Consider the following 57,323-nt stretch of genomic DNA (forward strand, 5'->3'; position numbering starts at 1 on the left):
GCGCCATCGGCACCCCCGGCTACGAGGCCAGCGTCGACTATGTCGCAACCACCCTGCGCGACAAGGGCTTCACCGTCGACACCCCGGAATTCGAGGTCCGCCTCAGCCACTCCGAGCCCGGGACCGTGCACGCCGGGGACGCCGACTTCACCGCGCGGGCCCTCAAGTACAGCACCGGGGCCCCGGCCGGCGGGCTGACCGTCCCGCTGGTCGCCGCCCGCACCGGCGACGCGGCCCGGGTCTGCGCCGACTCCGACCTCGACGGCCTGCCGGTCACCGGCGCGGCGCTGCTGGTCGAACGCGGCCAGTGCCCGTTCGCCGAGAAGGCCGCCACCGCCGTCAAGCACGGCGCCGTCGCGGTCATCGTCGCCGACAACGTCGACGAGCCCGAGATGACCGGAACCCTCGGGGAGTCCACCACGATCACCGTTCCCGTCGTCTCGGTGAGCAAAGCCGACGGCGCCGCGCTGCGCGCGCACCCGGGCCAGGTCACCGTCAAGGTCGACGCCCGGGTGGACACCCTCAAGGTGCGCAATGTCATCGCGCAGACGTCCACCGGGTCCACCACCGACGTGGTGATGGCCGGCGCGCACCTGGACTCGGTGCCCGAGGGACCCGGCATCAACGACAACGGCTCCGGGGTGGCCGCGGTGCTGGAGACCGCGCTGCAACTCGGGCCCGCGCCGCAGGTCACCAACGCCGTGCGGTTCGCATTCTGGGGCGCCGAGGAGGTCGGCCTGGTCGGCAGCCAGCGTTACGTCCAGAGCCTCGACGAGAACCAACTGCGCGATATCGCGCTGTACCTGAACTTCGACATGCTGGCCTCACCCAACCCGGGCTACTTCACCTACGACGGCGACCAGTCCACCGCGGTGGCCCGCGGTGGGGCGGTGCCGCGGGTACCCGAGGGCTCAGCCGGCATCGAGCGGCTGCTGGTGGGTTACCTCGACGGCGCTGGAAAGCGCGCCGAGGACACCTCCTTCGACGGCCGCTCCGACTACGACGGCTTCACCCTCGCCGGCATCCCGGCCGGTGGCCTGTTCGCCGGCGCCGAGGAGAAGATGACGGCCGAACAAGCCAAGGCGTGGGGTGGACAGGCCGACCAGCCGTTCGACCCGAACTACCATCAGAAGACCGACACCCTGGAGCACATCGACCGCACCGCGCTGGGCATCCAGGGCCCGGGGGTGGGCTTCGCCATCGGCCGCTACGCGCAGTCCCTCGGCGGACGCGACGGCGTCCCGGTGCGCGACGACCGCACCCGCCACGTGGTGCAACCCGGCTGAGACGAGGCAAACGGTGGAGCAGTACCGCAACGGCGAATTGGTCTTCGACGTCATCGACCGCGGCCCGGCCGACGGGCCGGTGGTGATCCTTCTGCACGGCTTCCCGCAGACCAACGCGTCCTGGGCGCCGGTGATGGACCGGCTGGTCGCCGCCGGATACCGGTGCGTGGCACCGAATCTGCGCGGCTACTCCCCGGGCGCACGGCCCAAGGGCCGCCGCCACTACCGGGCCTCGCTGCTGGCCGGCGACGTGGTCGCGCTCATCGACGCCCTCGGTGTGGACACCGTGCACCTGGTCGGCCACGACTGGGGCGCATTGGTCGCCTGGGCGGTCGGCGCCGAAGCACCGCAGCGGCTGGCCAGCCTGACGGCCGTCTCGGTGCCGCACCCGGCGGCCTTCCTGTCGGCGGTGCTGACCAGCCGCCAGGCCCTGGCCTCGACCTACATGGGGGTGTTCCAGCTACCGGTGTTGCCCGAGCGCTACCTGCTCGGCAAGAACCGGGACGGGGCGCCGCTGGCCGCTGCCCTGGTGTCCGCCGGCCAGAGCCGCGCCGCCGCGGAACGCGACGCGGCCTCGATGACCGAACCCGGTCGGTTGACGGCCGCGCTGAACTACTACCGGGCGCTTCCGCTGACCGACCCGCGGGCGGCCCGCAGCCCGATCACCGCGCCGACCCTCTACATCTGGAGCGAGGACGACGTGGCGCTGAAGGAGAAAGGCGCCCGGCTCTGCGGCCGCTACGTCGACGGGCCGTACCGCTACGAGCGGATGCCCGGCTCCCACTGGCTTCCCGACGAATGCCCGGACACCATCGCCGATCTGCTGATCGACTGGTTCGGGTCGCATCCCGTGTCGCGTTGAGCGTCCACGGGGCCCCGCGTCGCATACCCTGATCCGGTGAAACCCCGTCGCGGCGCCGCCGCACTGTGCTGTGCGGTCCTGCTCGGCGGACTCGCCGGCTGCTCCGGCGACGCGCAACCCCCGGTCGCGGAGGCACCGGCGCCGCCGACCCCGGCCGGCCTGGCCGCCAAGGTCACCATCGACGGGATGAAGAGGCACCTGCAGGCGCTGGCCGACATCGCCACCGCCAACAAGGGCAACCGCGCCGACGGCACGCCCGGCTTCACCGCCAGCGTGGACTATGTGGTGAAAACCCTGCGGGACCGCGGATTCACCGTCGACACACCGGAAGTCAGCCGGTTGAACATCCTCGACCCCGGCCAGCCCGCGGTGACGGTGGCCGGCCGGGTCTTCCAGGTCGACCAGGCTTCGCAACTGCTGCCCACCCCCGCCGGGGACGTCAACGCCGCCGTCGTGCAACCGGTCAAACCCGCCGGCTGCGCGGCCGCCGACTACCGCCCCGGACCGAAGGGCCGCGTTGCGGTCACCGACGACACCGGTTGCGCGGTCGGCGTCAAGGCCCGGGCCGCCGCCGACAGCGGGGCCGCCGCGCTGCTGGTGGTCAGCGACGGCGGACGCAACGGCAGCCCCGCCGGACTGTTCAGCCGTGGCTACTACAACGATCTGCCGATCCCGGTGGGGGTGATCGGCAGCGACGGCGGCGCCGCGATGCGCCGCAGCACCGGTCCGGTCCGGGTCCGTCTGGACTCCAAGGCCGTCAAGATCACATCCCGAAACATCCTGGCGCAGACCACAACCGGCTCACCAGACAACATCGTCATGGCGGGCGCCCACCTGGACAGCGTGTCGGCGGGCCCGGGGATCAACGACAACGGATCCGGCGTGGCCGCGGTGCTGGAGACCGCGCTGGCGCTGGGCCCGGATCCGTCGGTGCACAACGCCGTCCGGTTTGCCTTCTGGGGTGGGGAGGAGCAGGGTCTCAACGGATCACTGGATTACCTGTTCGCCCTCGACCGCGATCAGCTCAACGCCATTGCGCTGTACCTGAATTTCGACATGCTGGCCTCGCCGAACGCCGGGTTCTTCACCCTCGACGGCGACCTGTCCGGACCCGCGGCCGCCAATCCCGATCCCGACGAGGTGCCGATCGGGTCGGCGGGGGTGGAACGCACCTTGGCCGGCTATCTCAACCTGGCCGGAAAGCGGCCCGCCGACCTGGGTTTGACGCAACGGTCGGACTTCCGCGGGTTCATGACGGCCGGGGTGCCGGTGGGCGGCATCACCACCGGCGCCGCCGACATCAAGACCAACACCCAGGCCCGGTTGTGGGGCGGTAAGGCCGGCGTCGCCTTCGACCCGAACTACCACACCGCCCGCGACACCCTGGCCGCGATCAATGCCGACGCGCTGGCCGTCGCCGGCCCGGGCGTCGCGTTCGCCGTCGCCACCTACGCCGACTCCATCGACGGCGTCAACGGGGTCCCGGGCCGCGACAAACGGCACCGCGCGGTATTCGGCGTGAGCTGAGCGGTCAGAGCAACGGGATCCCGCGCTTGGCCCGTCGGCGCACCTCGAACAGGTACAGGTAGCTCCCGGCCTGCCGGATGAACTGAGGGATAAAGCGATTGGCGAACGCCACGGTCAGGAACAGGTGCTCGAAACACCATTGACGTCCCGGTGACCAGCGCAGGCCCAGCTGCTCGCGGAACACCGGGGCCAGAAACCCGGTGGTCAAAAACCGCAGCAGGGTGGACCAACCGGGCCGCAGCAGCGGGGTGATCATCTTCAGCCCGATCATGTCCAGCAGGTAATCGCGCACCGGCGGGTCGATGCGGACCCGCGCGCAGGCGGCGTTCCAGTAGTCGTCGAACTCCGCCCGGGTGGCCGGCCACTGGTCCTGCCTGACCTGCAGGGTGGTGCCGAGCGGGAACGCCGAACGGTAGAAACCCTCGACCTGCTCCGGTGCCAGCTCGCCGCGCAGCAGCTGGTAGCAGTCCTCCAGGCCGACGAAAATGCAGGCCGCCACCCATAATTGGAGGTCACGGTCGAACGCGTTGTAGGAAACCGGACTGTCCGGCCCGGAGCGCACGTCGCGGTGGGCGACGTTGACCGCGGCCCGGTAGGCCGCGCGGTCCGCATCGGATCCCAGCAGTGCGACGGCGATATAGGTGGCGGTGGTGCGGGCCCGCTTCCATGGGTGGCGCATCAACTGGCCGGACTCGACCGGGCTCTCCAGTACCCCGTAGCCGACGCCGGGACGGGCCAACTGCATGACGACGTTCGCCGCCGCCGCGCCCGATGACCAGAAGTCCAGCCCGTCGCCGAGGACGGCCGGGTGGTTGGCCCACCGCGCGGTGCGCCGCCGGATGCTGATCCGCGTCTGCGTATCGGTGAGCGGGGTGTTCATACCGGACACGCGTTGCCCAGCAACAGCACCGGCCAGGCCAGCACGCTCGCGATGACCGACAGCATCAGCCGCCCACCGTGCAGGTCGGCCAGCCGGTCGGTGTGGGTGAGCACCCAGACCACCCCGATGAACAGGTACGGGGTCGCCAGCAGTGCAGCCAGCCCGATCAGTTCGGCGATGGTGAATTCATAGCGCAGCAGTTTGCGCACGATGTCCACGACCGCCTCCTCACCGCTTTGGCGTCATGCTAACGGCGCGGCGCTATCCACGGCGCCGAATGACGTTCCCGCCCAGGTAGGCCAGGTAGGCGACGACGCCGGCCAGGCCGACCTTGCGGGTGCGCGGGGCGATCAGCGCCAGTCCCAGCGCGGTCTCGATGCCGCCGTTGGTGTACACGTGCCGGCGGGTGTTCTCCGGGAACGCCGCGGTCGTCACCGGCTGGTAGATCCCGGGTTTGACGAAATGCGACACTCCCGCCGCGGCCATGGCGACACCGGCGTAGCCGAGCAGCGAGCGGGTTTTCTCTGACACAGTTTTCCTATCCGGTGTACTGGTAATCGGTCAGCGGGAACGTCTTCGCGTCGTGGAAAGCGTTGGCCGTCGATGTCGGGCGCAACAGGGTCGCCTCGCCCGCGTGGTTGAAATAGTAGGACCGCGAGGTGGAGCAATCGCCGGCGTTGAACACCGTGTCCTGTAATTTCCGGGTCATCGTATCGAGGAATTCGTCGTTGGCCCGTTCGGACACTTCGACCGTCGTCGCACCGCGGCGCTGGGCTTCGCCGAGCACCCGCTGCATGTGGATCATTTCGCACTCGATGGTGGTGAAGTAGGACAGGCCACTGTAGGAGTACGGGCCGGCCAGGTTGAACAGGTTCGGGAACATCGGCACCGAGATCCCCTGGTAGGCCTGGAACCGGTTGTCGCGCCACCACTTTCCGAGGTTGCGTCCCTCGCGCCCGATGATCTCGATGGCCGGGAAGTTGGCATCCCACAGATCGAATCCGGTGGCCAGCACCAGGGTGTCGATCTCGACGTGCGCACCGTCGACGGTGTCGATGCCGTCGGCGGTGATCTGTTCGATGCCGGCGGCCTGCAGCGACACATTCGGCTTGTTGAAGGTGCGGTAGTACTCGTTGGAGTAGGTCGGGCGCTTACAACCGAAGTCGTAGTCCGGCGCCAGCGCGGCGCGGGTGCGCCGATCGCGGACGCTGGTGCTGCGGAACAGGTTCGCCAGGGTGGCCACCCCGCGGTTGAGCGGGTTTAGCTGACGGAAGTGCAGCACCCCGGCGATCATGATGACCTCGTAGATGGCGTCGGTGACGCCGCGGACTGCCCGCTGGGCCAGCGGGATCCGGCCGAACAGCCGGCGCACCGGTGCGGGGATGGCGAAGTCGATCTTCGGTACCACCCAGATGGGGGTGCGCTGGAACACGGTCAGCTCGGCGACGGATTTCGCGAGTTCGGGGATGAGCTGCACCGCGGTGGCTCCGGTGCCGATGATCGCCACCTTGCGGCCGGTGAAATCGAGGTCGTCGTCCCACGCGGTGGTGTGCACGATGGTGCCGGCGAACTCGGTGATGCCGGGGATGTCGGGGGTGTGCGGCTGGGACAGGAAGCCGGTCGCGGCGATCAGGTAGCGCGGGGTGAGCGTCTGCCCGTCGGCGGTGCTGACCCGCCAGCGCTGCAGCTCCTCGTCCCACTGGGCGCTCTCCACGCTGACCCCGAACCGCATGTATCCGCGGATGTCGTAGGTGTCGGCGACGTGTTCGGCGTAGCGCTTGAGCTCGGCGCCCGGGGCGAACAGCCGCGACCAGTCCGGATTGGGTTCGAAGGAGTAGCTGTAGGTGGTGCTGGGGATGTCGACGGCCAGACCGGGGTAGTGGTTGACGTGCCAGGTGCCGCCCAGGTCGTCCTCGCGCTCCAGGATGACCAGGTCGTTGATGCCGATCCGCTTGAGCGCGATGGCGGCGCCGATGCCACCGAATCCCGCTCCGATGATGACGGCCTCGGGTGAGTTCTGCATACCCAAACGGTACCGCAGGTATTGGGTACTGGGGTGAGGCGGCGAGACTCGGTGGAGAGGGCGGCTGAGCCGGCGGAGCCGAGGTGAATCCGGTACCGCCGTGGCAACCCGACCATGCCGGTCAGGCCATCGGGCAGCGCTGCGGTTCCTCGGAATCATGTCCGCTGTAGTTGGTCATCGGCACCCTGTTCTCCTTCGCCAAGTGCCGGCCCAACTGCACCGCCGCCAGTGATGTGGTGTCGCCGAGCCTGCAGACGGCTCGCCTGCGCACCGACTTGCCGGGCAACCGGTCGGTCGCGGCCCGGGTCCGCACGTTGGCGCGCAGCGCGACCTCGAAGAGCGACTTCCATGGCTGTAGTCGGACGTCCGCATAGCTGGTGTTGCGGGTCAGCTCCCGCACCAGGACATCGCCGCTGAACGTGGCCACCGCGCCGAGCGTCGGCACGGTGACGGCGCGGACCAGCGTCCCGCGCTTTCCGCGGGCGCCGGCGATGTTGTCCGCCGCGGCCCGCGCCATCTGCTCGGTCCATGCTGTGGGGCCGCCCGCGTGTCCGGTTGAGTAGTCCGACATCGCCAGTGCTTCGGTCAGATCCAGCGTCAACAACTCCGGGGCCACCCCGAGCACGTAGTTGATGTAGGTCCAGTAGTGCAGGACATCGGTCATCTGCCGCTCCGTCTTGCGGCGGCCGTAGTGGTCGTCGAGGAGCATCGGCAGCAACCCGATGGTGATGCCCGCGGTCGCGGTCAGCGCGGTCGAGATGGGGTTGCCGTGCTCGGCGTAGCGGTCCCGGCTCCACGACCGGCTCAGCCGGGCACGGACCTGGGCGTGCATCAGCCGCACCCTGGTGGTGGTGGTGAAACCTTTGCCGAACCGCCGCATTCCGCCCGGCTTGGACACTTCCAGGAAGAACTCGAAGGTCTCCAGGTTCCGGCGGTACGGGTCGCGGACCAGGCGACCCGTTTCGCCCACCGCGGTGGAGACCTCGGCGCCCACGAACGTTCCCATCAGGTCCAGCACCGCCATCCCGGACCTGCTCAGGTAGCTGCAGTCGCACCACAGTTGGCGTCCCCGCTCGAAGGCCTTCGGGTCGAACCAGGCGGGCCGGGCGTCCAGTCCCTCGGCGAACAGCCGGGTCAGCGCCGCGGGCGGATTCTCGACGGTATCGATGCCGTGGTCGAGCGCCTGGGTGAACATCAACCGGGCCGGGCCGTTGCCGATGGTTCGGGCCTCGGCCACCCAGGCGTCCATGAGTTCGTCGCCCTGCCACTCGTGATCGGCGAGCAGCCGAACGATCGGCAGCTCGTGTGGATTCTCCAGATGTGCCAGCCGCGGACGGTAGAGCCGGTCCCGGTTGTAGTCCCAGATCGACGCCTCGACGAGACGCGGTGGCGGCGGCCGCAGCGGCGTGTCCGCGCGCCAGTAGTAGTTGTAGGGGTGTCCGGCGGCGGTATCGGGGAGCGCGCGTTTGGCCACGTCGATCAACTCCATCCTGAAATCAATTCTGGATGTACAGTCCACCAAAAACGGCAGATTGACAAGAGGGAGATTTCTGGCCGCCTCAAAGCGCGGACCAGACCGGCATTGATACGGATTCGGGGGCGCTCGGCGTTGGAGGTCTATCTGGATGTTGATGCATCCATCATGGAGGCGGGTGATAATCGTTCGGTGGCCAGGCGCGGGTACGACGGCGTGACGGCGGCGCAGCGAAGCGCCGACCGTCGCGCCCGGCTGCTGCAAGCCACTCTGGAGTTGGTCGGCGATCGCGGTTACCGCGCCCTGACGGTGGCCGCATTGCGCCGATCGACCGGGCTCAACGATCGCTACTTCTACGAGCACTTTCGGACCTGCGACGACATATTCGACGCGCTGATCGACGAACTCGCCGGCCAGACCATGGCGGCCATGACCGCCGCGGTGGCCGCCGCGGACGGCGAGGACCTGCGCTCTGTCGTCCGCGCGACACTGGCCGCCTGCATCGAGACGCTGACCGCCGACCAGCGAAAGGCCCGGGTGGTGTTCATCGAGGCGCCCGCGCACGACGAGGGGGGCCGCCGTCGTCATATCCGGGACATGTTCATCGCGTTGATGCGGGCACACGCCGAGAACATCGGAGCGCCCGAGCTGGGCGAGCGCATGCAGTTCCTCGGCGTCCACTTCTTCGGTGCGCTGATGGAGACCACCACCTCGTGGATCGCCGGCCAGCTGCGGATGACCCGAGACGAACTCGTCGAACTGAACACCGACCTGCTGCTCGCCGCCTTCGACCACGCGCGGACGACCTGGCCGGTCAGGGCCGACTGAGCAGCCCCAGAGCGGCGTCGACGGCCAGCACCGGCACGTCCGGCAGGGGGGCGTCGCGCGGGCCGGAACGGGGGCGCTTGGGCACCAGGTCGTGGCGCGCCCCGGCGATTTCGACGATCCGCGTCGGTGCATCCACCAGGGCGGCCGCGGCGCGCAGTTCCTCGATGCTGCCGAACGGGTCCGACGATCCCTGGGTGAACACCGTCGGCACCGCGATGGCGGGCAGGTGCTCGGTGCGCAGCCGCTGCGGCTTGCCCGGCGGGTGCAGGGGATAGGACGTCAGCGCCAGCACGTCGAGGTCGGCACCGTCGGCGGCGACCAGCGAGGTCATCCGGCCGCCGTAGGAGTGCCCACCGGCGATCACCGGACCGTCGGTCAGGGTGTGGGCGGCGGCGACGGCCTCGGCCACCCCGGCCGCATCGGCGGTCGCCGACCCCGACGGCGGGCCCTTCGGGCGGCGACGCCGATACGGCAGGTTGTAGCGGATGGCCAGCCAGCCGCGGGCCGCCCACTCGTCACACAGGGCGACCAGCAGCGCACCGTCCCGGTTGCCGCCGGCGCCGTGTGTCAGCATCACCAGACCTCTCGGCGTGGAGTCGGGGATGTGCGCGACGCCGTCGATCTGTTCGGCCACCCGGGCGACGGTCACGGTGCCTGCAGCCGGAACAAGGCGTTGACCGGGCCGTGGCCGTGGCCCAGCGGGTAGGCCGCGCGCAGGCATTCGGTCACCCAGCCCTTGGCGAACCCGATGGCGTCGGGAACCGAATAACCGTGCGCCAGAGCGCAGGTGGTGGCCGCGGCTAGGGTGTCCCCGGCGCCGTGGTCGTGACCGGTATCGATCCGGGGCGTGGAGTACTGGTGGAACTCCCGGCCGTTGTAGAGCAGGTCCGGGCTCTCGGTGGCCCCGCGCAGGTGCCCGCCCTTGACCAGCACCCACTTCGGTCCCAGGGCGTGCAGCGCCTGGGCGGCGCGGTGTTGCGAGTCCTCGTCGATGACGTCGATGTCCACCAGCAGGCGGACCTCGTCGAGGTTCGGGGTGATCAGGGTGGCCAGCGGAAACAGCGTGTTGCGCAGGGAATCCAGCGCGCTGTGGTGCAGCAGCGGATCGCCGTGCATGGAGGCGCACACCGGGTCGACCACCAGCGGCGTGTCTTCCAGGCCCTCGGCGCGCCAGGTCGCGGCCACCGTCTCGATGATCTCCGCCGAGGCCAGCATCCCGGTCTTGGCCGCCGCGATGCCGATGTCGGAGGTCACCGCCTCGATCTGGCCGGCGATGATGTCCAGCGGTATCTCGTGAAAAGCCTTGACCCCCACCGAGTTCTGCACCGTGACGGCGACGACGGCGACGCAGCCGTGCACCCCGAGCATGGCGAAGGTGCGCAAGTCGGCCTGAATGCCGGCGCCGCCACCGGAATCCGAGCCGGCGATGGTCATCACCCGCACCGGGGTCGATCCGGGCGGGGTCAGCGGCAACAGGTTCACGGTGCCCATCCTGGCAGAGCGGCTACGGGCTGACCGTCTCGATCGGCAGATAGACCTGGTTGCCGTGCTCGGCGAACTCGACGGATTTGGCGGCCATCCCGGCGGCGATCAGCTCGGTGTCGACCTGCTCGACGATGTGTTGCCCGTCGCCGTAAGCATCGCGGATATCTTGCGTGATGCGCATAGAGCAGAACTTTGGGCCGCACATCGAGCAGAAGTGCGCGGTCTTGGCCGGCTCGGCGGGCAGCGTCTCGTCGTGGAAGGACCGCGCGGTGTCCGGGTCCAGCGACAGCGCGAACTGGTCGTGCCAACGAAACTCGAAGCGGGCCCGGCTCAGTGCGTCGTCGCGGGCCTGGGCGTGCGGATGTCCCTTGGCCAGATCGCCGGCGTGCGCGGCGATCTTGTAGGCGATCACGCCGTCCTTGACGTCCTTGCGGTCCGGCAGGCCCAGGTGCTCCTTGGGGGTGACGTAGCAGAGCATGGCGGTGCCGGCCGAGGCGATGATCGCCGCGCCGATCGCCGAGGTGATGTGGTCATAGCCCGGTGCGATATCGGTGGTCAGCGGGCCGAGGGTGTAGAACGGCGCCTCCTCGCACAGTTCTTCCTCCAGCCGCACGTTCTCCACGATCTTGTGCATCGGGACGTGGCCGGGTCCCTCGATCATCACCTGCACGCCAGCCGATTTCGCGATCGCGGTGAGCTCGCCTAGGGTGCGCAGCTCGGCGAACTGGGCGGCGTCGTTGGCATCGGCGATGGAGCCCGGGCGCAGCCCGTCGCCCAGGGAGAAGGTGACGTCGTAGCGGGCCAGGATCTCGCAGAGTTCCTCGAAGTGGGTGTAGAGGAACGATTCGGTGTGGTGCGCCAGGCACCAGGCCGCCATGATCGACCCGCCGCGGCTGACGATGCCGGTGACCCGGGTGGCGGTCAGCGGGATGTAGCGCAGCAGCACCCCGGCGTGCACGGTCATGTAGTCCACGCCCTGCTCGCACTGCTCGATCACGGTGTCGCGGTAGAGCTCCCAGGTCAACGCGGTGGCGTCGCCGTTGGTCTTCTCCAGCGCCTGGTAGATCGGTACGGTGCCGACGGGGACCGGGGAGTTGCGCAGGATCCACTCGCGGGTCTGGTGAATGTCGCGGCCGGTGGACAGGTCCATGATGGTGTCCGAACCCCAGCGGGTGGCCCACACCATCTTGTCGACCTCCTCGGCGATCGAGGAGGTGACCGCCGAGTTGCCGATGTTGGCGTTGACCTTCACCGCGAACGCCTTGCCGATGATCATCGGTTCGGCCTCGGGATGATTGTGGTTGGCCGGGATGACCGCGCGCCCGCGGGCCACCTCGTCGCGTACCAGTTCGGGTGAAACACCTTCGCGCACAGCGATATAGGCCATCTCGGCGGTGATCTCGCCGGCCCGTGCCCGCTGCAGCTGGGTGCCGCGGTCGGCCACGATGCCCGGGCGGTGCGCCAGTCCGCGGTCCAGGTCGATGACGGCGTCGGTATCGGTGTACGGGCCGGAGGTGTCGTAGAGGTCCAGGTGCTCGCCGTTTGACAGGTGCACCCGGCGGAACGGGACCCGCATCCCGTCGACGTCGCGGTAGACCTTGGTGGAGCCGGCGATCGGCCCGGTGGTGATCGGCGTGGCGGGTTCGGCCAGCGGTGCAGTTCCGCGAGCGCGAGGCCCGACGCCATTGGATCCGGTGCCAATTGTGGGGTCGACAGAAATACTCATCTCACATCCTCTTCCTACGCCGGCATGACCCGGTCAGGTTCGTACGGTCGACGGCCGCAGCCGTCCTCTCAGCGCCTTCGGTTGGCGCTCCCGTGGGTACCTGGTCAATGTATCCGATACTCGACGGCCGGGTGCGGGGAGTGCGGTTCCGGTCAGCGGGACGGGCGCTGGCGCCGGCTCGTCGTTGCCCGCATTCTGGACGGGACGCACTGGCCGGCGCCGTGCCCGCCGTCGATCCGAGGGGAACTGATCATGGAGAAGCTGCCGAAGTTCGTCGCCGCGTCGGTGCTGGCGGCCGCGATCCCGGCCGGCGTGGTGGCGGCCGCGGGGCCGGCCTGGGCGGACGGGATGGGCGTGACCTGGTCCCAGACGTTCGGCTCGGTCACCGCCCATATCGCCGCGGCGCCGCCGGTGAGCGCGCCGCAGCGCTGGTGCACCTACACGGCCACGCCGAGCACTACGCGCATCCCGATCTCGGTGCCGTTCCTGTTCGACCCGCGAATGACCTACGACCTGGCCCTGCCCGGCATCCCGTCGCCGGGTGCGACTACCAGCTGGGACGTGGAGATCACCTGTGACAACTCCGTTGACGGGGGGAACTTCGGTTACGTGGGCGGTACGTACTACTGACCGACTCGGCTACACAGTGGGCGCATAGGTCCGCACAGCGGATGCATAGCGGTAGGGCATTGCTCAGGGGTTATTTGTATAGCTAACATATGTATTGTGTCGCGTGCTGACAGCGCGACGAATGCATAGACCTGAAGCGAACCGAATGCCGAGACCCAAGATGACCGATACCGCGACCGCCCCGGACCCCGCCCTGACGGCGACGGCCGAGCGGCGTCGCCGTATCGACCACGACCACCCGCACTACAAGTGGATCGTGCTGTCCAACACCACGCTGGGCACCCTGCTGGCCACCGTCAACGCGTCCATCGTGTTGATCTCCCTGCCGGCCATCTTCCGCGGCATCGGGCTCAACCCGCTGGAGGCCGGCAACGTCAGCTACCTGCTGTGGATGCTGATGGGCTACCTGGTGGTGACGGCCGTGCTGGTGGTGCCCTTCGGCCGCCTCGGCGACATGTTCGGCCGGGTGCGCATCTACAACCTCGGCTTCGTGGTGTTCACCCTGGCGGCCGTCGCGCTGTCCTTCGACCCGTTCCAACTCGGTGGCGGCGCGGTCTGGCTGATCGCCTGGCGGGTGATTCAGGGCTTCGGCGGCGCGATGCTGATGGCGTCGTCCTCGGCGATCCTGACCGACGCCTTCCCGGCCAACCAGCGCGGCATGGCGCTGGGCATCAACATGGTCGCCGCGGTGGCGGGGTCCTTCCTGGGCCTGCTCATCGGCGGTGCGCTGTCGGAATGGCACTGGAAGGCGATCTTCTGGGTGGGGGTGCCGATCGGCCTGATCGGCACCGTCTGGAGCTACCGCTCGCTGCGCGAACTCGGGTCGCGCACCCCCGGCCGGCTGGATTGGGCGGGCACCCTGACCTTCGGCATCGGCCTGACCGTCCTGCTCATCGGCATCACCTACGGCATCCAGCCCCACGGCGGCTCGCCGACCGGCTGGACCAACCCGGCGGTGCTCGGCGCCATCGGCACCGGCCTGGCGCTGCTGGTGGCGTTCTGCGCGGTGGAACTGCGCGTCGCACAGCCGATGGTCGACGTGCGGCTGTTCCGGTCGGCGGCCTTCGGGATGGGCAACCTGGCCGGCCTGATGTCCTCGATGGGACGCGGCGGCCTGCAGTTCATGCTGATCATCTGGCTGCAGGGCATCTGGTTGCCACTGCACGGCTACAGCTTCGAATCCACCCCGCTGTGGTCGGCGATCTACATGCTGCCGATCACCGCCGGGTTCCTGGTCGCCGGACCGCTGGCCGGGTCGCTGTCGGACCGCTTCGGGGCCCGGCCGTTCACCGTCGGCGGCATGGTGCTGATGGCCGGGTCGTTCCTGGCGCTGCTGGCCATCCCGGTCAACTTCGACTACCCGGTGTTCGCCGTGCTGATCTTCCTCAACGGTTTCGGCGGCGGCATCTTCACCGCGCCCAACACCGCGGCCATCATGTCCAGCGTCCCGGCCGACCAGCGGGGCGCGGCCTCCGGTGTGCGCGCGACGTTCTTCAACGCCGGATCGTCGCTGTCGATCGGCATCTTCTTCTCGCTGATGATCATCGGTCTGGCCGGCACGCTGCCGTCGGCGCTGTCCGACGGCCTGCAGGCCCAGGGGGTTTCCGCCGGCGTCGCCCAGGATGTGGCGAATCTGCCGCCGGTCGGCAGCCTGTTCGCGGCCTTCCTCGGCTACAACCCGATCGCCGAACTGCTGGCCCCCTTCGGGGCGCTGCAGCAGCCCGGGGTCAACGCCGAGGTTCTCACCGGCCACACGTTCTTCCCCGAGCTGATCACCGCGCCGTTCCACGCCGGTCTGGAGGTGGTGTTCGGCGCCGCCGCGGTGATGATGGTGATCGGGGCGATCGCGTCGATGTTCAGCCCCGGACGCTACGGCGAGGGCGCGAAGGCGGATAACCTGGCCTGATGCCGCCCCGGGTGCTGATCACCGTCGTCGCCTCCTGGCTGTCCATGGTGGCTTCGATCTGGCTGGCCTGCTTCGCCGGATTCGCGGTGCTGGTGTTCGGGTTCGCCGCCACCCTGCAGATCGGGTTCTCCGCGGATTTCCCGGACGAACAGATCACCGCGGTGGGCCCGCTGCTGGCGGCGGCCGCGACCGCGGTGTCGTCCCTGGTTGCGGCGGTGCTGTTCGGCATCGGGGCCTATTTGCTGTCGAAGCACTCCGGGCGGGCGACGGTGCTGACCGCCGCCGGACTGGCGATGGGCGCCAGCGCCGCGGCGCTGTACTGGTTCATCGCCGGGCTGGGTCCCGAACACGACTGGGTGACCCTGGCGTTCGGGATCGTCGTACCCGTGCTGTTTCCGCTCGCGACGCTGGTGGGCGCTCTGTTGCCGCAGACCCGCGCGTGGTGCGCGACGCGACCGGCGCCGCCGGTCGGTCCCGGCCTCCCCACGGCTTCGCCGTCGGGTCCGTATCGCTGAGCCCAAAACTGGTGCCGGCTCGCCCACTCGGCGGGGAGGACAATTGGGTGCGACGACCGCGTTGGCGGGGAGTACGACGGCGGAGACGGAGAGGAACCCGAGATGACCGCACCTGGGCCGTATCCGCCGCAGTCCTACGGCTATCCCCAGGGCTATTACCCGAACCCGGCCGGCCCGTATCCCTACGCCTATCCCGCCGCGCCCGCGAGTGTGCCCGCTCCGCAGCCCCGCAACCGGACCCGCGCGATCGGGATCGCGGCGGCGGTGGCCGTCGTCGTCGCCGTGGTGGGAGCCGTTGTGTGGTTCGTGCTGCCCAAGAGCGCGCCCCCGGAGTCGGCGACGGCGACGGAGCCGACGGTCACCAGCACGCCCGCCGATGCCGGCCAGACGGTGCTCCCGTTCGCCGGGCTGGACGGCGCCGGCGAGGTGTCGGTCACCAAGAGCGGCACCGTCTATGTCGTCGACTATCTCGGTGGCCGGGTGTTGTCGCTGGCGCCGGGCGCCGACATTCAGCAGGAACTGCCGTTCTCCGGCTTGTCGCGCCCCGGCCAGATCGTCGTCTCACCGGCCGGTGAGGTCGCCGTCGCCGACATGGGGAACAACCGGATCGTCGGGCTGACCCCGGGCTCCACCGAGCAGCGGGTGGGACCGTTCTCCGGGCTGAGCCGGCCCGCCGGACTGGCTCTGGATGCGGCGGGCACGCTGTATGTCGCCGACAGTGAACACAACCGCGTGGTGTCTCTGGCGCGCGGTGCCGCCACCCAGACCGAACTGCCGCTGACCGGACTGTCGCTGCCCTGGGCGCTGGCTGTCGACGGCTCGGGCGCCCTGTACGTGCTGGACAACGGCAACAACCGGGTGGTGACCCTGGCCGCCGGCTCTTCCAGCCAGCAGGTGCTGCCGTTCACCGGTCTCAACGACCCGGCCAGCATCGCCGTCGGACCGACCGGCACCGTGTACGTCGCCGACAACGGCAATAACCGGGTGGTCGCGCTGGACAAGGGTTCGAGCACCCAGCGCGTGCTGCCGCTGCACGGGCTGAACAAGCCCAGCGGCCTTGCCGTGGACACCAAGAACGCGGTCTACGTCGCCGACTACGGCAACAACCGCGTCCTCAAAATCGACGACGCTCACACCTGATGTCGACGGGGCGCCCGGCGGCAGGCAGGATCGACGCATGACCGCGCCCGATCAGCTGCTGCTGGGCCAGCGGGTGGCCGCCCTCACCGGCCGTATCCTGCGTCCCGACGAGCTGTACGCGCTGACGGTGCGCGCCCGGAACCTCAACGCACACCTCAGTGACGCCACGCTGATCGCGCTGGTCGCCGATACGCCTGCTTCCCAGCCGATTCCGCCGCCGGCGTATGTGCAACCGCCGCCGGTGTATCCGCCGCCCCAGCCGGTGTACCCGCCGCCGCCGACGACATCCGGGCCGGCCTACAGCTATCCGGCTCCGTCTATTCCGCCGGTTGCCGAACCCACCGGCTGGGTGCCACCGTCACCCCCGGTCAGCTACGGTATCCCGGTCAATATCGGCGCGCTGGAAGGTAATTCGACCGTCCCCGGCTACGGTGCGCCCGGTTACCCGCAGCAGGCCGGTCGCCGGACCATGTGGTGGACCATCGGCATCGTCGTGGTGGTGGTGATCGCGGTCCTCGGCGTCGTCGTCGGCACCCTGCTGCCCACGGACAGCGACACCATGCGGGCCGACGGCCGCGCCACCGGGGCCACATCGTCGGCGACCGTGCGCACCGGGTTGCCGAACCCCGACGAATTGACCCAGAGCACACTGAGTTTCACCGCCAACCCGTGGAGCGTGGCGGTCGGTCCCGACGGCAGCGTCTACGTGGCCGACGCCAGCGACGACCGGGTGCTGGGACTGGAAGCCGGCGCTACCAAACAGCGGGTGCTGCCGTTCACCGGGCTGGAGAGTCCCCGGGCCGTCGCCGTGGATACCGCCGGCACCGTCTACGTCACCGATTTCATGAAGGACCACGTCCTCGCGCTGGACAAGGGCGCGAGTTCGCCGCGGACGCTGCCGTTCACCGGGCTCAAGGGGCCCGAGGGTCTGGCGATCGACGCCGATGGCACCGTCTACGTTGGCGACTGGCACCTGGGGGAGGCGCAGGTGCTGGCGCTCGACCCCGGGTCCACCACGGCGCGCACGCTGCCGTTCACCGGGCTCAAGGATCCGGCGGCCATCGCGGTCGACTTCGCCGGAACCGTGTACGTCGCCGACGCCGACAACGACCGGATCGTCGCGCTGGACAGGGATTCCCAGTCGCAACGCACCATGCCGTTCACCGGGCTGAACCGGCCCAAGGGTGTCGCCGTGGACTCCGCGGGCAACCTCTACGTCGGCGACGAGGACAACCGCCGGGTGCTCGCCCTCGAGCGTGACGGGCACACCCCGCAGACCCTGCCGTTCACCGGCCTCGGCGGTCCGTGGGGTGTCGCCGTCGACGCCGAGGGCAGCATCTACGTCGCCGACGCCGGCCAGGTCCTCAAGCTCACCCGGCGATAGCGGCCTGCAGCCAGAAGAAGGCCTCCGACCCGTAGTAGACCACGGCGAGACCAGCCCCGAAGGCCCGCTCGATCTCCGCCTCGCGGTAGTGGCCAGGCCCTATTGCACAAGTGGCTGGTGTTGTTTGCGCGGCGTTGGTGTGCGGTCGGGGGTGCGTCGGGCCGGTTCTGGGGCGTCGCGAGTGCGGTGAGCGTGGTTTAGGGCGCCGGCAGTGCGCTCAGCCGTGGTTTCCGGATCGGCAGTGCGGTGAGCTCGCTCGGAAACCCCGATTCGGGCGAAAACGCCACGCCCAGTGCACTCCCGAGGCGAAGAACGTCGCCCAGTGCACTCCCGGCCCACTGGGCGCACGCGAACGGGTGAGTCGCACTCACTCCAGGTCGACGACGACGGGGGCGTGGTCGCTGGGGGCGGTGGTGCCCTTGCGCGGCCGGCGCTCGTCCTTGACGATTTCGGCCGCGGCGACCCGCGACGCCAGTGCCGGTGAGCCGAGGATGAAGTCGATCCGCATACCGCGGCGCTTCTGGAACGCCAGCTGGGTGTAGTCCCAGTAGGTGTAGACACCGGGCCCGGGGGTGAACGGCCGCACGACGTCGGCGAACCCGGCGTCGTTGAAGGCCTCGAACGCCGCGCGCTCGGGCGGTGACACATGGGTCTTGCCGACAAAGGCGGAGATGTCCCACACGTCGTCGTCGCGCGGCACGATGTTCCAGTCGCCGACCAGGGCAATCGGCTGCTCGGGGTCCTGGGCAAGCCAGCCCGAGGCGGTATCGCGCAGCGCGGCAAGCCATTCCAGCTTGTATTCCAAATGCGGATCATCGAGGGAGCGGCCGTTGGGCACGTACAGGCTCCACACCCTCACCCCGTTGCAGGTCGCACCCAGCGCCCGGGCCTCGGCCTCCGGTGCCGCGCCGTCCTTGCCGAAGCCGGGCTGCCCGTCGAACCCGATGCTTACCTCATCCAGCCCGACCCGGGAGGCGATGGCCACCCCGTTCCACTGGTTGTAGCCGACGTGCGCGATCTCGTAGCCCAGCGCCTCGAAGGCCAGCGCGGGGAACTGCGCGTCGGTGCACTTGGTCTCCTGCATGGCCAGCACGTCCACGTCGGCGCGCGCCAGCCAGTCGGTGACCCGCTCGACGCGGGTGCGGATCGAGTTGACGTTCCAGGTCGCCAGTCGCATGAGCTAAATCGTAGGCAGCAGCACCGACGGCGCCACGAACCGGTAGCCGTGGTGCAGCCGGAAACCCGCCGACCCGGCGAACGCGACGGCAACCGGATCGTCGGCCGGCACCGCCAGATAGGCCCGCGTCACCCCGTCCGCGGTCACCTCGGTCAGCTGCACGCCGTCGGGTAGTGCGCCCTCGCGCGACTCGCCTTCGAATACCAGCATGGCCTCGCCGCCGTCGACGCGGACCGGCAGCGTGCGGTCCGGCAGCAGCAGCCGCACCGGCTCGCCGAAGCGGTCGAACCACCGCAGAACCTCCGGCAAGCCCGCGACCGTCGCCGAAACATCCAGCGGCGCAGCGTAATTCCCGCGCACCGCATCGCCGTGGCGGACCAGCCAGCCGGCCGCCGTGTCCTGCTCGAGGGCCGGCGTGGCCGCCGCGATCGCCCGATGCAGCTCCCGGATCTCGGAGGTCCGGACGGCGCGATGCGGCACCTCGCGCAGTGCGACGACGTCGCCGCGTTCGATGGACAACAGCTCACCGCCGCGGGTGCGCAGCAGAATCCTCGGTGTGAGCGCCTCCAGCCACCCGATTGCCTCGCTGAAGGGCGGCTCGGCTCCGTCGGGCAGCCGGTAGCGCACGCTGACCCGGGCGCCGACGGCCGGCATCAGTGCCCGAACGGGTCGGGGACCTCGCCGGGCATCCACGACAACCCGGGAACCCCCCAGCCGTTGCGCTTGATGGTCTTCTTCGCCGCGCGGGCGTTGCGGCCGATCAGCATGTCGACGTACAGGAACCCGTCGAGGTGGCCGGTCTCGTGCTGCAGCATTCGGGCGAACAGTCCGGTGCCCTCCAGCGTGACCGGGTTGCCGTCGGCGTCCAGGCCGGTCACCCGCGCCCAGTCGGCGCGGCCGGTCGGGAACGATTCGCCGGGCACCGACAGGCAGCCCTCGTCGTCGTGATCCGGGTCCGGCATCGTCTCGGGGAGCTCCGAGGTCTCCAGCACCGGGTTGATCACCACGCCGCGGCGGCGGGTGGCCGCACCGCGGTCGTCGGCGCAGTCGTAGACGAACAGCCGCAACCCGACCCCGATCTGGTTGGCGGCCAGCCCGACGCCGTGCGCGGCGTCCATGGTCTCGTACATGTCGGCGATCAGGGCGGGTAGATCGTCGGGCAGGCTGCCGTCGGCGCCCACTGCGACCGGTTGGGTCGGCTGGTGCAGAACGGGCTCGCCGGTGATGACGATGGGTCTGATGGCCATGGCCGGAAGTTTAGGACAGCCGCCGAAGATGCCCGGACGCTGGATCGACGGCGACGCGCGGGCCTGGGTGGCCGTACCGGCGGTCGCGGCGTGGTTCAATATCTGGCGAACTACAGCCTTGGCATTCGGTGAGGGCGGAAGGGCTCGGGTGAGATGAGGGACGGCGCGATGTCGAGTGCTGAACTCCTGCAGGACGACGCCGAACCCGCCGACGGGCTGACCCGACGCGAACACGACATCCTGGCCTTCGAACGGCAGTGGTGGAAGTACGCCGGGGCCAAGGAAGACGCCATCAAGGACCTGTTCTCCATGTCGGCCACTCGCTACTACCAGGTGCTGAACGCCCTGGTGGACCGGCCCGAGGCACTCGCTGCCGACCCGATGCTGGTGAAGCGGCTGCGCCGGGTCCGGGCCAGCCGGCAGAAGGCCAAGGCGGCCCGCCGGCTGGGTTTCGAACCGAACTGAGCCCCGCCGTGGGATTCCCGGATTCGACGGCCGCACCGATACAGTGGGCCCGATGAACGAGCGCGTCCCGGATTCTTCCGGCCTCCCGTTGCGGGCCATGGTGATGGTGTTGTTGTTTCTCGGCGCGGTCTTCCTGCTGGTCGCCATCCAGTCGATGTCCTCCGGCGACGACTCCGACGGCAAGGCCGCCGGGAGCTCCACCAGCGCCGCCGCCTCGGCCACCAGCTCCACCACCACGAGCGCCGAGGCGCCCGCGCCCCAGGTCGCGGTGAAGGTCTACAACATCTCGCAGACCGAGGGGGCGGCCGCCCGCGTCGCCGAACAGCTACGGGCCGCGCACTGGGAGATCCCCGACGAGAACGTCGGCAACCTCACGCTGACCGACATTCCGGAGACCACGGTGTTCTACGGGCCGGAAGAGGGCCAGGAGGACGCGGCGAAGAAGATCGCCGAGACGCTGAACGCGCACGTCGCCGAACGGACCCCGGAAATCGCCGAACAGGTTCCGCAAGAACCACCCAGTGTGGTTGTGATCGTCACCGGATAGGCTCTGCACCATGGTCAAGCCCGCCCGCCCTCAGCTGCTGGGGAAATCAGCAGCCGCCATCCTGTTCGCCGTGCCCGTCGTGCTGCTGAGCGCCTGCTCGCCGCCCGGACAGGAGCCCACCGACCACACCCCGTCGCCGGGCGCCACCCCGCCGATCTGGACCGGCACTTCCGGGGCGCCGACCAGCCAGGCCCACACCGGCACCGGGCAGTCGCCGGCGGCCAACGAGCAGACCGTTACCCTCAAGAACGCCGAGGGCGCCGACGTGGCGACCGCGAAATTCGCGTTCAACAGCGGCTACGTCCAGATCACCGTCGAGGCCCAGCCCGGCAGTGGCCTGGCGCCCGGATTCCACGGCCTGCACATCCACTCCGTGGGCAAGTGCGAAGCCAACTCGAAGGCCCCCGACGGCACCGGTGAGCCGGGAGCGTTCCTGTCCGCCGGTGGACACTTCCAGGCCCCCGGACACACCGGATCCCACAGCAGCGGTGACTTGACCTCGCTCAACGTCCGGGCCGACGGCTCGGCGCTGCTGGTCACCACCACCGACGCCGTCACCCAGGACGAGATCTCCGGCGGCAAGACCGCGCTGATCATCCACGAGGGCGCGGACAACTTCGCCAACATCCCGACGCGCTACCAGGCCGAGGGCGTCCCCGGCCCCGACGCGAAGACCAAGGCCACCGGCGACGCCGGCAACCGGGTCGCCTGCGGTGTCATCGGCGCACCCTAGCGCCGAGCGGATCGAGTTCGCCGGGTCACCCCGGCCGACCGTCGGCGTCGAGTGGGAGTTCGCGCTGGTCGACGCCGTCACCCGTGATCTGTCCAACGAGGCGGCCGCGGTGATCGCCGAACTCGGCGAGAACCCGCGCGTGCACAAGGAGATGCTGCGCAACACCATCGAGATCGTGACCGGGATCTGCGAGAACTCGGGCGAGGCGATGGCGGATCTGGGCTCCACCCTGCACACCGTGCGCGACGCGGTGCACGCCCGCGGGATGGAACTGTTCTGCGCGGGCACGCACCCGTTCGCCCGCTGGTCGGCTCAGGAGCTGACCGAGGGGCACCGTTACGCGGAGCTGATCAACCGCACCCAGTGGTGGGGCCGGCAGATGCTGATCTGGGGTGTGCACGTGCACGTCGGGGTGTCCAGCGCGCACAAGGTGATGCCGATCATCTCGTCGCTGCTGAACTACTACCCGCACCTGCTGGCGCTGTCGGCGTCCTCGCCCTGGTGGGAGGGCACCGACACCGGCTACGCCAGCAACCGGGCGATGATGTTCCAGCAGTTGCCGACGGCCGGACTGCCATTCCAGTTCCAGACCTGGGCCGAGTGGGAGGGCTTCGTTGCCGACCAGAAGAAGACCGGCATCATCGACCACATCAACGAGATCCGGTGGGACATCCGGCCGTCGCCGCACCTGGGCACCGTCGAGGTCCGCATCTTCGACGGGGTGTCCAACATCCGCGAGCTGTCCGCGCTGGTGGCGCTGACACACTGCCTGATCGTCGACCTGGACCGTCGCCTGGACGCCGGTGAGGAACTGCCCACCATGCCGCCGTGGCACGTACAGGAGAACAAGTGGCGCGCGGCCCGCTACGGCCTGGACGCGGTGATCATCCTCGACGCCGACTCCAACGAACGCCTGGTCACCGAGGACCTCTACGACCTGCTGACCCGGATGGAGCCGGTCGCGGCGACGCTGGGGTGCAGTGACGAGCTGGCCGCCGTCGCCGACATCCCCCGCCTCGGTGCGTCCTACCAGCGCCAGCGCCGCGTCTCCGAGGAGCACGAGGGTGACCTGCGGGCCGTCGTGGACGCGCTGATCGGCGAATTGGACGTCTAGATGCCGGCCACGCCGATGTTCCCGCTGCAGACGGTGCTGCTGCCGGGGGAGTCGCTGCCGCTACGGGTGTTCGAGCCGCGGTATTCGGCGATGGTCGCCGACTGCCTGTCCGGTGACGATCCGGCCTTCGGGGTGGTGCTGATCGCCCGCGGCCGGGAGGTCGGCGGCGGCGACGTGCGCCACGACGTCGGCGCGCTGGCCCGCATCACCAGCCACGTCGCCCAGGGCAACGGTCGCTATCAGCTCAGATGCGTTGCCCAGCAACGATTCCGGGTGACTGAATGGCTGCCCGACGACCCCTACCCGCGGGCGGAGATCCAGCCCTGGCCCGACGAGCCCGGCGAGGTGGTGCCCACCGCCATGCTGGAGCTGGAGGATGAGATCTGGGCGCTGCTGCAACTGATCGCCGGCGCCCGCGGCATCCGGCTGCGCGACCGCAGCGAGGTGTTCGCCGGGCTGCCCGAGCACGACGGGCACCGGCTGTTCGGGCTGGCCGCCCGGGTGCCGATGGGGCCGGCGGACAAGTACGACGTGCTCACCGCACCCGGGCCGCAGCAGCGACTGGCCGTCCTGCGCGAGGCCGTCGAAACCGTCACCGCCATGGTCCGGTTTCAGCTGCCCGAGGGACAGTGACCCGGTGTCCGCAGTCCGCGACCTGAGCCGGTGGGCACTGGTCAGCATCGCCACCGCGCTCGTCGTCATCGCGCTGAAACTGATCGCCTGGCGAGTGACCGGTTCGGTCGGGTTGGCGTCGGACGCCGCTGAATCGGTGGTGAACCTGGTGGCCGCGACGGTCGCCTTCATCGCCCTGCGGATCGCCGCCCGTTCGCCCGATGCGGGGCACAACTTCGGCCACCTCAAGGTCGAATACATCTCGGCGATCGTCGAGGGCGTGATGATCGCCGCCGCGGCCACCGTCATCGTCGCCAGTGCGGTGGACCGCCTCCTGCACCCGCGGGAACTCGAACACATCGGGATCGGCCTGGGCATCTCGGTGTTGGCCAGCCTGATCAATGCGACGGTCGCCATGACACTGCTGCGGGTGGGCCGGCGGCACCGGTCGCTGGCGCTGGAGGCCGACGGCAAGCACCTGATGACCGACGTGTGGACCACCGCCGGGGTGGTCGTCGGGGTCGGGTTGGTGCAGCTGACCGGGTGGCTGCCACTGGACCCGCTGATCGCCATCGCCGTCGCGGTCAACATCCTGGTGGTCGGCGCGAAACTGGTGCGCCGCTCGACGGCGGGCTTGATGGATTCCGCTCTGCCCGAAAACGAGCTGGCCCGCATCGAGGCGGCGCTGGTGCCGTTCTGCACCGACGGTGTGCGGATCCACGACCTGCGGACCCGGGCCTCGGGCCGGCTGCGGTTCATCCAGCTGCACCTGCTGGTACCCGGTGACTGGTCGGTGCAGCGCGGCCACGACCTGACCGAGCAGGTGGAGGACGCCCTGCACGAAGCGGTCGAGGACGCGGTGCCCGTCGTGCACCTCGAACCCGTCGACGACCCCCGCTCCTATGAGACCTGGCGGATGGCGGGCCCCTGCTAGTCGTGTAGCTCGTCGACGATCAGCCGGTCGGCGAGGTTCTGCTCCCGATACGCCAGCTGGCCGACCCGCTGGGCGATCACCGGCGCGGTGATCAGGGTGAATAGCCCGGTCAGGATCAGCATGCCGACGTCGGCGTGCCCGCCCAGCCGGGTCACCGCGCCCGCCAGCACCAGCAGCAGCCCCAGGACCTGCGGTTTGGTCGCCGCGTGCATCCGCGACAGCGTGTCCGGGAACCGGACGATGCCGATGGCCGCGGTCAGCGCCAGCGCCGAACCGGACAGGATCAGCACCGCGGCGACGATGTCGGTGGCACTCACAGTTCGTCTCCCGCCGTCGGATTGCCGGATGGCTCGGGTTCGTGCGGGGCGTCGGTGTCGGGCACCCGGAACCGGGCGATGGACACCGACCCGACAAAGCTGATCAGGGCCAGGGCGGCCAGGCTGTAGGTGACGGTGGTGTCGCCGCTGAACGCCGCCCAGGTGCCGATCGAACACATGGCGACCGCGATCAGGGTGTCCAGCCCGACCAGCCGATCCAGCGTGCTCGGTCCGGCCAGCAACCGGAACATGGTCAGTGTGGCCGCGGCGGCGAGCATGGCGGCGGCGATCACGAACACGGTTGTCATGCGCGTTCACCCGCCTTCGGCGCATAGCGGGGAAATGCCCCCAGCACTCGTCGTTGCACCTGGTCGATCTGCCGGTAGAAGCGCTCGATCGCCCGCGGCGACCCGACGTCGAGCACGTGCACGTAGATCAGCCGTCGCACCTGGTCGATCTCCAACACGATGGTGCCCGGGGTCAGGTTGATGATGTTGACCGCCAGAGCCAGCAGTAGGTCCGACGGGATCGCCAGGTGCGCGCGCAGCACCGCGTTCATCGGCGGTGCCTGGGGCCGGATCGCCAGCCACGCCATCTGCAGACTCGACCACACCAGGGATACCGCGACATAACCGATCAGCCGCAGCAGGCCCAGCGGACGCAGGTAACCCTCGATCGGGATCTCGGGCAACGGCAGGGCCAGCGTCACCACCAGCGCCACCGCCAGGCCGCCGATCAGGTTCGGCACCGAGACGTGGCCCCACAGCAGTACCCACACCGCGATCAACCAGCCGATCAGGGCGAGCCGCGGGACGATCCGGCGCCACCGGTTCACGGCGCACCCCCCAGCACGGCGGCGATGTACTCGCCGCGGTCGATGATCTCTGACGCCGCCCGCTGTGCATAGCCGAAGATCGGCCCGGCGAACACGGTCAGCGCCAGACCCAGGGCGATCAATGCCATCGTGGGGGTGACCATGCCGACCGGCATCCGGCCCACGTCGTCCCGGTCGGCGAACGCCACGTCGCCGGCGTCCTCGAGCAGCGACGACGGCGTCGCCATCGCCAGCTCGCCGTCGGGCGCGTCGGCGCGTGCCCGCCAGAACGCCTTGGTCCACACCCGGGTGACCGCCCACAGCGTCAGCAGGCTGGTCAGCACCGATCCCGCGACCAGCAGCCAGGCCAGCGGGGTCCCGGCGGCCGCGCCGCCCTGCAGCAGCGCGACCTTGCCGATGAACCCGGAGAACGGCGGGATACCGCCGAGGTTGAGCGCCGGGGCGGCGAACACGAACGCCAGCAACGGGCTCGCGGCGGCCAGCCCGCCGAGACGGTGCAGCGTGGACGCGCCGGCTTGGCGTTCGATGAGCCCCACCACCAGGAACAGCGTGGTCTGCACGATGATGTGGTGCGCGACGTAGTAGATGGCGCCGGCCATCCCCAGCTGGCTGGACAGCGCCACCCCGAACACCATGTAGCCGATGTGGCTGACCAGGGTGAACGACAGCAGCCGTTTGATGTCGCTCTGCGCGATCGCGCCGAGGATCCCGACGATCATGGTCAACAGCCCGGCCACCATCAGCACGTTGTCCAGCGCGCCGCCGGGGAACAGCAGGGAGTGCGCCCGGATGATGGCGTACACGCCGACCTTGGTCAGCAGCCCGGCGAACACCGCGGTGATCGGCGCGGGCGCGGTCGGGTAGGAGTCCGGCAGCCATGTCGAGAGCGGGAACACCGCCGCCTTGATGCCGAACGCCACCAGCAGCACCGCGAACAGTGCGGTGCGGGTGCCGGGGGCGACGTGGTCGAGGCGCACCGCGAGCTCGGCCATGTTCAGGGTGCCGGTCGCCGCGTACACCAGCGCGATGCCGAGCAGGAAGATCAGCGACGAGACCATCGACACCATGACGTAGGAGATGCCCGCGCGCACCCGGTCCTTGCTGGCCCCGATGGTCAGCAGCACGAAGCTGGCGGCCAGCAGCACCTCGAACCCGACGAACAGGTTGAACAGGTCACCGGCCAGGAACGCGCCGCAGACACCGGCCGACAGCACCAGATAGGTGGGCAGGAAGATCGATACCGGCTGGCGGTCGTCGCCGTCGCGGATGCCCTGGCCGATGGCGTAGACGACCACCGCCAGCAGTACCAGCGACGACACCACCAGCATGAGCGCCGAGAGCCGGTCCACCACCAGGGTGATGCCGAGCGGCCCGTCGCCGGAGTCGGTGGGTCCCCACCCGCCGACCTGCAGCACCAGGGTGCCGTGCGCGTCGGTCAGGAACAGCAGCACCGCGCACACAGCGGCCACCGCCGACAGGGCGACCAGGGTGACCAGCCGCTGGCCGCGCGGCCGGCGGCTGCCGATCAGGGTCAGCGCGGCACCGAGCAGCGGGATGAGCACCGGTAGCGGGGTCAGCAGCTGCCCCAGTTCCACCCACGTCATCAGGAGCCCTCCGGCACGGCGTCCAGCTCGTCGGGGGCGTCGTCGAGGGCGGCCGGGCGCGGCTCCTCGGCGCCGGGCGTAGGGGTGTCGTCGACGGGCAGGTCCGCCGGGCCGCTGACCTGCTCGGCGGTCTGCAGCACCCGGGTGTCCTCGTCGTCGTCGGCGACGTCGTCGTCGGTGGTCAGTCGGTAGGAGCGGTAGGCCAGTGCCAGCACGAACGCTGCCACCCCCATGGTGATGACGATCGCGGTCAGGATCATCGCCTGGGCCAGCGGATCGGCGGTGTCGGTCTGCCCGGCGCTGGTCCGGCCGTCGATCGGCGGGTTGCCCGCCGGTCCGCCGACCGTCAGGATCAGCAGGTTCACCGCGTTGCCGACCAACAGCAGGCCCAGCAGCAGCCGGGTCAGGTTGCGTTCGGTCAGCAGGTACACCCCCGCGGTGGCGAGGCCGCCGATCAGGATCAGCGGCAGCAGGTAGACGGTCACCGGGTCACCGCCGAATGGATGGTGGACTCGCCGACCTCGACGTCGAGGCGCGCACCGAGCGAGCGCAGCACGTCGAGCACCAGTCCGACGACGATCAGATACACGCCCAGGTCGAAGATCAGTCCGGTGACGAACTTGATGTGCCCGAGCACCGGTACGTCGAGCTCCACCAGGGCCGACGACAGCACCGGTGCACCGAGCAGCACCGAGCCGACGGCGGTGCCCGCGGCCAGGGACAGCCCGACGCCGAGGATCTTGCCGGCGTCCAGCGGCAGCGTCTCGCCAAGTTCGTAGCGACCGCCGGCCAGGTACCGCAGCACCAGCGCCAGCCCGGCGGTCAGGCCGCCGGCGAACCCGCCGCCGGGGGTGTTGTGGCCACCGAAGAAGAAGTACACCGACAGCACCATGATCAGCGGGAAGATCAACCGGGTGGCGACCTCCAGCACCAGGGAGCGAAAGCGCGGGTCGCGGTACTCGCTGCCGCGCAGCCAGGTGATGTCGCCGACGGCCGGGCTGTACGGTCCGGCCGACCGGGCGATCGGACCGGTGTCGGTGTCGGTGATGCGCGGCGCGGTGCCGAACCGGTGGTGCCGGAACACCAGGGATGCCACCCCGGTGGCCGCCACCAGCAGCACTGAGATCTCGCCCAGGGTGTCCCAGGCCCGGATGTCGACCAGGATGACGTTGACCGTGTTGGCGCCGTGCCCACGTGTGTAGGCCGCGTTCGGCAGCAGTTCGGCGACGGTGTGACCGGTGCGGGCGGCCATCGCGAACGCGGCGATGCCGGTCATCATCGCGCCGACGGCCAAGGACAGCACCGCGCGCGGGAACCGGTGCCGGCGACTGCGGATGTCGGTCTCGGCGGGCAGCGCGCGCAGCACCAGCACGAAGAACACCAGCGTCAGGGTTTCCACCAGGAACTGGGTCAGCGCGAGATCGGGTGCACCGTGGAAGGCGAAGATGGTGCCGCAGCCGTAGCCGGTCACCCCGACCAGCAGCACCGACGCCAGCCGGTTGCGCATCACCACCGCGCCGAGTGCCCCGGCCAGCATCAACGCGCCGACCACCGACTGCAGCGGCATATCCCACAGCTCGATATGCGGCCGGTTGCGGGCGCCGAGTGCCAGTACCGTGCTCGGCAGCACCACCAGCGTCGTCAGGATCACGGTCTGGGTGGCCGGCAGCGAACCGCGCTGGGTCGCGGCGGTCAGCTTGAACGAGATGAACTCGATACCGCGCAGGACGGCGTCGTAGATCCGGTCGGCGTTGCCCAGCGGGAGGTACACCGGCGTATCGATGCGGTCGCGCGCCGCGAACATCGCGGCACCGATGGCCAGGATGGCCACGGTCAGCAGCAGCGGCAGGTTGAGCCCGTGCCACAGGGCCAGGTGGTAGTCGGCCCCGGCCGGGGCGATGAGCCGTTCCAGCAGGCCCGGGACGAGCCCGAGAACCAGGCCGGCCGCGGCCAGGATGGCGGGGGCGGCCAGGAATCCGGCACTCGGGCGATGCATCTCGGCGACCCGGACGCTCGGTTCCCCGCGGCGTTTGCCGCCGAACGCGCCGAGGAAGAACCGCAGGCTGTAGACGGTGGTGAGGACCGAACCCAGCGTCACCCCGGCCAGCACCCACGGGGCCCAGTGCCCGAGTTCGGCGCTGTGCAGCAACGTGTCCAGGGCGGCTTCCTTGCCGATGAAACCGAGGAACGGCGGCAGGGCGGCCATGCTCGCCGTCGCCGCGGCCGCGACGGTCGCCAGCACGGGTGCCCGGCCGCCCAACCCGGCCAGTTTGCGGATGTCGCGGGTGCCGGTGGTGTGGTCGATGATGCCGACCACCATGAACAGCGTCGCCTTGAACATCGCGTGCGCGCACAGCATGGTCAGCCCGGCCAGCATCGCGTCGGCGCCGCCGGTGCCGACCAGCAGGGTGATCAGGCCGAGCTGGCTGACGGTGCCGAACGCCAGGATGAGCTTGAGGTCGTATTCGCGGACGGCGCGCCAGCCGGCCAGCAGCATGGTGAGCAGGCCGAGGCCGATGATCGTCGGCCGCCACCCGGGCGCGTCGGCGAAACCGGGGGCCAGCCGGGCGATCAGGTAGACGCCGGCCTTGACCATGGCGGCGGCGTGCAGGTACGCGCTGACCGGGGTGGGGGCGGCCATCGCGCCGGGCAGCCAGAAGTGCAGCGGCACGATGGCGGACTTGCTCAGCGCCCCGACCAGCACCAGGGTCAGCGCGATGTCGACGGCGGTGCCCTGCGGGGGATGGGCGAGTAGCTCCGACAGCAGGTAGCTGCCGTCGTGCCCGAGGATGATGATCCCGACCAGCATGGCCAGCCCGCCGAAGGTGGTGACCAGCAGCGCCTGGGTGGCGGCGCGGCGACTGGCCGCACGTTCGGCGTAGTGCCCGACGAGCAGGAACGACAGCACCGACGTCAGCTCCCAGAACACGTACAGCAGCAGCGTGTTGTCGGCGGTGACCAGGCCGAACATGGTGCCGGCGAAGGCGACGAGTTCCGCGGCGAAGCTGGGCAGCCGCTTCTCGGTGCTGCCGTCGTGATGCTCGAAGTAGGCCGCGCAGTAGAACAGCACCAGCGCGCCGATGGCCAGCACCAGGACCGCCAGCACCGCCGACAGCGAGTCGAAGCGCAGGTCGAGGTTCATCGACAGCTCCGGCACCCAGGACAGGTGCACGGTTTCGGTGCGCGTTGCGGTGGGCCAGTGTGTGGCCACCCAGACCAGCGAGATCAGCGGGACGAGTGCCAGCGGGTAGAAGGCCCGACGCCCCCACCGGCTCACCAACAGCGGCGCCACGGCCGCGGCGACGGCATGGGCGAACAGGACGGTGAGCATGGCACTCCAGGTTCTCAGCGGTGTCGCCGCTGGGCTCGGGGTGTCAGCCGGGCATGGCTCGGACTGCTTTCCAGCCTACTGGGGTGGGGTTCGGGCACGTCGGACCGGGGACACGCACGCCGGCCGGAAAAGGCGGACGCACGCCGGAAAAGGAGATGCCCCGGCCGCACGGGGCGGTCGGGGCATCTCCGGGTCGTTGCGGTTATCCGGCGGTGATCGCCTTCACCTGGTAGGGCTTGACCCAGGGCTCGCCCGGGTCGCGGGCGATCTGGCCGGCGACCTCGGCGGCCAGCTTGGCCTGGTACTCGGCGCGCACCTGCTTGCGGGACACCTTCCGGCGCTCGCGGCGCTCGCCGACGCCGCCCAGGCCCGGGGGCAGGGCCAGCTTGACGATCTTGGCGATCACCGAGCCGAACTGCTTGTGGATCGGGCCGGTGTTGTAGGGGATGCCGTATCGGCGGCAGATGTCCTGGACCTCTGAGGAGATCTCCTCGTAGCGGTGGGCCGGCAGATCCGGGAACAGGTGGTGCTCGATCTGGAACGACAGGTTGCCGCTGAAGATGTGGAACCACTTGCCGCCGGAGATGTTCGCCGAGCCGAGGACCTGGCGGAAGTACCAGTGGCCGCGGGACTCGTTGCGCGCCTCGTCCAGGCTGAACTCGCTCACCCCGGCGGGGAAGTGCCCGCAGAAGATGATGGTGTAGGACCACACGTTGCGGATCAGGTTCGCCACCATGTTGCCGGTGAACACCACCGGCGCGAACGGGCCGGCCAGCAGCGGGTAGGCGACGTAGTCCTTCTTGGTCTGCTTCTTGACCTTGCCCCAGATCTCCTTGATGACCTCGCGCTTGTCCATCCACTTGAGCTCACCGGCGCGGACCCGCTCGGTCTCCAGCTCGTGCAGCGCCACGCCGTACTGGAACAGCACCATCAGCAGGAAGGCGTAGACCGGGTTGCCCAGGAAGTAGGGCTCCCACGGCTGGTCCTTGCTCATCCGCAGCACGCCGTAGCCGACGTCGCGGTCCAGGTCGACGACGTTGGTGTAGGTGTGGTGCATGTAGTTGTGGGTGTAGCGCCACTGGTCCGACGGGCAGGCGCTGTCCCACTCGAACTCCTGGCCGCGCAGGCCGGGATCGCCCATCCAGTCGTACTGGCCGTGCATGACGTTGTGGCCGATCTCCATGTTGTCGAGGATCTTCGACAACCCGAGCATGGCGGTGCCGGCCAGCCAGAACGGCGGCAGGATGCCGAGGAACAGCATGCCGCGACCGTAGACCTCCAGCTTGCGCTGCAGCTTCATGACGTCGCGGATGTAGCTGGCGTCCCGCTCGCCGAGGTCGGCGAGAACCCGGTTGCGGATGGCGTCGAGCTCACGGCCGAACTCGTCCATCTGGGTCTTGGTCAGCCGGACGGTCTTGTCGCCGACCTGCTTGGTGAAGACCTGTTCGGGCACGAGAACGTCGGCGGTGTCGTCGATGTAGACCGGTTCTGCGAGAGCAGTCATGTCACGCGTCCTTTCGAAGAGTGTTTGTGGTGTGTGGTGTCTGAAGATCGTTTGGTCAGAGGTCCACGACGACGTCGCCGCAGGGCACCGTCACGCAGATCTGGATTTCTTCCTCCTCGGCCGAGGACACGGCTCCGGAGTTGATGTTGCGGACGATGCCGCTGGTCTTGAGGCGGGTGCAGCCGTGGCAGATGCCCATGCGGCAGCCGAATTCCGGCTTGAGGCCGGCGTTCTCGGCCTGCTCCAGCAGCGTCTTGCCGTCGTCGGAGACGAACTTGTCGCTGTCGGCGAAGGACACCAGGCCGCCGGAGGCCTCACCCGGGGTGTAGGTCGGGGCCACGAAGCTCTCCGAGCGGGCCTCGGGGTGGATCTCGCGGACGGCGTCGACCAGGGCGGCGGGGCCGCAGACGTAGACCGCGTCGGGGTCGGTCAGCGCGGTCGCCAGGTGCTCGGCGGAGACGTGACCGGTCAGGTCACCCGAGTCGTCGCGGGTGTAGGACAGCAGCACCCGAACACCCTGGGCGGCCAGTTCTCGCAGCTCGTGGGCGTAGCAGACGTCCTCGGAGGTGCGGGCGTAGTGCACGAACGCGACCTCGCCGGTGTGGCCGGCGGCGCGCAGGGTGCGCAGCATGGACAGCACCGGGGTGATGCCGCTGCCGCCGGAGACCAGCAGGATGCGGGCCCCTGCGGTGTCGAGAACGAAGTCGCCGGCCGGGGCGCTGATCGCGACGACCATGCCGGGGCGGGCGTGCTGGTACAGGTGCTGCGACACCAGGCCGCCGTCGTGCAGGCCGATGGTCAGCTCGATGGCCTCGGCGCCCTCGGCGACGGTGGGCGAGTAGCAACGGGTGTGCCGACGGCCGTCGATCTCGACGCCGACGTTGATGTGCTGCCCGGCGCGGAAGGAACGGAACGACTGTGCTCCGAGTTCGTTGGGGCGGAGGGTGATGGTGACGCTGCGCGGGGTCTGCCAGCGCACGGTCGTAACCGTGGCGCGACCCTCCTTCAGGGTCCAGGCGGGGTCGACGACCTCGGTGTAGCTGTCCACGCCTTGCGGCCAGGTCAGCACCTTCATCAGGGAAGATTCGAGGACCCGTTCCCGGAGGCGGGGGCTAAGCATTTCGGTGAACATGTGTACACAATGCGGCGCGGGGGCGGTCCTCGTCAATGGGAACGCGCCGAATGTGTTAGCGTTCACATTCAGTGGACAGTCGTACACCGAGATCACATCAGAGCCGCGCGGCGCGCCTCAAAGAGGCGCGTGCGCGGTCGGATGCGCGCGTCCGCACGCCCAAGGCGTCCACCTCGCGCGATGAGCGCAAGGAGGCCACCCGGCGCTCCATCCTCGACGCCGCGCTGAACCTGCTGTCCGAGCGCAGTTTTTCCGCGCTGAGCCTGCGCGAGGTGGCCCGGGAGGCCGGCATCGCCCCGACGGCGTTCTACCGGCACTTCGATTCGATGGACGCCCTGGGCCTGGTGCTGATCGACGAGTCCTTCCGGACCCTGCGCGACATGCTGCGCAGCGCCCGCACCGGCCAGCTCGACCCGAGCCGGATCATCGAGTCCTCCATCGACATCCTGATCAAGGGGGTGCGCGACGACCCCGAACACTGGCGGTTCATCGCCCGGGAACGGCACAGCGGTGTGTCCACCCTGCGGCATGCCATCCGCAGCGAGATCCGGGTGATCACCTCCGAGCTGGCCGTCGACCTGGCCCGCATCCCGGGGCTGAACACCTGGACGCACGAGGATCTCAGCGTGCTGTCCAGCCTGATGGTGAACTCGATGATCTCGATCGCCGAGGCCACCGAGGACGCATCGGACCCGGCGGCGATCGAGGACATCCGCCGCACCGCTGTGCGTCAGCTGCGGATGATCCTGATCGGGGTGGTCAACTGGCGCAGCGGCGAACCGGCTGCGCAGTAGCGCGGCGGGCTACCGCCCCGGGCCGTTGGGCCACTTCAGCAGCGAGCCCGCATCGACCCGGATGTGCTGCCCGGTGATGTAGCGGGCGTCGTCGCTGGCCAGGAACACACCGAGGTTGGCCATGTCCTCGGGCTCGACGTAGGGAATCGGCATCGCCTGGAACAGGGTGAACAGCGGCTCGGCGTCCTCGCGGTTGGCCTTCTTGCCGGCCTGGGTGAGGTCCGGCCGGAACATCGAGTACATCCCGTCGTTCTGCAATAGGGCGGTGTTGCAGTTGGTCGGATGGATGGCGTTGATCCGGATCATCCGGGGCGCCAGGTGCAGACACATCTCGTCGACGTACTCCATCACGATGCGCTTGCTCCAGCCGTAGCCGGCGCCGCCGGGTCCCATGTTCGGGTTGTCGGTGGTGCCGCGGATCATCCCGGCCGTCGAACCGGTGACGATGATCGAGGCGCCGTCGGGCAGGTGCGGGATGGTGACCGCGACGGTGTTCATCACGCCGAGCAGGTCGACGTCGGAGGCGTCGACGAACTGCATCGGGTCCGGGTTGCCCATCGCCATCGGCAGGATGCCGGCGTTGGCCACCACGATGTCGATCCGGCCCAGGTCGGCGATCCCGGCCTCGACGGCGTCGCGCAGTTCGTTGCGCTCCCGGACGTCGACGACGCGGGCCAGTACGCGGCGACCCAGTTCCTTGACCGAGCGCTCGGTTTCGGCCAGGTCGTCGGGCGTGGCCAGCGGATAGGGGTTGGACTCGATGTTGCGGCAGATGTCGACGGCGATGATGTCCGCGCCCTCGCGGGCCATCGCGATGGCGTGTGCGCGGCCCTGTCCGCGTGCGGCGCCGGTGATGAATGCGACCTTGCCCTCGAGCCGTCCCGTCATATGCCTACTCCACTCGTCGCTGAAGATGAACCCGCGGGTTGATACCGGGCGGTTAATCCGAAACTAGGGGAGGGGCATCGGGAAATCAATAGTGCGGGACAAATATTAGGTTCTGGACCACGGGAGCGCACCCGGGAGTGCGGCTGCCTACTCGCTGTTTGGCTGTGACGGTTCGAATCTCCTGGCAGGCCAACCAAATATTCGTTCTGGCATCCCGGTCAGCGGCCCGCGGAGAACTCCCGCAGGGATTCCACCTGCGCGGGGTCCAGCGACGGGCGCACCTTCTCCCGGGCCGCGGCGACGTCGGCGGCCGTCACGTCCGCGGCGTCGATCGAACGACGCATCGCCGTCAGCGCGGCCTCGCGCAGCAGGGCCACGCAGTCCGCCGCGCTGTACCCGTCCAGGTCCGCCGCCAGCGCGTCGAGGTCCACGTCGGGCGCCAGCGGCACCGAGCGGGCCGCCGACCGCAGGATGTCGCGCCGGGCGTCGGTATCCGGCGGCTCGACGAACACCAGCTTCTCCAGCCGGCCCGGCCGCAGCAACGCCGGATCGATCAGATCGGGTCGGTTGGTGGCACCGAGCACCACCACGTCGCGCAGCGGGTCGATGCCGTCGAGCTCGGTCAGCAGCGCGGCCACCACCCGGTCGGTCACCCCGGAATCCGTCGACTGCCCGCGCCGCGGCGCCAGTGCGTCCAACTCGTCGAGGAACACCAGCGAGGGCGCGGAATCCCGGGCCCGCCGGAACAGCTCGCGGACCGCCTTCTCGCTGGCGCCGACCCACTTGTCCATCAGCTCGGCACCCTTGACGGCGTGCACACTCAGCCGACCCGACGACGCCAACGCCCGGACCACAAACGTCTTTCCGCAGCCCGGGGGCCCGTAGAGCAGCACGCCGCGAGGTGGGTCGACGCCGAGCCGGGCGAAGGTGTCCGGGTGCTGCAGCGGCCACAGCACCGCCTCGGTCAGCGCCTGCTTGGTCGCCACCATGTCGCCGACGTCGTCGAGGGTCACCGAGCCGACGGCGACCTCCTCGGTCGCCGAGCGCGACAGCGGCCGGATGACCGTCAGCGCGCCGGTCAGATCGTCCTGGCACAGTCGCGGCACACCGCCGTCGCTGCTGGCCCGGGCGGCGGCGCGCAGCGCGGCCTCCCGGATCAGCGCCGCGATATCGGCGGCGACGAAACCCGGGGTCCGCTCGGCGATCGCCGTGAGGTCCAGCTCGTCGCACGGCACCCCGCGCAGCATGACCTCGAGCAGCTGGCGGCGGGTGGTGGCATCGGGCAGGCTCACCCCGAGATTGCGGTCGCACAGATCCGGGGCCCGCAGCCGCGGATCGAGGGTGTCCGGCAGCGCCGAGGTCGCCACGAACGCCGCTCCCGGGGTTGCCACCAGATCCCGCAGCTCGGCCAGGATCAGATTCGACACCGGTTCCCCGGGGCTGGGCAGCAGGGCCTCGACGTCGGCGATCAGCAGCACCCCGCCGCCTGAGCGCACCGAGGACGCCGCGTCGCGGACCGCCGCCAGCCGCGCCTCGGGTGCCAGCGCACCGACCTCCGGACCGTCGAGCTCGACGAGGCGCCGCCCCGCGCAGACGGTACGCACCAGGGTGGTCTTGCCGACCCCGGCCGGGCCCACGACCAGCACACCGAGGTTGCTGCCCGCGCCCAGGCTGGTCAGCAGTTCCGGCTGGTCGAGGGACAGCTTGAGCCATTCGGTCAGCTTGGCGGCCGGGATGTGGCAGCCCTTGAGGTCGTCGAAGCTGACCGTGCGGTGCGGGTGCGCGGGAATGGGTGCCGCCGGCGCGGGTGCCGAGCCGGGTGCGGCCGCGGTTCCCCAGTTCACCGCGGTGTTCGGCTGGACGCTGACCGGCCCGGCGGGGTCCACCGCCGCCACTGTCAGCAGCTCCGAGGTCCAGGTGATCCCGACCGCGGCCGCCAGCGCCGCACTCGCCGCCGAGGTGCCCGATCCCAGGTCGCGCGGCAGCAGCGACACGGCGTCGCCGACGGTCAATACCTTGCCCAGCAGTGCCTGGCGCAGCGCGCCCGAGGACACCTGGGCCACCTTCGAACCGGTGACCGTCACCGACCGTGCCCCGTACACCGTCACGGGTGCCACGACGACGGTCGCGTCCTCGCGCAGCCCGGCGTTGGACAGTGTCACGTCGTCGAGCAACGCGGTGCCGGCCGGGACACCGGCGGGCGCGACGCCGACGACGGCGGCCGTCGTGCGTCCCCCGGTCAGCGAGACGGCGTCCCACTCGCGGATGCCGAGGGCGGCGATGGCCTCCGGATGCAGCCGGATCACGCCGCGACGGGAGTCCAGCGCCGCGGTGTTCAGCCGCGCGGTCAGGCTGAGCCCGGTCACTGGCCGCCCGGTCGTCGCAATCCGAGGCGCCCGGCCGACCTGCGCACCACCCGGCGGTTGGGGTGCTGGGCGCGGCGGATGGCCCGCCTCGCCTGGCGCTGCTGCTTGGGTTTGTCGTCCCACACCTCGGGGTGATCGGCCAGCCAGGCCCGGGACCGCACGGCGAACGGGATGTGGATGACGTAGGCCGCGATGATCAACAGGATGACCAGGTAGCCGTACTGGATGGCCGCCGCGATGAACAGCGCCAGCAGCGCCAACAGCGGCACCGCCATCTGCCGGGGCACGGCGAAGGTGTGGATCTTGCGCATCGGGATGGCGCTGACCACCAGCAGCGAGACGCCGATCATCCAGCCGGCCACCACCCACTGCGCGGTCGGGCTGGTCCACCAGTCGCCGGGGAACTGCAGCTTGGCGGCCAGCGGGCCGATCGCGCCGATCGCGCCGGCCGGGGCGGGCATGCCGGTGAAGAACTGCTGTTCGTAGGCGGGTTTGTCGCCGTGCAGCCGGGCGTTGAACCGGGCCAGCCGCAGCACGATGCACACCGCGTACAGCAGCGCGACCACCCAGCCGACCTGCGCCAGGCCGGTGCCGTTGAAGATCGCCAGGTAGACGATGAACGCCGGTGCGACGCCGAAGTTCACCGCGTCGGCCAGCGAGTCGATCTCCTCGCCCATCTTCGAGGTGGCGTTCAGCATCCGGGCGGCCCGGCCGTCGAGCGCGTCCAGGATCGCGGCGACCGCGAGGAAGGCCATCGCCACCGTGTAGCGGCTCTCCTGGAACGCCTGGTCGCGGTTGATCGCGTCGACGCACAGCTTCACCGCCGAGAGCCCGAAGCAGATCGCCGCGACCGTCATCGCCGACGGCAGGATCCGCAGGCCGTCCTGGGGTTTGAGCCGCGGCTTCACGGGCGGATCTCCGCCAGGATGGTTTCGCCGCCGACGGCCCGCTGCCCGAGGGCGACCTGCAGCTGCGTACCGGCGGGCAGGTAGGTGTCCAGCCGGGAGCCGAACCGGATCAGCCCGTAGGTGTCGCCGAGCCCGACGTGGTCTCCGGCGGCCACGTCGCACACGATCCGCCGGGCGACCAGGCCGGCGATCTGCACGGCGATCACCTCCGCGCCGTCAGGGGTGTGGATGACGATGCTGTTGCGCTCATTGGCCTCGGAGGCCTCGGGCAGATCCGCCGAAAGGAACCTGCCGGGCTGGTGGACGGCGGCGACCACCTGGCCGCCGATCGGGGCGCGCTGCACGTGGGCGTCCAGGATCGACAGGAAGATCGACACCCGCAGCCGCGGCTCGTCGGACAGGCCGAGTTCCACCGGCGGCGGTGCCATCTCGATTAGGCAGATCTCGCCGTCGGCCGGCGCGACCACGGCACCGGGTCGGGCCGGCGGGACCCGGGTGGGGTTGCGGAAGAACGCCGCGTTGGCGGCCGCGGCGACCAGGCCGGTGGTGCGGACCCAGCGGTGCTTGTAGCCGAGCGCGGCCACCGCGAGCCCGGCGCCGACGAACGGCCACCCGGCGCGGTGCATCGGGGGAATCTGGCTACGGATTAGGTCCGCCAGATGGGCTGCTTCGGCGGTGCGGGGGCGTCTGGCCACCGCGTCAGTGTAGAGAAGCCACCGCGCCGGTGGGCCCGCGTGCCCGTCAGACCGGGTAGGTCACCCCGGTCAGTTCCTCCGAGACCTCCCACAGCCGCTGCCCGGCGGCGCGGTCGTGGGACTGGGCCGAGGAATTGACTCGCTTGGGGTGGCCCTGCAGTTCGCCGGGCCCGCCGGGGCCGTAGTACTGGCCGTTTTCGACCGCCGGGTCGGTGGCTGCCCGCAGTGTCGGCAGCGCACCGCGCTCGGCGTTCTGCGCCACCAGCGGCGCGACGAGGCGCCACCCGGGCTTGATCAGCGCGGGCAGATGCCGCATCAGCTCGGTGTCGGAGAACCCGGGGTGGGCGGCCACGGCGATGGTGTTGGTGCCGGCCAGCCGTCGGGCCAGTTCATAGGTGAACAGCAGGTTGGCCAGCTTCGACTGGCCGTAGGCCGCGACCCGGTCGTAGTTGCGCTCGAACTGCAGGTCGTCGAAGTGGATCTTGGCGCGGATCCGGTGAGCCATGCTGGCGACGGTCACCACCCGGGAGCCCGGCACCGCCAGCAGGTTCTCCAGCAGCAGCCCGGTCAGTGCGAAATGGCCGAGGTGGTTGGTGCCGAACTGCTGCTCGAAGCCGTCGGCGGTGGTTTGGCGCGGCGACGGGTACATCACCCCGGCGTTGTTGATCAGCAGGTCGATGCGGGGATGGGCGGCGTTGAGTTCGGCGGCCGCGGTGCGCACCGACTCCAGCGAACCCAGGTCCAGGCGCTGCACGGACACGTCGGCGCCCGGTGCCAGTTCCCGGATCGCATCGGCGGCGGACGCGCCCTTGCCGGTGTCTCGGACGGCGAGCACCACCGCGGCACCGCGACAGGCCAGCACCCGTGCGGTTTCATAGCCCAGTCCGGTGTTGGCGCCGGTGACCACCGCCAGGCGTCCGGTCTCCTGGGGTACATCGGCCTCGGTCCATTTGCGCATGGCACCCAACATACGGCTGCCGTCGAGTTGCGGGACGCGCACGGCGGCTTACTGTCGGTAGATGGCGATCGGTGGCGTGCTGTTCGACATCGACGGCGTCCTGGTGACGTCGTGGCGTCCGATTGTCGGCGCCGCGGCGGCGCTCGCCGCGGTGGCCGACCGCGGGATTCCGCGGGTGTTTCTGACCAACACCACCACCGGCACCCGCACCCGGATCGCGCAGCGGCTCACCGAGGCCGGGCTGCCGGTGCGTGACGACGAGGTGTTCACCGCCGCCGCGCTGACCGCCGACCACATCCGCGACCGCTACCCGGGTGCCCGGTGCTTCCTGGTCAACAGCGGGGATATCGCCGGCGACCTGGCCGGGATCGACGTCGTCTCCGCCGCCGACGCCGCAGATTCCGAGCGTCCGGACGTGATCGTGCTCGGCGGCGCCGGTCCCGAGTACGACCACCGGACGCTGAGTCGGGTGTACGACTGGATGAGCCAGGGAGTCCCGGTGCTGGCCATGCACCGAAGCACCGCGTGGACGACCGCCGACGGGCTGCGCATCGACACCGGCCTGTACCTGTCCGGGCTGGAGCAGGCGTCGGGCTACCGGGCCACCGCGGTCGGCAAACCGGCGCCGGAGGGCTTCCTGGCCGCGGCAGCGCGACTCGGCGTCGAGCCCGACGAGATGGTCGCCGTCGGCGATGATCTGCACACCGACGTGCTGGCCGCCCAGGTCGTCGGGATGACCGGGGTGCTGGTGCGCACCGGCAAGTTCCGTCAGCAGACCCTGGACCGGTGGACCGCCGACCAGTTCGCGATGGCCCCCAACCACGTCATCGACTCGGTTGCCGACCTACCGGAGTTGCTCGGCGCATAAGGTGCAGCGCATGGACGTCCCGGTGGGCTGGCTGATCGCGGCGGGGGTACTGGCCGTCGCGGCGGTGGCCGCGATCATCACTTTGACCGTGCTGCTGAGCGTTTCCCGCGGCCAGCTCACCTCGACCCGTCGGGACCTGGCCGACCTGCGCGAGAGGCAGGGCAAGCGGCGCCGCAAACTCGGCGTCGCGCCGCTGGCCGTCCGCACCGTCTGGCAGACGGCCGATTCGCTGCTGAACAAGGGCATCGTGTCGACCGTCCGCAACTCCATCGAGGACCTGGCCGGCTGGGCCCAGGTGGAGCGGCCCGACCTGGCCCGGCTCACCGCCGACGGCGACGTGACCATCGCGTTCTCCGACATCGAGGGATCCACGCAGCTCAACGAGGCCCTCGGTGACCGGGAGTGGGTCAAGATCCTGGAGCGGCACAACAAACTGGTCGGCCGGTGCGTCGACGACCACGGCGGGCACATCGTCAAAAGCCAGGGCGACGGCTTCATGATGGCCTTCGGTGATCCGCGCGAGGCGCTGGAGTGCGCCGAGGAGATTCAGGCCGACCTGGGCAGTGACCGGGTGCTGGCCTCCGGCGAGCACCCGATCCGGGTGCGGATGGGCATCCACCACGGCCGGTCGGTGCGCCGCGGCGACGACCTGTTCGGCCGCAACGTCGCGATGGCCGCCCGGGTCGCCGCCCAGGCCCGCGGCGGCGAGATCCTGGTCAGCGCCGACGTGCACAACGCCGTCGCCGGCGACCCAGAGTTCCGTTTCGGCGCCCCGCGGGCCGTCACGCTCAAGGGCATCAGCGGTGAGCAGGAGCTGTTCCCGGTATTGATGCCCCGGGCGCTCGAGGCCGCCGAATGACTACAGCTCGCGGTTGAGCACCCGAACCGCGTCGATGCGGGCCCGCAGCTGGTCGCGGTTGGCGGCGGCGACCGGCGGACCGCCGCAGCGCCGGCGCAGCTCGTTGTGGATCCAGCCGTGCGGCTTGCCGGACTTGTGGTGGGTTGCCGACACCAGGGCGTTGAGTTCGCGGCGCAGATCGCGCAGTTGGCCGTGGGTGGAGGCCAGCTTCGGCAGGTCGCCGGAGGCGGTGCGTTTCTGCAGTTGCTCGTCCTGGCGGCGAGACAGCAGGTCGCGCATCTGCCCGGCGTCGAGCAGGCCCGGGATGCCCAGGTAGTCGGCCTCCTCGTCGGAGCCGGCCGGGGTGGCGGTGCCGAACGACGACCCGTCGAAGATCACCTGATCCAGCTCGGCGTCGGCGCCCAGGGACTCGAAACCGTTGTCCTGCTCGCCTTTTTCGTCCTTGCGCTGTTCGGCCAGTTCGGCGTCGAGCGGATCCTCGTCGCCGGTGGATTCGCGGTGCGGTTTGCCTAGGACGTGGTTGCGCTGTTCCTCCAGCTCGCTGGCCAGTTGCAGCAGGTTGGGCACCGAGGGCAGGAAGATGCTGGCGGTCTCGCCGGGGCGCCGGGAGCGGACGAACCGGCCGATGGCCTGGGCGAAGAACAGCGGGGTCGACGCGCTGGTGGCGTACACGCCGACGGCGAGTCGGGGCACGTCGACGCCCTCGGAGACCATCCGCACAGCCACCAGCCAGGTCGACGTCGACTCGGAGAACGCGCTGATCCGGTCCGAGGCGGTGGGGTCGTCGGAGAGCACGACGGTCGGCGTCTCGCCGGTGATTTTGCGCAGCAGGTCGGCGTAGGCGCGGGCGGAGGTCTGGTCCGAGGCCAGGATCATGCCGGCGGCGTCGGGGACGTGCTCGCGCTTCTGGGTCAGCCGCCGGTGGGCGGCGGCGATCACGGCGGGCATCCATTCGCCGGTCGGATCCAGCGCGGTGCGCCATGCGCGGGCGGTGTGCTCGGCGCTCAGCGGTTCGCCCAGGCGTGCGGAGTACTCTTCGCCCGCGCTGTCGCGCCAGCGGGCCTCACCGGAGTACGCCAGGAAGACCACCGGCCGCACGACGCCGTCGGCCAGGGCGTCGGAGTAGCCGTAGACGTGGTCGGCCTTGGAGCGCTGGAACCCGGCGGAGTCCGGTTCGTAGGTGACGAACGGGATGGGGCTGTCGTCGCTGCGGAACGGGGTGCCGGTGAGCGCGAGGCGCCGGGTGGCGTCGTCGAAGGCTTCCCGGATGGCCTCGCCCCAGGTCTTGGCGTCGCCGCCGTGGTGGATCTCGTCGAAGATGACCAGCGTCTTGCGGTTCTCGGTGCGCACCCGGTGCCGCGTCGGGTGGCTGGCGACCTGGGCGTAGGTGACGGCCACGCCGTGGTAGTCCGACGACGTCTGGGAGTCGGAGTTGGAGAACCGCGGGTCGATGGCGATGCCCATCCGCGCGGCGGCGTTGGCCCACTGCACCTTGAGGTGCTCGGTGGGGACGACGACGGTGACCTGCTCGACGGCCCGTTCGGCCAGCAGCTCGGCGGCGATCCGCAGGGCGAAGGTGGTTTTGCCGGCGCCGGGGGTGGCCACGGCCAGGAAATCGCGGGGCTTGGCGGCCAGGTACTTGACCAACGCTCGCCGCTGCCAGCCCCGCAAGCTCTGGGTGCTGGGCGCTAGATCAGCCGGCACCCCGAGACTCCTTCCGACAACGGATTGCAGCCTAGTGCAACGGAATCCGCGGACGCATTTCCCCGCGGCGTGTCCTGGGGGGACTCGGGCGTGGCGAGCGTCCACCTACTGCACGAGCGGCCAGTGGTGTCGCGTTTCCCGAGGACTGGGTCCGTGCAGGCGTACATGGTGGAGCGTTCGTGCAGTGGTTGGCCACTCGGTCTGGCCGCCTGCGGATGCAGGGGCGACGTTGAGCCGAGTGCGAACTTCGTTGGCGTTCGCGTGGTTGCCCTCTTGGGCCCGGGTTTCAACAGCTTCACCATCCTGCGCGCGGACGGCTGAATCCTCGGCGCTGGCATGGGGTGGCGCTGATCGACGGCGGGAGGAGCTACATGCTGGTGCTCGGCTCCGCCACCCCGATCGCCCAGACTCCCCGGTCGGTCACCAAGTAGGTGGTGCCGTCGACGACGACGACGGGATTGGCAGTTGGTTTGCCTAGGAAGCCGTAGGCGTTGTTGACGGGGGTGGCCGTGCCGGTGGGATCGAGCGCCAGCGCGTAGGTCTGGTACTGGTATAGGGCGTCGCCGGTTGTGGTGATCAGATAGGTGGTTCCGTCGCTGGTGATGACGGGGGCACCGGACGGGCGGCCGGGGAGTGCCTTGCCGACCGTGGTGGCGGTGCCGTCGGCGTGCAGAGCGGTCACCCTGGTCTGCTCGGAGCTGGAGGCATTGTTGTGGCCCAGGGTGGTCACATAGGTGGTTTCGCCGACGACGATGGGGGCGGCAGCGAGGGGGCTGCCCGGAATGTCGCGGTAGGTCGTGGGGGTGCCGTCGGCGCGCAGGATGGTGACGGTCGTGGTGCCACTGTCGTCGGTGAGTACGTAGCGGGTGTTGCCGGTGCCCATGACGGACGGATTGCCGGGCCGTTCGCCGGGGAGCTGCGTGACGTTACCGTTTCCGTCGAGGGCCGTAATGTACGTTCCGGTTCCGTTTTTGCTGAGCAGGTATGTCTTTTCGCCGACGACTACAGGAGCGCCGTACGGAGTGCCGGTGAAGGGTTTGCTGGCGATGCCGCTCGGTCCGATGGCCGTCAGATTGGTCTTACTGGTGGTGCCGTCGTAGGTCGTCAGGTACGTGGTGTCGCCGACGACGACGGGGCTACCAGTTCTGTAGCCGCTGATGTCACCGACGTCGGTCACGGCGCCGTTGGCGCCGACGGCCACGACGTGTGTCCGGGTGGTGTAGTCGGTTACGTTGTAGATCTCGGTGGTCAGGTAGGTGGTGTTGCCGACGACGACGGGGTCGCCGAATCGGTCGCCCTGGAGGTCCGAGACGGGGGTGGTGCTGCCGTCCGGGTGGAGCGCCGTCACATGGGTCATATCGCCGGTGTCGGTCTGACTGCTCAGGTAGAGGGTGTCGCCCACGACCTTGGGGTTGCCTGTTCGGTCGCCGGACAGGTCGGTGAATGAGGTGGCGTGACCGTTGGCGTCGAGGACCATCACGTGGGTCGTCTGCCCGTCGGTGGTGCGGGCGACCAGGTAGCTTGTGTGCGTGCCACTGACCACGGTGAGGTTCTCGCCGGTGAGCGTGGACGTCGGGGTGGCGTTGCCGTTGGCATCGAGCGCGGTCACGTAGGTGGTGCCGCTGCCGGTTCGGGTCAACAGGTAGGTGGTGTTGCCGACGACGATGGGGGCACCGGCGCGGGTACCGGTGACCGCCGGTTTGCTGGTGACGTTGCCGTTGGCATCGAGGACTGTCACACCGGTCGGACCTACGGCGGTGCCGTTGCTCTCAGAGGTCAGATAGACCTTGTCGCCGACCCGAATGGGGTCGCCGACCACCTTGCCGTCTGGGCCGTTGTGCGTGGTGACCTGGCTGTCCTGGCCGAGAACCGTGACGTAGGTCTTACTCGAACCGGCAGTGCCGTTACCCGAGTCGGTGGTCAGCAGGTAGGTGGTGCTGCCCACGACGAGCAGATTCCCGACGGGGTTGCCGGTGATGGCGGGTTGCGTGGTGGTGTTGCCGTTGGTGTCGAGGACTGAGACGTATGTGTTGCCGAAGGAGTTGGTGATCACATAGGTGGCGTTGCCGACGACGACGGGTGACCCATTTGGCGTTCCGGTCAGCGGTGTCTGACCGGTGCTGCTGGTGCCGTTGGGACGGACCGTCGTGATGTAGGTATTGCCGTCCTTGGTGCTCAGCACGTAGGCGTTGCCAGACCTCGCATCGATGTAGGTCTGGCTTGGCTGGACCCCATCGGGCAGTGGTAGTGGCGCCGTCGCGATGCCGGTGATGTTTTCGTGAACGGTGACAGTTGTTCCGTCGCTGGCGGTGATGGTGAAGTCGGTCGTCTGGGGCACCTGGGAGGCCAGCAGAGCGGTGCGGGGCGTGGGGGTGAACGTCCAGATGCCGGTGGACTTCTCGAGTTCCACGGCGCCCACGCTCGGCTTGGGCGGGGTCGTCAATTCATAGGTCACGGTTCCGTTGGGGTTGGCGACGGTCACGTGGCCCATGATGGCCCCGGTCGCCGGGTTGGGGTACCCGTCTACCAAGTAGGAAGGACGCTCCGCATTCACGGTGACGGTTTGGGTGCTGGTGTGGCCGGAGTCGCCGATCAGGCCGAAGGTGACGGCGTTGAGGAGTCCGCCGATGCCGTGGATGTGCCAGCCGGAGCTTTCGTCGCTGGTGGTGACGGCGAATGTGTCGCTTGCTGGTGCGGTGCCGTTCCATGAGGTGGCCGGTGTGTAGGTGGCATTGCCGCTGGTGTCGACGACCAGGGTGGCGTTGCTGCTCGATGAGGTGTAAGTGCCGGGCTGGTAGGTGACGGTGTCTCCGTCGCGGTCGGTGGCACCGGTGAGCGTGAACGGGGTGGCGGCCTGCCCCTGGTTCAGGCTGAGGTTGACCGATTGTGGTGTGTCGGTGGGGGATCCGTTGTCGAAGGTGCGGCGGACCCACTCCAGCACGCCGTTGAGCAGGGGGTTATCGGGTGCGACGCCATTGCTGTTGTTGTTGAACAGGGAGCCCAGGCCGACGAGGGACAGCACCCGCTCGATCGGGTTGGAGCTCACCGTCGTCGTCGGGGTGGTCAGCGACGAGGAGGTCGTGGCCGGGGCGCTGTAGGAGGCGAACGACGGGGCCGGGGTGATGCCGATGGGCGTGCTGTTGAGGCCCGCGTCGATCTCGTTGACCGCGGATTCGTTGACGGTGAACGCGGTGAGGTCGGGCAGGGCGCTGGAGCGTTCTTCGGAGTGGGCAGTCGGGTCCAGTCGGGAAGCGGCCAGGTTCTGCAGGCGATGCAGCGGAGCAGCGGCCAGAACGTCCGGGGCGGTACTCGGCAGCCGGAAGGCGCTGCGGTGCTGGGACTGTGGGGCGACCTCGACTGCGGCGAACGTCGCGGCTGCAGGATCCGGTTGAGGATCGACGACGGTTTGCGGTTCGCGGGTCGACTCGTCGGTGATGGGTTTCGGTTCGGTGAGCCCGCGGGTGCGGGTCAGGCGCGAAAGCACATGCTGCGGGGCGTCGAGGCCGAGGTGCTTGCGGACCCTCGGTGTGGTGTCGTCGGGGCCGCGGTTGGTCTCCTGCGCGGTATTGGTGTCGGTGGTTTCGGTGCGCTCCGAGTCGGTACCACCAGTCGTGGCGGTGGTGTGTCCGGTGCCGGGTGAGGGGTCATCCGGTGTGGCCGCGGCGTGACGCTGCCGTCCGGCTGCGGTGCCGATGCGGTGAGCGGGTGTGCTGTGCTCCTGGCCGCCGGGTTTGTCCGGCGTGTGTGAGCCCGTGCCGTCGTTCCCGCCGGAGGCCATGGCGACCGGGCATCCTTCGGCGACCGCGACGCCGATGCCTAGGGCCACGGCGAGCCCGCCGACCCGACCGATGAAACGACCGTATCCAGCCATGAGACCCCCCAAGGTCAGTGACGTTGCCGCCGATTGCGCCCGCGTCGGCGGGCCGCTCCTCAGCTAATTCTTATAGCCAGCTGAACGGTACCTCAGGAAAGCCTGTCCTCATAGGCATTGGCCGCCCGAAATTTCCACCCGCTGATCGATGAATACGTCAATTCGTTGAGATAGAGGGCTTGATATGCAGATTCGGCTTGCCTGGGCTGTCGCCGTCAAACGCTGCCAGCCTCGGCGCTCGCGTCATCAATCGAAGCCTTGGTGTGTATTCACAGCAAACTGACAGCAAAAGAATCTGGTGCGAAAGGGATGGCGCGCGGTACAGCGCTGCAGGGGTTGCGGGGTCGCTACTCTCGCAGCGCGCTGCCGACGAGACCGCAGGTACCATATATGGCATGAACAAGACGACGGTGTACCTGCCGGCCGCACTTGATCTGCGACTGGAGGCCGAGGCGAAAGCTGAGGGAGTGAGCAAGGCGGAGCTGATCCGTCGGGGCATCACGAAGCTGCTGGATGAGAGTGACCGTCCGCGCAGGGCCAAGCCGCTGCCGGTGTTTCGCGGTGTGGGTGACCGCACGTTGGACGACCGCGATCGCGAGCTGACCGACGAGATCGCCGAGCGAGCGGCGCGGCGGTGATCGTCGTCGCTGACACCTCCGCGGTGCTGGCGGCATTCGACGCGAGCGAGGACGCCCACGCGCCCGCAAGGGCAGTGATGGACCTCGGGCAGTTGGTGATCTCGCCGATCGTGCTGGCCGAACTCGATCACCTGGTCCGCCGGAACTTTGGTTTCCGTGCCGCGTTGAACGCCGTGGAATCACTGACCGACCGGATTGCCGACGGCGATTATGCGCTGGCTGCGGTTACCAACGACGATCTGATCGCCGCCGCGCAAATCCGGACTGCGTACGCGGGCCTGGAGTTGGACCTCGCCGACGGACTTGGTGTCGTCATCGCCGATCGGTACCGGACCAACTATGTCTTCACGTTGGATCTGCGGGACTTCCGAGCTATCCGGCCCCTGACGCCGGGGTTCGACAGCTTCGTCATCCTGCCCGCGGGCGGCTGAAACCCTGCGTGGGCTCGACCTCGCGTCGCGAACGGGGTCGAGTCATGTGACTCTAGCGCGCAAAGTTCCTGGTCAGCTCTGCTATGTCAGACCCGTGGCGGCAGAAGCTTACGATCGCAAATATTTTGCGGATTGACCTTCGGCGCACTGGGGGACGGGGCTAACGTGGCCGTCGTCGCGGGGCCGGATTGTTGGAGGATCGGTGGAACGCCGCCGCGGAACCGTGGTCACCGATGCCTGTGGACGCTGAGATGACCACGGCCTCAACAGCCGGGACCGGGAACTGGCCGCGCTATACGAAGCGGCCGACGCGTCGCCGGACGGTTGCACAGGTAGCTCAGCCAAACCTAGGCCGGAAACGCGGTTGGCCCCCTCCGAGGAGGGGGCCAACGCGCTCTTGAGGTGAGGGTCAGGGTTGCTTGCCGTCGGTGCCCTTCGCGCCGTCGGCGCCCTTGGAGCCGGCGGTGCCGCTGGAGCTGCCGTTGGAGCCGGTGCCGGCTCGGCCCCCGCTACCACCCTTGCTCCCGTGGCCGCCCTTACCGGCAGTGCCGGTGCTGCCGGTAGTTCCGGCGCTGCCTTTGGGGCGAAGCAGACCGCCGAGACCGCCGGTGCCCCCCTTGCCCCCGACCGCCGCGGCACCGCCGTTGCCGCCGTTTCCGCCCCTGCCGCCGGTGCCGCCGTTGCCGGCCTTCGCTCCGCCCTCTGCACTGCCGCCGTTGCCACCGGTGGCGCCGTCGTTGGCGGCGTCGGCGCCGGTGCCGCCGCTGCCGCCGGCTCCGCCGTTGCCGCCGCCACCGGCGTTGCCGACCAACAAGCCACCGCGGCCGCCGTTGCCGCCGTTTCCGCCGATCGTGCCGGACTGTCCGTTGGCGCCGTTACCGGCGTTCCCGCCGTTCCCGCCGTTCCCGGCGGTACCCGCCGAGCCGTTGACGTTGCCGCCGTCGCCGCCGTTGCCGGGAGTACCCAGACCGCCGCCGTTTCCGCCGTCGCCGCCCTTGCCGCCGGTGACCGTGCCACCGGTCGCATTGCCGCCGTTTCCGCCGGCGGCGCCGTTTCCGCCGGTAAGCGTACTGGCGGATCCGTTCCCGCCCCTGCCGCCGGCACCGCCGGTGGCGCTCATCCCGTCGGTGCTCACCACGTTCTGACCGTTGCCACCTTTGCCGCCGTTGGGGGAGGCGTTGTTACCGCCGGCTCCAGGGCCGCCTTGCGCGCCGATAATATTGCCGGCATCCTGCTTATCTGCGCCACCGGCTGCGCCAGCGGTGTTCGTGTTGCCGTTGGTGGGTGCCAAGTTGGCTCCGTTGAGTCCGTTGTAGCCCGCACCGCCCTGGCCGCCTTCGCCGCCGTTGCCGAAGAACATGCTGGCATTGCCGCCGTTACCACCGTTGCCGCCCGCCGTACCGGAACTCACGTTCCAAACCCCGGCAGCGCCTGCGCCGCCGTTCCCACCGCTGCCCAACAGCAGTCCGGAGTTGCCGCCGTTGCCGCCGTTGCGCAGTGCGGGCACATTGCTTCCTATGCCAGGCGCGCCGTCGCCCCCGTTGCCGAACAACAGGCCGCCCCGGCCGCCGTTGACGCTGGCATACGCCGAATTAGCGACGACGTCAGCCGCGGTGTAGCTGTAGCCGTTTCCGATGATCAGACCGGCGTTAGGGTTCGCGGCGGTGCCGTTGCCGACGAACACGCGGATGAATTGGGCGATCGGGTTGTCGGTGAGGCTCGAGCCCAGAACGCTGGTGGGCAGACCGAAGTTGGTTACGGCCGAGCTGAGATGATTTACCGGGGCGAGCAGTTGTCCAAGCTGAGGGGTCACGCCGCCGGACGCGAACAGCGACGACAGTGCGCTCGTGTCGGCGGACTCGGCCGGTGTGACGGCGTCCGCGAGCACGCCGGGCAGGTGGATCAGCGACGCGATGGGACCTGCGCCGGTGCCAGGGAACTTGAGCGTTTGGTACAGAGGTACACCGCCGATGCTCCCGACTTGCATCTTGGTGTCGATGGCCAGCGCGTTGAACATCGACGTTCCCTGACTGAACACGCCGCCGAACTCGAGGTCGAGTTGAGTCGGGTTGACGAACTCGATCCCGAGCGTGTTGATCAGCGAGGTGACATTCAGGCTCTGACCTCCATTGAGGAAGGCATTGGTCATCTCGGCGGGGATGTCCAGCAAAGTCGCCAGGGCTGACTGCGCGTCGTCACCCTTGAGGGATTCGACGATGGTCTGGGCGTTGGCGATCAACACCAGGGCCGGGCCGATGACCGGACCGACGGCGCCGAGTAGCAGACCGCTGAGGGCGGTGCTGGTCAATGGCATCAGAGCGGCTGCAAGGTCGGACTTCGATGCCACGAGCATCGGGCTGTCCAACTGCGCCCAGATCCCGGCGTGAGATTTGTCGAGGGTGGTGACGTCCTCGGCGAATGGGGCGGCCACCGCGGCCTGCACGTTGGCAACCTGCTGGCGCACGATGGCCGGGATGTCGGGGAGTTGGGACAGATAGAGGAGTTGGTTGTTCAGGATCTGCCGGAAGAACGGGAAGGGATTCTCGAGCTGAGTGTCGGCGAGCCCGGTGAGGTTCGCGGCGGTGTTGTCAAATGCCACCTGCCAAGCGGCGAGGGGGTCGATTGAGGCTTTGAGGTCAATCGACCGGGACGCCGACGGGATGTTGTTGGCCGCAAAGGCGGTGGGAATGGCGGGCGGTGAAACGAGGAGAACGGACGTACCGACAATCGCCACTCCGGTGGTGACGTACGGGCGCAAATGTCGGCGCAAATTCATCTTCATTCATGCTCCTCAACGGGCTGTGGGTTTAGGTTCCGCTGGACGGTAACTGAAAGAAAGCTGAGTGTCACTCAGACTCGTCAAATTTTCTAACTCTGCTTATGGTCATTCGAATTGAGGAGAATAAGTCGAGTCATGTGTCTCTAGCGGCCCGTCTTTGGATCCGGTATTAGCCCTGTTTACCTGGGATACCGAGCCCGCGAAGGGCGTCGGCGACGTTTTTGAGAGAGGCGGAGCGAGGAATTTATCCGTCGAGAGTCGCAACGTTGGGGATGGTTCGCCGGCATCTGAAAAAGTAGAGTCAACTGACTCTAGCGCTTTATCCTCAGGTTCCCCTTAGTGCCCTTTCCCCGCACCCATTCATTTCGCCGGACTGATCACGGCAATTACAGCGGCAATTCCGGAACCCGTTATGCTCCTCGGTCCGAGGCGGCCACGGAAAGCCGCATAGTGAACGGTTCGATGGCGCTGGTGATGCGCCGCTGACGGAGGGATCGCGAATGATCGACGACCGAGCCGGAGCTGGCTTCAGGACCGGGCAACTGGCACTCGCGGTGGCGCTGGCGGCGGTAGGGCTGGCGGGCTGGGGACTGTTACGTCCGCCCGTGCAGATGCCTCCGCCGTCGCAGCCGCAGCCCTCGGACCAGCAGATCGCCGACGCGAAGACCCGCGCCTGCACGGCGTTCGACATGGTCGTTCGGGCGGTGTCGACACAGACGAACATTGACCTGGGGGCAGACCCCGTCGCGCAGCGCGCCGTCGCGGGAAATGCGCGACTCGCTACGTTCGCGGGCGGGGACTATCTGCGTAACAGCGTCGATGCAGCCACCGCGACCGAGCTGGCCGGCAAGCTCCGATCCTTCGCCGATCAACTGCAGACCGTGGGCATGTATCAACTCCTCGAGGTGACCAACAGCGATGCCGCACAGGCTGGAAGGCTCGCCGAGGTGAGGGCCGCCAGCGTGGACCTCAGCAAACTCTGTCAGTGACGGGCACTCGTTGAACGAAGACAACGAGGCCGTCTGAGGGTCGTCGCGCGACGCACCGCGTAGCATGCCGAGGAAGGGGGCCGAGTTCTTGCGTGGAGGTGTGGTGGACCGGCGGTCCCACTCTGGCCTCGGCACCCCTAGTTGGGTGGTCGGCCGGGCACAGGAACTGGCAGCGCTGAACGCGGCGATCGACGTCGAGTCGCGCGGTGACGCGATTCTGATCTCCGGGCCGCCGGGAATCGGGCGCAGCACCCTGCTCGGCCTCGCCCGCGACCGGGCCCGGGTGCTCGGCCGACTGGTGCTCAGCGTCTCCGGCGTGCCGCAGGAGCGTGCGACGCCGTTCGGTGGGGTCCACCAACTGCTGTGCGCGCTGGCCGACGAACACGGCGTCGCCCTGGCACCCCGGGACGTACTTGCCGAGCGCGCCGATGTCGCGACGGTGGCCACCGCATTGCTGGAGCTACTCGCTGGGCTGGATCGCTCGGTGCTGCTGAGCGTCGATGACCCGCGTTGGCTCGATCGCCGGACCCGCGACGTCCTGCAATTCGTGGCCCGACGCAGCGCCGGGCGCCGGCTCACCATCGTGGCCGCGCTGCCTCAAGCAGCCGGCCGTGAGCTGCTGGACCGGGACCGGGTCACCGATATCGCGCTGGGACCGCTGGACCGCGCGGGCGCCGAGGAACTCCTGGATCGCCGACCTGGCGCGCCGTCTGGGATGCGACGCGAGCGGCTACTGCTGCAGGCCGCCGGAAACCCTGGGGCGCTGGTCGAATTCTGCTCGGCGCTCGCCGACGAACCCGGATTCGCTCCGGTGTCGGAGCCGCTGCCGCTTCCCGCGGACCGTCTCGCTGTCTACCGTCGCCTACTCGAGGATCTGCCGCCGGCCACCCGGAGCGCGCTGGCGGTGCTGGCGGCTGCCTCCGACGACGACCTGTCCTGCCTGGCGGTCGGCGCGGTGGTTGACCTGGGTGCGCTCGCGCCCGCCGAATCGGCCGGGCTGGTGCGGATCGACGGCGACCGGCTGTGTCCCCTGAACCCGCTGATCCGTTCGGCTGCGTACCACTGCGCCCCATTGACCGAACGACTGGACGCCCACCGCGCATTCGTCGAACACCTGGTGGCTCAGCCCTACCGGGCCGCCTGGCACCGGGCGAAGGTGGTCAACACCGACGTGGAGCTGGCCGACTGGATCGACGGCGCGGCACCCGTGCTTCAGGCCTGGGGCGGCCAACTCGCGGCAGCGTCGCTGCTGCGCCGGGCCGCGCTGCTGAGCGCCGACGGCGACCTGATCACGGGCCGCCTGATCAAGGCGGCTCGATGCGCCCGATATGGCGGAGACCCGTTGTGGGCGAGGGAACTCGCCGATCGTGCGTTGCACGGAGCGGGTACCGAACGCCTGCAGGTGCAAGCGCTGAGCGAACGCGCCCTGGCGAGTACCTGGGACGTCGACCTGCCGCGGACGATCGGGGTGCTGTGCTCCGTGGCCGAGGAAGCCGTCGCGATCGACCCGGTGCTGGGCTGGGAGCCGATCCGGGCGGCGGCCACCGCGACGTTCCTCGGCGGCGACGTCGGTGCGCGCGCGGCGCTGGCCCGAGGGTTGCGCCTGCTAACGGCTGCCGATCCGAGCCCGTCGCTGCAGGCAGCGGTGTCGCGGGTATGGGTCCGGGCGGTGTCGGATCCCGTGTCTGCCCAAGCCGATGCCGCCGAGATCAGCCGGCTGGCTGAGCAAGCCGAGGAGCCCGAAGACCTGGAGGTCCTCGGTGCCACCGCCTGGCTGGCAGGCGAGCCGGGGACCGCGCTCGGCTGCCTGCTGCGTGCGCTGCCGGCCGAAACCTCCGACGGCTCGCCGCCGGGCACCCCGCTGGTATTGATGGCATTGTCCTGGATCTACCTCGGCACCGCTCGATGGCACGAGGCGCTACGCACCGCCGAGGACATGTCCCGGCTCGCCAGGTATTCCCGTCAGCCGCTCGTCGGCGCGGTCGCCGAACTGATCCGCGCCGCCGTTTTGGCCAGACGAGGCGAAAGTGCGGCCGCCCGAGCCCATCTCGACTCCGCGACCGGAATGGCCGATTGCCAGGGCGCTTCGGCGCTGGCGGCATGCGCGCATCTGGTGCTCGGTACGGTCGCGCTCAACGAGGATCGCCCGGAGGCCGCGTACGCGGAGTTTGGCGCGTTGTTCACCGGGCTCGGGGAACCATCGCACGGGCACTTCTCTTATCTCGGCGTGCCGGATTGGGCGGCTGCCGCGGTTCGGCTCGGGGACACCGCCGAGGCCGTCCGGCAACTGGATGCCATCGTGGGCCTGTTGCCTGAGCGGCGATCGGCACGCACCGATCAGCTGGTCGCCCATGCGCGAACGCTGCTGCAGCCCGCTGAGCCGATCGCCGACGCCGTCGAAACGTTGGCCGATCCACGCGGCGAGACCTGGCAGTTCGAGCGGGCCAAATTCCGGCTCACCGTTGCAGGCTGGTTTCGTCGTAACTACCGTCGAACTGAGGCGCGTCGTGAGTTCTCCACCGCGTTAGCGGTTTTGGAGCGTTTAGGCGCGCGGCTGTGGATTGATGCCGGGACCAAGGAGTTGCGCGCGACGGGTATCCGACGCCCAGCCGACAAGACCGGCGTAGTCAAGCTGAGTCCCCAGGAACATCAGGTTGTTTACCTGGCCAGCCAGGGCATGACCAACCGGCAGATCGGATCGCTGCTGAACGTGTCGGCGCGCACCGTGTCCGGGCACCTTTACCGCGCGTTTCCGAAGCTGGGTGTCACCAACCGTCGGCAGCTCAGAGACATCGAACCGCCAACAGGATTGTCCGGCAGCGTGACCCGTGTCAGGTGAAAAGTCGTGTGCCCCCGCTGGATTGGCGAGGGCGCACGGTCTCCTCCGGCTATTTCGTGGTTGACGCCTTCGTCTTCTTGATGCCGGCCGCCGTCAGCCCGTGGTTAATGTCCTTCTTCAGCCGGTCCGCGCGCTTTTGGAGGTTGTTGCCGATTTGGTTCACGGCCGCGGTGATATCGCCCGTCTTGAGCTTGTCGGTGACCAGCTTTCGGTTGCCCTGGATCTTTGTGAGACTGCGCTCAGCCTTGCTGAGCGGCTTGTTCAGGGCGCCAAGGCCGCTAGAGTCCGACACCGCGCCGAGCGGATCCTTTAACAGTGCTTTGGCATTCTGTTGCACCTGGCCGATGTTCAGGCTTGTGGAGGTGCTCGGGGTTTTCGACCGGATCAGCGCGGAACCCGTTGGTGCGCTCAGAGTCGTCGATCCGGGCCTGATGGCTTCGGAGATTTCTTGGCTGAGGTGCATGGCCGAGGCAAGGGCGCCGGGGGGTGTGCCTGTGATGACAAACGGAGGCGAGAAGGTGATCCCCTGCCACAGTGAGGTGCCTTGGCTCAGAACTCCTCCCAACACCAGGTTGGTTTTCGTAGAGGCGAGCGAACCGGCCAGATTTATCCCGAGCAGGCTCAGAAGTGGGTTGAGCGGAAGTGAGGGGCCGCCATTGAGGAAAGCGCCCGTCATATTGGCCGGGATGTCGATCACTGTCTCCAGGGCTTTTGTCAGCTCACCGGAGGAGATCTCGCCGACGGATTTCCCTAGGTTGTCGGCCAATGACACCACCGGACCCAGCGCTGGCCCGGCGAGTCCGAGGAGGAGGCCGGTGGTCGATGTCGTGGTGAACTCGAGCAGGCTCTTTTGCCAATCCTGCAGTGGTGGATCGGTGACGCCGGTGGTGTTCAGCACAGTGTTGAGGACGAGGATCTGAGCAAAGGTCAGGTTTGAATCGTCGCGGGCGAACGGTGCCGACACCCCCGCGCTCAAGTTGGTCCACATCGAGCTGGCGATGCCCAACACGTCGGGCAGCATCGCCAGGTGGTCCAGCTGGTTGGCAGCGATGGCCTGACCCAGGGTGAACGGTCCCTGACCGAGGGAGTTCGCCAGCCCGTTGAGGTTGGCCCCGGCATTGCTGAAGACGGACTGCCAGGCGTCGATCGGGTTGTAGGAGGCGGTCAGCGCGTAGGAGGTGCTGGACACGGGGACGGTGGCGGCGGCGTGGGCGACCGGCGGGCTGACCGGGGCGAGTGCCACGGCACCGGCTGTTGCCACAGCCGCGGTGTAGAGAATGGTGGACCGGGTTGCCCGCCTGAGTGCGGATCGACGGACTACTTCGGACATGGTGGTCTCCCTCTCCCTCTCCCGCCACCGACTACCGGTTGCGGACCCTGCATGTCGCCGACCGCCCCGGGGAAACGTGATCCACATCACGGCTAGCGTCCCTAGAGTCTGAGACGCGGCTAAGTCGTTTGATAGAGACAGATGACTCTATTTTCGGCTCTTTGACCTGCTGTTAGCCGTGTTCGCAAAGTCCGTGGGAGAAGCTGGACGTCGCGCTGAGACTGAGAATTAGATGAGGTGAACCTGAGAATAGGAGGGCCCGTCGATGGTCATCCCGGTGGCGCATCGTCGGCCGCGGCCGCCCGTGGGCCATGTTTTCAACGTTCTGTCAGCGCGTACACAGCTCCGGGGCCTTGTGGCCCTCATACGCTTCCCAGATGCACTCCCGACGGCGGTTCCTCACCCTTGCGGCCGGCACCGCGCTGGGAGTGGCGGTCGCCGGCGCCCCGCGCGGCTGGGCGGACCCGGCTCCGACCCTGGCGGCCGGCCTGGCCGGGCGCGCACCGACCGCGTGGGGGACGGCGATGCCGGGCATCGTCTCGTGGTTCAAACCCGACGGCAAGCAGATCGCGCTGACCTTCGACCTCTGCCCGGGTGGCTACGACGACGCCTTGGTCAGAACGCTCGTCGCCAACAAGATCCCGGCCGTGCTGTTTCTCAACAGCCGGTGGATCGACAAGCACTTCGGCCAGGCCACCGAACTGGCCGCCAACCCGCTGTTCGAGATCGGCAACCACGGCACACGGCATGTGCCGCTGTCGGTCACCGGCCGGTCGGCCTACGGCATCGCCGGGACGCGTTCGGTCAACGAGGTGGTCGACGAGGTGTGGACCAACCACCAGAAGATCACCGCACTGACCGGCAAGGCGCCGACCTGGTTCCGTACCGGAACGGCCCACTACGACGACGTCGCCGTGGCCATCGTCAAACAGCTCGGTGAGACGCCGCTGGGCTTTACCGTCAACGGCGACGGCGGGGCCACGCTGAAGCCGCCCGCCGTCGCGGGGAACCTGACCGCGGCGGCACCCGGGTCGATCGTCATCTCCCACATGAACCACCCCGAGGCGGGCACCGGCGCGGGCTACGCCCTGGCGATCCCGAAGATGCTCGCCGCCGGCTGGCAGTTCGTGGCGGTCAGTGCCGTCGCCGGGCGGTAGCCGCGGCCCGAAATTGCCGTCCGGGCGCGAC

General features: G+C 69.2%; 50 protein-coding genes, 1 pseudogene and 1 riboswitch (1 of these 52 only partly in view). Of the genes and pseudogenes, 23 read left to right on the plus strand and 28 right to left on the minus strand.

What is annotated here, in order from left to right; all coding sequences use genetic code 11:
- The 3 genes in view from G6N16_RS04990 to G6N16_RS05000 are tightly spaced (at most 36 nt apart) and all read left to right on the plus strand, a layout consistent with a single transcriptional unit that may run on beyond the window.
- On the plus strand, window positions 1–1,286 hold the 3' portion of the coding sequence (locus G6N16_RS04990) for a M28 family metallopeptidase (RefSeq protein WP_083030043.1). Its footprint begins 235 nt before the window's first position; 1,286 of the gene's 1,521 nt are visible here — the last part of the coding sequence; its start codon lies beyond the left edge, outside the window; the stop codon is at window positions 1,284–1,286.
- Between the two features lie 13 nt (window positions 1,287–1,299).
- Window positions 1,300–2,148, plus strand: a complete 849-nt coding sequence (locus tag G6N16_RS04995; protein WP_083030042.1) for an alpha/beta fold hydrolase — start codon at window positions 1,300–1,302, stop codon at window positions 2,146–2,148.
- 36 nt (window positions 2,149–2,184) lie between these two features.
- Window positions 2,185–3,675, plus strand: coding sequence for a M28 family peptidase (locus G6N16_RS05000; protein ID WP_083030041.1), 1,491 nt, complete (start codon window positions 2,185–2,187; stop codon window positions 3,673–3,675).
- Between the two features lie 4 nt (window positions 3,676–3,679).
- Here the strand turns inward: G6N16_RS05000 and G6N16_RS05005 are convergent, their stop codons facing one another.
- The 5 genes from G6N16_RS05005 to G6N16_RS05025 all read right to left on the minus strand — a co-directional run bounded on the left by G6N16_RS05005 (window position 3,680) and on the right by G6N16_RS05025 (window position 8,067).
- Window positions 3,680–4,555 carry an oxygenase MpaB family protein gene (locus tag G6N16_RS05005; RefSeq protein ID WP_083030040.1) on the minus strand — a complete coding sequence of 292 codons (876 nt, stop codon included), beginning with the start codon at window positions 4,553–4,555 and terminating at the stop codon, window positions 3,680–3,682.
- Window positions 4,552–4,773 (minus strand): hypothetical protein, encoded by a 222-nt coding sequence (locus G6N16_RS05010; protein ID WP_083030039.1) that lies wholly within the window; start codon window positions 4,771–4,773, stop codon window positions 4,552–4,554. The genes G6N16_RS05005 and G6N16_RS05010 overlap by 4 nt, the downstream gene beginning before the upstream one ends.
- Before the next feature lie 43 nt (window positions 4,774–4,816).
- Window positions 4,817–5,086, minus strand: coding sequence for a DoxX-related protein (locus tag G6N16_RS05015; RefSeq protein WP_407663617.1), 270 nt, complete (start codon window positions 5,084–5,086; stop codon window positions 4,817–4,819).
- A 7-nt stretch (window positions 5,087–5,093) separates the two neighbouring features.
- Complete coding sequence (locus G6N16_RS05020; RefSeq protein ID WP_083030038.1) at window positions 5,094–6,578, minus strand: flavin-containing monooxygenase; 1,485 nt, start codon at window positions 6,576–6,578, stop codon at window positions 5,094–5,096.
- A gap of 121 nt (window positions 6,579–6,699) precedes the next feature.
- A complete protein-coding gene (locus G6N16_RS05025; RefSeq protein WP_083030037.1) occupies window positions 6,700–8,067 on the minus strand; it encodes an oxygenase MpaB family protein in 1,368 nt (455 codons plus the stop codon).
- A 177-nt stretch (window positions 8,068–8,244) separates the two neighbouring features.
- Between G6N16_RS05025 and G6N16_RS05030 the strand changes: the two genes are divergently transcribed.
- Window positions 8,245–8,880 (plus strand): TetR/AcrR family transcriptional regulator, encoded by a 636-nt coding sequence (locus G6N16_RS05030; RefSeq protein ID WP_163787777.1) that lies wholly within the window; start codon window positions 8,245–8,247, stop codon window positions 8,878–8,880.
- Here G6N16_RS05030 and G6N16_RS05035 read toward each other — a convergent pair.
- From G6N16_RS05035 to thiC, 3 genes are all read right to left on the minus strand, one after another.
- On the minus strand, window positions 8,867–9,454 hold the full coding sequence (locus G6N16_RS05035) for an alpha/beta hydrolase family protein (RefSeq protein WP_234805777.1): 588 nt from the start codon (window positions 9,452–9,454) through the stop codon (window positions 8,867–8,869). The genes G6N16_RS05030 and G6N16_RS05035 overlap by 14 nt on opposite strands.
- A 71-nt stretch (window positions 9,455–9,525) precedes the next feature.
- Window positions 9,526–10,362, minus strand: coding sequence for a bifunctional hydroxymethylpyrimidine kinase/phosphomethylpyrimidine kinase (thiD, locus tag G6N16_RS05040; protein ID WP_110810785.1), 837 nt, complete (start codon window positions 10,360–10,362; stop codon window positions 9,526–9,528).
- A gap of 22 nt (window positions 10,363–10,384) precedes the next feature.
- Window positions 10,385–12,091, minus strand: a complete 1,707-nt coding sequence (thiC, locus tag G6N16_RS05045; protein WP_083030035.1) for a phosphomethylpyrimidine synthase ThiC — start codon at window positions 12,089–12,091, stop codon at window positions 10,385–10,387.
- Window positions 12,086–12,195, minus strand: a riboswitch (TPP riboswitch). It overlaps the preceding gene by 6 nt.
- Window positions 12,196–12,343: 148 nt before the next feature.
- On the opposite strand from thiC, the gene G6N16_RS05050 reads away from it, so the two are divergent.
- The 5 genes and pseudogenes from G6N16_RS05050 to G6N16_RS05070 all read left to right on the plus strand — a co-directional run bounded on the left by G6N16_RS05050 (window position 12,344) and on the right by G6N16_RS05070 (window position 17,666).
- On the plus strand, window positions 12,344–12,721 hold the full coding sequence (locus tag G6N16_RS05050) for a hypothetical protein (protein ID WP_083030034.1): 378 nt from the start codon (window positions 12,344–12,346) through the stop codon (window positions 12,719–12,721).
- 160 nt (window positions 12,722–12,881) lie between these two features.
- The gene (locus tag G6N16_RS05055; protein WP_083030033.1) at window positions 12,882–14,627 is read left to right on the plus strand and encodes an MFS transporter; all 1,746 of its coding nucleotides are present in this window, start codon (window positions 12,882–12,884) and stop codon (window positions 14,625–14,627) included.
- Window positions 14,627–15,142: a hypothetical protein gene (locus tag G6N16_RS05060; protein ID WP_083030032.1), complete on the plus strand. Its 516-nt coding sequence runs from the start codon at window positions 14,627–14,629 to the stop codon at window positions 15,140–15,142. Before G6N16_RS05055 ends, G6N16_RS05060 begins: the two co-directional genes overlap by 1 nt.
- A 591-nt stretch (window positions 15,143–15,733) precedes the next feature.
- Window positions 15,734–16,267, plus strand: a pseudogene (locus G6N16_RS22180) (serine/threonine protein kinase); the annotation flags it as partial.
- A gap of 52 nt (window positions 16,268–16,319) precedes the next feature.
- A complete protein-coding gene (locus tag G6N16_RS05070) occupies window positions 16,320–17,666 on the plus strand; it encodes an NHL repeat-containing protein (RefSeq protein ID WP_083030030.1) in 1,347 nt (448 codons plus the stop codon).
- 367 nt (window positions 17,667–18,033) lie between these two features.
- Here G6N16_RS05070 and G6N16_RS05075 read toward each other — a convergent pair whose 3' ends face one another.
- The 3 genes from G6N16_RS05075 to G6N16_RS05085 are packed head-to-tail and all read right to left on the minus strand — an operon-like array spanning window position 18,034 to window position 20,090.
- A complete protein-coding gene (locus tag G6N16_RS05075; RefSeq protein ID WP_083030029.1) occupies window positions 18,034–18,843 on the minus strand; it encodes an exodeoxyribonuclease III in 810 nt (269 codons plus the stop codon).
- 3 nt (window positions 18,844–18,846) lie between these two features.
- Window positions 18,847–19,497: a GNAT family N-acetyltransferase, cg3035/Rv0428c family gene (locus G6N16_RS05080; protein WP_083030028.1), complete on the minus strand. Its 651-nt coding sequence runs from the start codon at window positions 19,495–19,497 to the stop codon at window positions 18,847–18,849.
- Complete coding sequence (locus G6N16_RS05085; protein ID WP_083030108.1) at window positions 19,497–20,090, minus strand: peptide deformylase; 594 nt, start codon at window positions 20,088–20,090, stop codon at window positions 19,497–19,499. The genes G6N16_RS05080 and G6N16_RS05085 overlap by 1 nt, the downstream gene beginning before the upstream one ends.
- Window positions 20,091–20,243: 153 nt before the next feature.
- Between G6N16_RS05085 and G6N16_RS05090 the strand changes: the two genes are divergently transcribed.
- The 6 genes from G6N16_RS05090 to G6N16_RS05115 are packed head-to-tail and all read left to right on the plus strand — an operon-like array spanning window position 20,244 to window position 24,495.
- Window positions 20,244–20,555, plus strand: coding sequence for a nucleoid-associated protein NapA (locus G6N16_RS05090; RefSeq protein ID WP_083030027.1), 312 nt, complete (start codon window positions 20,244–20,246; stop codon window positions 20,553–20,555).
- Window positions 20,556–20,607: 52 nt separating this feature from the next.
- The gene (locus G6N16_RS05095) at window positions 20,608–21,102 is read left to right on the plus strand and encodes a LytR C-terminal domain-containing protein (RefSeq protein WP_083030026.1); all 495 of its coding nucleotides are present in this window, start codon (window positions 20,608–20,610) and stop codon (window positions 21,100–21,102) included.
- Window positions 21,103–21,112: 10 nt separating this feature from the next.
- Window positions 21,113–21,835 carry a superoxide dismutase[Cu-Zn] gene (sodC, locus tag G6N16_RS05100; RefSeq protein WP_083030025.1) on the plus strand — a complete coding sequence of 241 codons (723 nt, stop codon included), beginning with the start codon at window positions 21,113–21,115 and terminating at the stop codon, window positions 21,833–21,835.
- On the plus strand, window positions 21,816–22,949 hold the full coding sequence (locus G6N16_RS05105) for a glutamate--cysteine ligase (protein WP_083030024.1): 1,134 nt from the start codon (window positions 21,816–21,818) through the stop codon (window positions 22,947–22,949). Before sodC ends, G6N16_RS05105 begins: the two co-directional genes overlap by 20 nt.
- Window positions 22,950–23,582, plus strand: a complete 633-nt coding sequence (locus tag G6N16_RS05110; protein WP_083030023.1) for an LON peptidase substrate-binding domain-containing protein — start codon at window positions 22,950–22,952, stop codon at window positions 23,580–23,582.
- A 4-nt stretch (window positions 23,583–23,586) separates the two neighbouring features.
- Window positions 23,587–24,495, plus strand: a complete 909-nt coding sequence (locus G6N16_RS05115; protein ID WP_083030022.1) for a cation diffusion facilitator family transporter — start codon at window positions 23,587–23,589, stop codon at window positions 24,493–24,495.
- On the opposite strand, the gene mnhG is transcribed toward G6N16_RS05115, so the two are convergent.
- From mnhG to G6N16_RS05155, 8 genes are all read right to left on the minus strand, one after another.
- Window positions 24,492–24,812, minus strand: a complete 321-nt coding sequence (gene mnhG, locus G6N16_RS05120; protein WP_083030021.1) for a monovalent cation/H(+) antiporter subunit G — start codon at window positions 24,810–24,812, stop codon at window positions 24,492–24,494. The two genes, G6N16_RS05115 and mnhG, sit on opposite strands and share 4 nt — an antisense overlap.
- Window positions 24,809–25,120, minus strand: a complete 312-nt coding sequence (locus G6N16_RS05125; RefSeq protein ID WP_083030020.1) for a monovalent cation/H+ antiporter complex subunit F — start codon at window positions 25,118–25,120, stop codon at window positions 24,809–24,811. The genes mnhG and G6N16_RS05125 overlap by 4 nt, the downstream gene beginning before the upstream one ends.
- Window positions 25,117–25,647: a Na+/H+ antiporter subunit E gene (locus G6N16_RS05130; protein ID WP_083030019.1), complete on the minus strand. Its 531-nt coding sequence runs from the start codon at window positions 25,645–25,647 to the stop codon at window positions 25,117–25,119. The genes G6N16_RS05125 and G6N16_RS05130 overlap by 4 nt, the downstream gene beginning before the upstream one ends.
- A complete protein-coding gene (locus G6N16_RS05135) occupies window positions 25,644–27,251 on the minus strand; it encodes a Na+/H+ antiporter subunit D (protein WP_083030018.1) in 1,608 nt (535 codons plus the stop codon). The genes G6N16_RS05130 and G6N16_RS05135 overlap by 4 nt, the downstream gene beginning before the upstream one ends.
- On the minus strand, window positions 27,251–27,736 hold the full coding sequence (locus tag G6N16_RS05140) for a Na(+)/H(+) antiporter subunit C (RefSeq protein ID WP_083030017.1): 486 nt from the start codon (window positions 27,734–27,736) through the stop codon (window positions 27,251–27,253). The genes G6N16_RS05135 and G6N16_RS05140 overlap by 1 nt, the downstream gene beginning before the upstream one ends.
- Entirely contained in the window at window positions 27,733–30,582 is a 2,850-nt protein-coding gene (locus G6N16_RS05145) for a Na+/H+ antiporter subunit A (protein WP_083030016.1), read from the minus strand. Before G6N16_RS05145 ends, G6N16_RS05140 begins: the two co-directional genes overlap by 4 nt.
- A 202-nt stretch (window positions 30,583–30,784) precedes the next feature.
- Window positions 30,785–31,972, minus strand: coding sequence for a fatty acid desaturase family protein (locus tag G6N16_RS05150; protein WP_234805775.1), 1,188 nt, complete (start codon window positions 31,970–31,972; stop codon window positions 30,785–30,787).
- A gap of 169 nt (window positions 31,973–32,141) precedes the next feature.
- Window positions 32,142–33,218 (minus strand): ferredoxin reductase, encoded by a 1,077-nt coding sequence (locus tag G6N16_RS05155; protein ID WP_083030014.1) that lies wholly within the window; start codon window positions 33,216–33,218, stop codon window positions 32,142–32,144.
- A gap of 71 nt (window positions 33,219–33,289) precedes the next feature.
- Between G6N16_RS05155 and G6N16_RS05160 the strand changes: the two genes are divergently transcribed.
- On the plus strand, window positions 33,290–34,012 hold the full coding sequence (locus tag G6N16_RS05160; RefSeq protein ID WP_083030013.1) for a TetR family transcriptional regulator: 723 nt from the start codon (window positions 33,290–33,292) through the stop codon (window positions 34,010–34,012).
- Between the two features lie 9 nt (window positions 34,013–34,021).
- On the opposite strand, the gene G6N16_RS05165 is transcribed toward G6N16_RS05160, so the two are convergent.
- From G6N16_RS05165 to G6N16_RS05185, 5 genes are all read right to left on the minus strand, one after another.
- Complete coding sequence (locus G6N16_RS05165) at window positions 34,022–34,900, minus strand: mycofactocin-coupled SDR family oxidoreductase (RefSeq protein WP_163787778.1); 879 nt, start codon at window positions 34,898–34,900, stop codon at window positions 34,022–34,024.
- 218 nt (window positions 34,901–35,118) lie between these two features.
- Entirely contained in the window at window positions 35,119–37,266 is a 2,148-nt protein-coding gene (locus tag G6N16_RS05170; RefSeq protein ID WP_163787779.1) for an AAA family ATPase, read from the minus strand.
- Window positions 37,263–38,174, minus strand: a complete 912-nt coding sequence (locus G6N16_RS05175; protein WP_234806048.1) for a CDP-alcohol phosphatidyltransferase family protein — start codon at window positions 38,172–38,174, stop codon at window positions 37,263–37,265. The genes G6N16_RS05170 and G6N16_RS05175 overlap by 4 nt, the downstream gene beginning before the upstream one ends.
- On the minus strand, window positions 38,171–38,869 hold the full coding sequence (locus tag G6N16_RS05180) for a phosphatidylserine decarboxylase (protein WP_163787780.1): 699 nt from the start codon (window positions 38,867–38,869) through the stop codon (window positions 38,171–38,173). The genes G6N16_RS05175 and G6N16_RS05180 overlap by 4 nt, the downstream gene beginning before the upstream one ends.
- Before the next feature lie 46 nt (window positions 38,870–38,915).
- Entirely contained in the window at window positions 38,916–39,827 is a 912-nt protein-coding gene (locus G6N16_RS05185) for an SDR family NAD(P)-dependent oxidoreductase (RefSeq protein ID WP_083031637.1), read from the minus strand.
- Between the two features lie 61 nt (window positions 39,828–39,888).
- Between G6N16_RS05185 and G6N16_RS05190 the strand changes: the two genes are divergently transcribed.
- Window positions 39,889–40,695, plus strand: coding sequence for an HAD-IIA family hydrolase (locus tag G6N16_RS05190; RefSeq protein ID WP_083031630.1), 807 nt, complete (start codon window positions 39,889–39,891; stop codon window positions 40,693–40,695).
- Window positions 40,696–40,705: 10 nt separating this feature from the next.
- Window positions 40,706–41,554 carry an adenylate/guanylate cyclase domain-containing protein gene (locus G6N16_RS05195; protein ID WP_083031635.1) on the plus strand — a complete coding sequence of 283 codons (849 nt, stop codon included), beginning with the start codon at window positions 40,706–40,708 and terminating at the stop codon, window positions 41,552–41,554.
- Here the strand turns inward: G6N16_RS05195 and G6N16_RS05200 are convergent, their stop codons facing one another.
- Both G6N16_RS05200 and G6N16_RS05205 read right to left on the minus strand, forming a co-directional pair.
- Entirely contained in the window at window positions 41,555–43,258 is a 1,704-nt protein-coding gene (locus tag G6N16_RS05200; RefSeq protein WP_083031629.1) for a DEAD/DEAH box helicase, read from the minus strand.
- 367 nt (window positions 43,259–43,625) lie between these two features.
- On the minus strand, window positions 43,626–47,129 hold the full coding sequence (locus G6N16_RS05205) for a beta strand repeat-containing protein (protein ID WP_083031627.1): 3,504 nt from the start codon (window positions 47,127–47,129) through the stop codon (window positions 43,626–43,628).
- Window positions 47,130–47,524: 395 nt separating this feature from the next.
- Between G6N16_RS05205 and G6N16_RS05210 the strand changes: the two genes are divergently transcribed.
- Window positions 47,525–47,767 carry a ribbon-helix-helix domain-containing protein gene (locus G6N16_RS05210; RefSeq protein WP_083031626.1) on the plus strand — a complete coding sequence of 81 codons (243 nt, stop codon included), beginning with the start codon at window positions 47,525–47,527 and terminating at the stop codon, window positions 47,765–47,767.
- Window positions 47,764–48,198, plus strand: coding sequence for a PIN domain-containing protein (locus G6N16_RS05215; protein ID WP_083031625.1), 435 nt, complete (start codon window positions 47,764–47,766; stop codon window positions 48,196–48,198). Before G6N16_RS05210 ends, G6N16_RS05215 begins: the two co-directional genes overlap by 4 nt.
- 409 nt (window positions 48,199–48,607) lie before the next feature.
- On the opposite strand, the gene G6N16_RS21930 is transcribed toward G6N16_RS05215, so the two are convergent.
- Complete coding sequence (locus tag G6N16_RS21930; RefSeq protein ID WP_163787781.1) at window positions 48,608–50,797, minus strand: hypothetical protein; 2,190 nt, start codon at window positions 50,795–50,797, stop codon at window positions 48,608–48,610.
- Between the two features lie 680 nt (window positions 50,798–51,477).
- On the opposite strand from G6N16_RS21930, the gene G6N16_RS05225 reads away from it, so the two are divergent.
- Window positions 51,478–51,966 carry a hypothetical protein gene (locus G6N16_RS05225; protein ID WP_083031624.1) on the plus strand — a complete coding sequence of 163 codons (489 nt, stop codon included), beginning with the start codon at window positions 51,478–51,480 and terminating at the stop codon, window positions 51,964–51,966.
- A gap of 145 nt (window positions 51,967–52,111) precedes the next feature.
- Window positions 52,112–54,805 carry a helix-turn-helix transcriptional regulator gene (locus tag G6N16_RS05230; protein ID WP_163787782.1) on the plus strand — a complete coding sequence of 898 codons (2,694 nt, stop codon included), beginning with the start codon at window positions 52,112–52,114 and terminating at the stop codon, window positions 54,803–54,805.
- A 49-nt stretch (window positions 54,806–54,854) separates the two neighbouring features.
- On the opposite strand, the gene G6N16_RS05235 is transcribed toward G6N16_RS05230, so the two are convergent.
- The gene (locus G6N16_RS05235; protein WP_133052951.1) at window positions 54,855–56,135 is read right to left on the minus strand and encodes a hypothetical protein; all 1,281 of its coding nucleotides are present in this window, start codon (window positions 56,133–56,135) and stop codon (window positions 54,855–54,857) included.
- Window positions 56,136–56,512: 377 nt separating this feature from the next.
- On the opposite strand from G6N16_RS05235, the gene G6N16_RS05240 reads away from it, so the two are divergent.
- Entirely contained in the window at window positions 56,513–57,292 is a 780-nt protein-coding gene (locus tag G6N16_RS05240) for a polysaccharide deacetylase family protein (protein WP_083031620.1), read from the plus strand.
- Window positions 57,293–57,323: the final 31 nt, after the last annotated feature.

Origin of the sequence: Mycolicibacterium insubricum (genome assembly GCF_010731615.1) — a bacterium.
Lineage (GTDB): Bacteria > Actinomycetota > Actinomycetes > Mycobacteriales > Mycobacteriaceae > Mycobacterium > Mycobacterium insubricum.

What these genes read in the sequence shown, in the direction of transcription:
- G6N16_RS05235 (WP_133052951.1), bottom strand. Translation starts at nt 56,135, where the DNA reads ATGTCCGAAGTAGTCCGTCGATCCGCACTCAGGCGGGCAACCCGGTCC.
- G6N16_RS05095 (WP_083030026.1), top strand. Translation starts at nt 20,608, where the DNA reads ATGAACGAGCGCGTCCCGGATTCTTCCGGCCTCCCGTTGCGGGCCATG.
- G6N16_RS05125 (WP_083030020.1), bottom strand. Translation starts at nt 25,120, where the DNA reads ATGACAACCGTGTTCGTGATCGCCGCCGCCATGCTCGCCGCCGCGGCC.
- G6N16_RS05070 (WP_083030030.1), top strand. Translation starts at nt 16,320, where the DNA reads ATGACCGCGCCCGATCAGCTGCTGCTGGGCCAGCGGGTGGCCGCCCTC.
- G6N16_RS05035 (WP_234805777.1), bottom strand. Translation starts at nt 9,454, where the DNA reads ATGCTGACACACGGCGCCGGCGGCAACCGGGACGGTGCGCTGCTGGTC.
- G6N16_RS05135 (WP_083030018.1), bottom strand. Translation starts at nt 27,251, where the DNA reads ATGACGTGGGTGGAACTGGGGCAGCTGCTGACCCCGCTACCGGTGCTC.
- G6N16_RS05240 (WP_083031620.1), top strand. Translation starts at nt 56,513, where the DNA reads ATGCACTCCCGACGGCGGTTCCTCACCCTTGCGGCCGGCACCGCGCTG.
- G6N16_RS05055 (WP_083030033.1), top strand. Translation starts at nt 12,882, where the DNA reads ATGACCGATACCGCGACCGCCCCGGACCCCGCCCTGACGGCGACGGCC.
- G6N16_RS05025 (WP_083030037.1), bottom strand. Translation starts at nt 8,067, where the DNA reads ATGGAGTTGATCGACGTGGCCAAACGCGCGCTCCCCGATACCGCCGCC.
- G6N16_RS05005 (WP_083030040.1), bottom strand. Translation starts at nt 4,555, where the DNA reads ATGAACACCCCGCTCACCGATACGCAGACGCGGATCAGCATCCGGCGG.
- G6N16_RS05210 (WP_083031626.1), top strand. Translation starts at nt 47,525, where the DNA reads ATGAACAAGACGACGGTGTACCTGCCGGCCGCACTTGATCTGCGACTG.
- G6N16_RS05050 (WP_083030034.1), top strand. Translation starts at nt 12,344, where the DNA reads ATGGAGAAGCTGCCGAAGTTCGTCGCCGCGTCGGTGCTGGCGGCCGCG.
- sodC (WP_083030025.1), top strand. Translation starts at nt 21,113, where the DNA reads ATGGTCAAGCCCGCCCGCCCTCAGCTGCTGGGGAAATCAGCAGCCGCC.
- G6N16_RS05145 (WP_083030016.1), bottom strand. Translation starts at nt 30,582, where the DNA reads ATGCTCACCGTCCTGTTCGCCCATGCCGTCGCCGCGGCCGTGGCGCCG.
- G6N16_RS05185 (WP_083031637.1), bottom strand. Translation starts at nt 39,827, where the DNA reads ATGCGCAAATGGACCGAGGCCGATGTACCCCAGGAGACCGGACGCCTG.
- G6N16_RS05195 (WP_083031635.1), top strand. Translation starts at nt 40,706, where the DNA reads ATGGACGTCCCGGTGGGCTGGCTGATCGCGGCGGGGGTACTGGCCGTC.
- G6N16_RS05075 (WP_083030029.1), bottom strand. Translation starts at nt 18,843, where the DNA reads ATGCGACTGGCGACCTGGAACGTCAACTCGATCCGCACCCGCGTCGAG.
- G6N16_RS05020 (WP_083030038.1), bottom strand. Translation starts at nt 6,578, where the DNA reads ATGCAGAACTCACCCGAGGCCGTCATCATCGGAGCGGGATTCGGTGGC.
- G6N16_RS05090 (WP_083030027.1), top strand. Translation starts at nt 20,244, where the DNA reads ATGAGGGACGGCGCGATGTCGAGTGCTGAACTCCTGCAGGACGACGCC.
- G6N16_RS05150 (WP_234805775.1), bottom strand. Translation starts at nt 31,972, where the DNA reads ATGGACGAGTTCGGCCGTGAGCTCGACGCCATCCGCAACCGGGTTCTC.
- G6N16_RS05190 (WP_083031630.1), top strand. Translation starts at nt 39,889, where the DNA reads ATGGCGATCGGTGGCGTGCTGTTCGACATCGACGGCGTCCTGGTGACG.
- thiC (WP_083030035.1), bottom strand. Translation starts at nt 12,091, where the DNA reads ATGAGTATTTCTGTCGACCCCACAATTGGCACCGGATCCAATGGCGTC.
- G6N16_RS05060 (WP_083030032.1), top strand. Translation starts at nt 14,627, where the DNA reads ATGCCGCCCCGGGTGCTGATCACCGTCGTCGCCTCCTGGCTGTCCATG.
- G6N16_RS05085 (WP_083030108.1), bottom strand. Translation starts at nt 20,090, where the DNA reads ATGGCCATCAGACCCATCGTCATCACCGGCGAGCCCGTTCTGCACCAG.
- G6N16_RS05225 (WP_083031624.1), top strand. Translation starts at nt 51,478, where the DNA reads ATGATCGACGACCGAGCCGGAGCTGGCTTCAGGACCGGGCAACTGGCA.
- G6N16_RS05165 (WP_163787778.1), bottom strand. Translation starts at nt 34,900, where the DNA reads ATGACGGGACGGCTCGAGGGCAAGGTCGCATTCATCACCGGCGCCGCA.
- G6N16_RS05080 (WP_083030028.1), bottom strand. Translation starts at nt 19,497, where the DNA reads ATGCCGGCCGTCGGCGCCCGGGTCAGCGTGCGCTACCGGCTGCCCGAC.
- G6N16_RS05205 (WP_083031627.1), bottom strand. Translation starts at nt 47,129, where the DNA reads ATGGCTGGATACGGTCGTTTCATCGGTCGGGTCGGCGGGCTCGCCGTG.
- G6N16_RS05155 (WP_083030014.1), bottom strand. Translation starts at nt 33,218, where the DNA reads ATGTTCACCGAAATGCTTAGCCCCCGCCTCCGGGAACGGGTCCTCGAA.
- G6N16_RS05110 (WP_083030023.1), top strand. Translation starts at nt 22,950, where the DNA reads ATGCCGGCCACGCCGATGTTCCCGCTGCAGACGGTGCTGCTGCCGGGG.